The following is a 56584-nucleotide window of genomic DNA, read 5'->3' on the forward strand; positions in this document are numbered from 1 at the left end:
TTCGGCTGGCTGGTTCGCTGGAGGCGTCTTGTGCGGGATTACGAGCGACGCCTTGATGTGTCTGAGTCCATGACTCAAATAGCCATGGCAAGCATACTGTTGAAACGTTTCATTATTGATAAATGAGTTTCCAAACACGCTCTGAGCTCCCATAGACTCATAAGGTGGCGTTTTTCTGCCAATGTGATCTATCTGGTCTGTCTTTTTGAAATTGACAATGGAACAAAAAGATCGACCATCAAAGATAACAGAAAAGGGGTCACAGTCCAGAACCGTAACCCCTAGTTTTCCTTGTGGTGGAGAAGAGGAGACTTGAACTCCCGACCCCCGCCTTGCGAAGGCGATGCTCTCCCAGCTGAGCTACTTCCCCACATGGACGCCACAACGCGGCTTAGCGAGGTATGTATGCCATTCACCTGCTGCGGTCAAGTCTTTTTTGCGAACAGGTCGCCCGTCGCTCAGGAGAGAAGGGCCTGATATCTGTGGCATGAAAGGATCGGCAGCTACAGCTGGGTCGACAATCGGGAGGGCACGCTCGCACCAGTGACCGCCGGGTTGGGGAGGGGGCGCCATGTCCGCCGCTCGCTCCAGTTGTTTCTAAAGCGTTCCTTCCTTTGGTATGCAGGTAAATAGCTCCAGCTTTCCCGGAACGCCTGCGGGAAAGCAAGACCGCTCCGAAGCAGGATGGCTACCAATGTCCTGACCGTCACGATACAGAAGGACATCCCGTGGCCGCGCTCTGCGGCTGGCAACCTGCACGCCACGCTGGACAAAGCCCGTGGCATCCCGGGTCCTCTTCTTCCGTCCATCCCCTGAAAAAAATCGGCCGGGCCGCCCCTGTGGGGCTTGGCTACCGCGAAAAAAAACGCTATAGAAGCCCGCTGGTGTCACTATGAAGGAATATCGAGATCATTATTTTCTCAAGGCCAAGCGCGAGAATTATCCGGCCCGTTCCGTGTACAAGCTCAAGGAACTGGACGCGAAGTTCAAGCTCTTCCGCCAGGGGATGCGCGTTCTGGATCTGGGCGCGGCTCCGGGCTCGTGGTCGCTGGGTGCTGCCGAAAAGGTGGGCCAGCGCGGGCTCGTGCTGGGCTGCGACATCCAGACCACGGAGACCGCCTTTCCGCCGCAGGTCACCTTCATGCAGGAGGACGTGTTCAACCGTTCCGATGCCTTTGAAGCCCGCCTGTGCGAGATGGGGCCGTTCGACGTGGTCATGAGCGACATGGCGCCCCGTACCACCGGGACCAAGTTCACGGACCAGGCCCGTTCGCTCGAGCTGGCCTGCGAGGCCCTGGAAGTGGCGCGCCTGCACCTCAAACCCGGCGGCAGCTTCATCGTCAAGATTTTCATGGGGCCGGACATCCAGGAGATGCTCCAGCCCATGCGTCGCGCCTTCAAGGCCGTCAAATCCTTCAAGCCCAAGAGCTCCCGAGCCGAGAGCAAGGAGACCTTCTTCGTGGGCATGGGGTTCAAGGCCGAGGCGCGTCCTGCCGCACAGGATGCGGGCACGGACGGAGCCGCCGACACCGGACAGGAGCCCGGCGCCCTTTAGGGGCGTCCCATCCTCCGCTGTCCGGGCCGCTGCACCCGCGTGCGCGCCCGGAGGGGCCGGAAGCGTGCTCCCGCCGCCGGGATGTCCCGGTATCCTGGGCAGGGAACGGACGCGCCGCAAGGCCGTCTGTCTTTTTTCACCTTTTACATTCTCCGAGTTTTGGGAGGTTTTATGTCTGGGCACAGCAAATGGGCCAATATCCAGCACCGCAAGGGCCGTCAGGACGCCAAGCGCGGCAAGGTTTTCACCAAGGCCGCCAAGGAAATCATCATCGCTGCCAAGAACGGTGGCGATCCGGCGGGCAACCCTCGTCTGCGTGCCGCCATTGCCGCTGCCAAGGCCGTGAACCTGCCCAAGGACAAGATCGAAGCCGCCATCCGCAAGGGTACCGGTGAAGATGCGGGCGGCGATCTGACCGAATGCTTCTACGAAGGCTACGGCCCCGCCGGTATCGCCATCATGGTGGAAGTGGCCACCGACAACAAGAACCGCACCGTGGCCGAAGTGCGCCACCTGTTCACCAAGCACGGCGGCAGCCTGGGCACCGACGGCAGCGTGAGCTGGATGTTCGACCGCAAGGGCGTCATCACCGTGGACAAAGCCGCCTACACCGAAGACCAGATGATGGAAGTGGCCATGGAAGCCGGCGCCGACGACGTCATCGACGATGAAGATGTCTGGACCCTCCAGACCGCCATGGCCGACTTCGCGGCCGTGCGCGATGCTCTGGAATCCGCCGGTGTGACCATGCAGTCCGCCGAACTGGCCATGGTGCCCCAGAACCTGGTGGCCGTGGACGCCGAAGCCGCCCAGAAGGTCATCCGTCTCATGGAAGCCCTGGACGACAACGACGACGTGCAGAACGTCTACGCCAACGCCGACTTCCCCGAAGACATGGATATGGACTAGTCCGGTACGTTCCCGCCCCTCCGGGCGGCAGATGTCCGTTTTTTGCCCGGCATTCCCTGAGTGCCGGGCTTTTTTTCTATGGAGAACTATGGCAGACACTCCTCGTGTGGTCCTGGGGGTCGACCCCGGCTCCCAGCGTACGGGCTGGGGCATCATCGCGGAACAGTCCGGCGTGCTGCGTCTGGTGGATTGCGGCATCATCCGCACCACCTCCAGCGGTGAAAAGGAATTCTCCCAGCGGCTGGCCGTCATCTACCGGCAGCTGGCGGACGTGGTGGGCCGTTACCGGCCGCAGGAGGCCGCCATCGAGCAGGTCTTCACGGCCAAGAACGCGGCCAGCGCCCTCAAGCTGGGCCAAGCCCGCGGTGTGGCCGTGGCCGCCTGCGCCGCCCACAGGGTGCCGGTGAGCGATTACGAGCCCACGCTGGTCAAAAAATCCGTGGTGGGCACCGGCCGCGCGGAAAAGGAACAGGTGGCCTTCATGGTGCGGTGTTTGCTCAATGTGCGCGGTGAGGGCTGGGCCCTGGACACCACGGACGCCCTGGCCGTGGCCATCTGCCATCTGACCATGCGCCGCCTGAAGCTGCTGGCCCGGCGCTGAGGCGTTGGGAGTTTTATTGTTTGTTGGGGGAAGGAACCCCCTTTCTCTGGCGCGAAAAGGGGGTTCCTTCCCCCAAGCCCCCATCCTCCCCCAAACGCGCTTTATCAGGCACAAAAAAAGACGCCACGTGGCGTCTTTTTTTGTGCGATAGTCATGTCAGGTTCTCTGGTGGGTAGGCCGGAAGAATAGCGGGCGTCCTGTTTCCCGATATCCTCGCCCGCCAGCCAGTGACGGGGACTTTCTATATCGACCTGAACAAAAGGTTTTGGAAGGGAGGGGGAGTAGGGGGAGGGAGGACCTTTTCCCCGAAAGGTTTCCCTCCCCCTGCATCTCTTTTCCCGCTTATACCATTTATTCCACGATGGTGGCGCGCTTGATGATGACGGGCTGCATGGGCACGTCTTCGTAGTAGCCGCGGCTGCCGGTCTTGACGGCCGCGATCTGGTCCACCACGTCCTGGCCGCGGATGACCTTGCCGAACACGGCATAGCCCCAGCCCTGCGGGTCCTTGCTGCGGTGGTCGAGGAAGCTGTTGTCCTTGACGTTGATGAAGAACTGGGCCGTGGCCGAATGCGGGTCGGAGGTACGGGCCATGGCGATGGTGTACTTGCGGTTGCGCAGGCCGTTGTCGGCTTCGTTCTTGATGGGGGCGCGGGTGGTCTTTTCGCGCAGGCTGGCGGTCATGCCGCCGCCCTGGATCATGAAGTCCTTGATGACGCGGTGGAAGATGGTGCCGTCATACTGGCCGGCCTTGACGTATTCCAGAAAGTTGGCCGTGGTCATGGGGGCCTTGCGGGCATCCAGACGCACGAGGATGTCGCCCATGCTGGTCTCCAGCTTGACGACGGGGTCCGGGCCCTGGGCGCGGATGTCCTGGGGGGCGGCCAGCAGGGCGCAGGCCAGCAGCAGGGCGGGCAGCAGACGGGTGAAGAGAGCGGATTTCTTCATCAAAAATTCCTTTGTGGTTTGAAACCTCCCCCTTCAGGGGGAAAAGAGTGGTTGACAAGACGGCGGAGCCGATGAAATCCTTTTCCATAACCTCTCCCTTTAGGGAGGGGCAATCCGCACGCCCCCTATCCGTCGGCTGCGGAGTCAGTCGGCGGACGGGGCGACTGTGGATTGAAACATGAAGGGTTCTCCTTGATGATCTGTCGCACCATGCCGGTGCGACAGGCGCACGGTAGCATGTGCCGGGGGGAGCGGCAAGGGAAGGGGAGGCCGGAAACCCGCAGACGGAGGGACTCAGGATAGGGACGGCCCTTCTGTGATGGGGGGAGGCCGGACGGTGCGGAAACGCCAGTCCTGGACGGAGCTCGTGCGGCAGGAACGGGACGCGCCGTCATCCTGCTCGCCGGCGGCTTTTGCCGACCCCGAAGGGGAGCGTGGCCTTCCTTCCCGGGATCACCGGACCATGACCGGCGGCCTGACCCGGCCGGGGCTTGCTTTTGCGCGCCATATTCCTATATGTTAAGCAAGGAATGAAAGTACGGCCGTGCATGCCGCGCGGCCAAATCCCGGAGGAAAAACATGACTGCTCGTACCATTGCGCAAAGCGCTGTGAGCGCCGTTTCCATCTATATGCGCCAGGTCTACATGTGGATGACCGCCGGTCTGGCCATCACGGCCGTGACGGCCTTTGCCGTGGCGTCCAGCCCCGACCTGCAGATGGCCATCCTGGGCAACATGGTGATCATGATCGCCCTCATCGTGGCCCAGTTCGGCATGGTCATCGCCCTGGGCGCCGCCATCCACAAAATGTCGGCCACCACGGCCACGGCGGTGTTCATCGCCTATTCGGCCCTGACCGGCCTGACCCTGTCCAGCATCTTCGTGGTCTATCCCATCGGTTCCATCGCCAATGCCTTCCTGACGGCCACGGGCACCTTCCTGGCCATGTCGGTGTACGGCACGGTGACCAAGCGTGACCTGACCGGCATGGGCAACTTCCTGATGATGGGCCTGTTCGGCATCATCATCGCGTCCATCGTCAACATCTTCCTGGCCAGCAGCATGATGGACTTCGTCATCAGCTGCATCGGCGTGCTGATCTTCACCGGCCTCACCGCCTATGACACCCAGAAGCTGCGCGTCTTCGGCATGAACGCTCCTGTGGACGACGCCACGGCCATGCGCCGCGGTGCCCTGCTGGGCGCCCTGGAACTGTATCTGGACTTCATCAACCTGTTCCTGATGCTGCTGCGCCTGTTCGGCGGCAACCGCGACTAGCGGGCAGGACTTTTACACGCCCTCCTTCCCCGCCCGCACATGAGGGGAAAGAGGGAAGATCCCGCGTCCTGTATCGGCGGGAAAGCTGCAGTAGCAGAAGGGGCGCAGGATGGATGGCCGCATTTGGAGCGGCTACTCCGATGATATGACAGAGGGGCGGAAGGGTGACCTTCCGCCCCTCTTGCGTCTGCCGGCTTTGACAAGCGGGCCCGGGGCCCGTATGCAGGACGGACGGACATTTTGTGCAAACATCGTCGCCCTGTGCGGCGTACAAGGATCTATGAGCAAGAAAAACAACTACTTCGATCTTCCGGCCGGTCTTGATGACGCCGAGCTGCTGGAGATCTTCCATGAACAGAACCGTCCCCTGCGCCTGGATGCCCTGCTGCGGGTCACGGGCCTGCCGCGTGCGGCCCGCAAGATACTGGAAGACCAGCTCTATGCCCTGGCTGACGAAGGCCGGCTGGTGCGCCTGCAGGGCGGGCTCTGGGCCCGTGCCGATGGTCTGCGCCAGGTGCGCGGCCGCTATATGGCCCTGCGCAGCGGCGCGGGCGGTTTCGTGACGCCCCTGGGCGACAACGGGCAGGTGACCGGGCCGGACATCTTCATCCACCCCCTGCAGGCGGGTGATGCCTGGCATCAGGACATGGTGCGCGTGGCCCTGTCGCCGCGTTCGCACGCCCGCGGCAAGAGCCAGGAAGGCCGCATCGTGGAAGTACTGGAACGCGGCTGCCGTGAGGTGCCCGTGCACGTGATCCATGTGACCGGACGCCGCGCCCTGTGCCGTCCGGCGGACAGCCGCATGCCCTTCGATGTCAGCGTGGAGCTGCCCGGGGACATGGAGCGTCCTTCCGGCGGTTCGTTGCTGCTGGTGGCGCCGGAAAAGCGCCTGGCCGCCGACCTCTGGCAGGCCCGTCTGCTGCAGGCCGTGGGCCGGGAAGATGACATCGCCGTGCAGGAGGATCTGGTCAAACTTAACCACGAGGTACCGCGGGAGTTTCCGCCCCGGGTCCAAGCCGAGGCCGACGCCCTGCCGTCCGCGCCCCAGCATGCCGACATGGCCGGGCGCGAGGACGTGCGCGCATTGCCGCTGGTGACCATCGACGGCGCCGATGCCCGTGACTTCGACGATGCCGTGCAGGTGGAGGCCCGTCCCGGCGGGGGCTGGCTCCTGCGTGTGGCCATCGCCGACGTGAGCCATTATGTGCGCCCGCGTTCGGCGCTGGATACCGAATCCCTGGCGCGCGGCAATTCCTGGTATTTTCCCACGTCGGTGGAGCCCATGCTGCCGCCCGCCCTGTGCAACGGTCTGTGCAGTCTGCGCCCTGACGAAGACCGGCTGGCCATGCTGGCCGAGATCCCCTTTTCCGCCACCGGGCAGCCGGGCAGGCCGCGCTTCGCGGCGGTGGTCATGCGTTCGGCGGCCCGCCTGACCTACGATCAGGTCAAGGCCTGCCTGCTGGACAGGGACGAGCAGGCCCGTGCCGCGCTGGCCGCCGGACCGCGCGGGCAGGAAGTGCTGGACATGCTGGAGACGGCTTTCGAACTGTACCGTTGCCTGCGTGAGGCCCGGCAGCGCCGGGGAAGCCTGGATTTCGACCTGCCGGAACCGGAATACGGCTTTGACGACAAGGGCCGCCTGCTGCGCGTGTCCCGCCGTGTGCGCCACGACGCCCACCGCCTCATCGAAGAATTCATGATCGCGGCCAACGAGGCCGTGGCCCGTCATCTGGGCGGCCTGAAAGCCGACGGCAGCCCGGAGGGGGCCCCGAAGGAGCCTTTCCTCTATCGTGTGCATCCCCAGCCCGATCCCGAGCGGCTGGAGAGCCTGTTCGACTCCCTGGAAGCCATCGACCCCGAACTGGTGCCCGTGAAGCCCGCGGCCTCGGCCCTGCAGGGCATCCTGCGGGACGTGCAGGGTTCGGACAGGGAGTTCCTGGTGGGGCGCCTGTGCCTGCGGGCCATGCCCCAGGCCCGCTACCAGCCGGAGAACGAAGGGCACTTTGGTCTGGCGTCCCGTGCGTACTGCCACTTCACCTCGCCCATCCGCCGTTATGCCGACCTGCTGGTGCACCGGGCGCTCAAGGCCAGTCTGGGCCTGTACGGCGGTGCCCTGCCTGCCGGGCAGAAGCTGCTGCGCGTGGCTGACCAGCTCAACCGGCGCGAGCGGGACGCCCTGGACTGCGAGCGCGAGATGGCCCGGCGTCTGGCCTGCATGGCCCTTGAGGGCCGCGTGGGCGAGCGTTTTAGGGGCGTGGTGGCCGGTGTCAATGATTTCGGCCTGTTCGTGGAACTGAGCGAGATGCCCGTGGAAGGCATGATCCGCGTGGAGGATCTGGGCGACGACTGGTACGACTTCGATGCCCGCCGCCAGTGTCTGGTGGGGCAGCGCTCGGGCCTGTGCTGGAGCATGGGCCAGTCCCTCGAGGTGGTGCTGGCCGAAGTGCACAGCGGCCGTCTGGAGATCCGCCTGCTGCCCACGGAGCTGGGCGTGGCGGCCCGCCGCGGCGGACGTGTGTCGCGCGGGCGGCAGGGACGGCCGGGCAAGGCTCCGGCCCGTCATGCCAAATTGCCGCATCAGCGCAAGGGCCGTGACCGCGACGGGCAGCGTCCCGTGCGCGGCAAAGGACAGGCCCGCCGGGATGGAGGGCACGGGGCACGCCGTCCCGCAGGACGGGGGAGACGCGGATGAGCTTTTTCTCGCAAAAACAGCGCATGGGCGCGGCGGCCCTGATCTTGGCCGCCAGCACCATCCTGTCCCGCCTCATGGGACTGGTGCGCGACAAGGTCATCTCCTGGCAGTTCGGCGCGGGCAGTGAAGCGGACATGTACTTCGCGGCCTTCGTGGTGCCGGACATCATCAACCACCTGCTGGCCGGGGGCATAATGGCCATCACCATCATCCCCCTGCTGTCCCGGCGCTTCCAGGAGGACGAGGACGACGGCTGGCGCTTTTTCTCCTGCATCTTCTGCTGGATGGTGGTGGCCTCGCTGCTGGTGACGGGGGCGGGCATGCTGGGCGCCGAGGAGCTGGCCCGCATCACGGCCCCGGGCTTCGACGCCGCTCAGACGGCACGGCTGGCCTTTTTCATGCGCATCATCCTGCCCGCGCAGGTCTTCTTTCTGTGCGGGGCCTGCGTTACGGCCCTGCTCTACATGCGGCGGCAGTTCCGCGTGCCCGCACTGGCGCCCCTGATCTACAACGGCTGCATCATCGCGGGCGGCCTGCTGCTGCCCTGGCTGACGCAGGGCATGGATCTGCCTGCCGAATGGGAACTGGGCGGCATGACCGGCTATTGCGTGGGCGTGACCGTGGGGGCCTGTCTGGGGGCCTTTTTGCTGCCCTTCCGGGTGGCCGCCGCCGGGGGGCTGCGCCTGTCGCCGGTCTTCCGGCATCCGCTGCTCAAGCGCTTTTTGATCATGGCCCTGCCTCTTATGCTGGGCCAGACCGTCATCTTCCTGGATGAGCAGTTCATGCGCGTGTTCGGCTCGCTGGTGGGCGACGGCGCCGTGAGCCTGCTCAACTATGCCCGGCGCATCATGCAGGTGCCGGTGGGCCTCATGGGACAGGCGGCCGCCGTGGCTTCCTATCCCTTCCTGGTCTCCCTGCTGACCAATGGCGAGAAGGAACGCTTCGATCAGACCCTGAGCGCGGCCCTGCGGGCCAGCGTGGGCCTCATCATCCCCTGCGCCCTCTGGATGGGCGTGGCCGCCCAGCCCATCATGGGCGTCATCTTCCAGGGCGGCCGCTTCGGTCTGGCCGAGACCATGGCCAGCACGCCCCTGTTGCAGATCATGCTGGCCGCCACGCCGCTGTGGATTCTGTACATGGTGCTGGTGCGCGCCTTCTATGCCGACGGCGATACCCTGACCCCGGCCACCACGGGCACGGTCATGACCCTGCTGGCCCTGCCGGTCTATTACTGGTGGGCCGTGCCCCTGGGCGTGTGGGCCATCGCCCTGACCTCGGCGGTGAGCGTCAGCGCCTATGTGCTCTGGCTGGTGGCCATCTGGGCACGACGGCAGGGCACGGGGGCCTTCGCGGGCCTGCTTTCCCTGTCCGGCCGGGCCCTGTTGTGCTCCCTGCCCGCCGGGGCGGCCTCCTGGGCGGCCCAGTACGGGCTGGACGGCCTGCGCGCCTCCGGGACGCTGGCCTTGCCCGCCGTGGCCCATGCCTGTCTGGCCTGCGCTGCCAGCGGTCTGGCCTTTGCCGTGATCTTCCTGCCCTTGAGCTACAGGCTGGCACCCGGCATACTGGAGCCTGTCTGGCGGCGGCTGCGGCGCGGCCGTCCGCAGGGACAGGCCTAGGGAAGACGGCGGGCCAGCTGTCGTCCACGCCTGGCTTGGGACGGCGGTCTGTCGCCGACAAAAGGCCGTGCCCCGGACGAGGCGTTATGCGCCATGCCCGGAGCCCTGTGGCCGGCGCAAGGCTTTTCCATCATCATCGAGGAGACGAAGATGCAAAAAATACTGCTGACAGGCCTGCTGATCCTGTTGCTGGCCGTTCCTGCGCCGGCTGCGGAAAAGGAAGTGGCCGGTGTCTTTTTCCCTCTGCCTGAGGGCTGGAGCGTCGTGGAGGAAAATACGTCCGGGACGACTTCCACCTTGCTGCTCCGGCAGGAAGGCCGCCGGACGGCCATCGCCGTGATGGTGGCCGCCGATGCGGGCCTTGCCCCCGCCCGGATAGCGGCGGAACTGGCCTCCGTGACCGGAGCCACGGCCGATCCTGTGGAGCGGGAGGGACAGTACAGCTTCCCCATCAAGAAAGACGGTCAGGATGGCGTCTGTTTTCTGGCGCAGTCCAACGGACGATTCATCCTGGTCAGCGTGCTGGGCGAGCTGTCCCCGGCCGTGCCCCTGCTGGAAGGCATGCGCTGCCCGGCCGATCCCGGCCTTGTGCTGCGCTGATCTTTCCCTGTCCTGAAAATAAAAAAGCGTCCCTGTGCTGCCACAGGGACGTTTTTTTATGGTTCGTTGCCGGAGCGGGGCGCTTCAAAACGGAACAGGCCGTCTGCCCTTTCTCCCGGTCATCCTTGCTAGAACAGTTCCCGCACCAGCGCACCGGCCAGTACGCGGCCTTGCTCGTCGTAGATGGCGGCCACCTGTCCGGGGGCGCTGGGGAATTGCGGTTCCGCCAGCGTGATGCGCAGGCCGCCGTCCGTGATCTCCACCCGGGCGGGGGTGGGGCGCTGGCGATGGCGCAGGCGGGCCAGCAAGGTGTCCGGCCACTGTTCGGGCGGGCAGAGCAGGTTGGCGGGGCCGGTGAGGCAGCCATGCATGCCCAGGCGGGCCCTGCCGCCCACCACGAGGGTATTGTCCTCTCCCTGCTTGCGCAGCACGTAAAGGGGCTCGCTGTGGGCGATGCCCAGGCCCCGGCGCTGGCCTTCGGTATAGCGCCACAGGCCTTCATGCCGGGCCAGCGGGCGCAGCACGGGGCGGCCGTTGCTGTCCGCCTCTTCCAGCAGGACGGGGCCGCTGCCGGGCAGGGACAGGCCTTCCGCCTGCCAGCGCCGCTCCAGGAAGGCCCGGTAGGCGTCCTCTCCGGCGGGGATGAAGCATATCTCCTGGCTTTCCTGCGGTACGGGCACTGCCAGCCCCGCGTCCTTCACCTGGGCGATGCTGGCGGCCTTGTCCTGCCGGGCAAGGGGGAACACGGCCCGGCGCAGGCGCTCCAGCGGCACGAGGGAAAGGAAATAGCTCTGGTCCTTGGCCAGGTCGTCCGCTGCGGCCAGCACGGGCCCGGCAGGGCCGTCCAGCAGGCGGGCGTAATGGCCGGTGGCGATGCGGTCCGCGCCCAGGCTCAGGGCGGCGTCCAGCAGGGCCCCGAACTTGATGGCCCGGTTGCAGAGCGCACAGGGGTTGGGCGTCCGGCCCCGGGCATAGGCCCGCACGAAGGGCGTGACGACCTCCCTGTCGAAGACCGCGCGCATGTCGGCCACATGCAGGGGGATGCCCAGCTGTCCGCAGGCTGTTTGCAGGCCTTCCACCGCCTGACGGCTGGCGGGGGGCAGAGGCGCGGCCAGGACCTCCGCTGCCGTGAGCAGACGGGGGCCTTCAGGGGCCGGGCGCAGGCCGGAAGATGCGGCATCGGGCAGGAAGAGCCCGTGCAGGGCCAGGACGTCGTGTCCCTGTTCGCGCAGGCGCAGGAGGGCGCAGAGGCTGTCCACGCCGCCGCTGACGGCAACGGCCAGTTGTGTCATCAAAAAGTCTCCTTGGCGTCCGGCCGGGCCGGAGGGAAGATGCGAAAACAGCCCGCCAGAAAAGCTGACGGGCTGCGGAAAACCTTGGGCCGGGAAACGGCTTACAGGATCTGCGTCAGGAACTGGCGCAGGCGCGGATGGCGCGGCGAGTTGAACAGGGTATCGGGCTTGCCCATTTCCAGGATCTGGCCGTGGTCCATGAAGATCAGGCGGTCGGCCACGGTACGGGCAAAGCCCATTTCGTGGGTCACGCAGATCATGGTCATGCCTTCTTCGGCCAGGCTCACCATAACGTCCAGCACTTCGCCCACCATTTCGGGGTCAAGGGCGGAGGTGGGCTCGTCGAAGAGCATGATGTCCGGCTGCATGGCCAGGGCGCGGGCGATGGCCACGCGCTGCTGCTGGCCGCCGGAGAGCATGGCGGGGTAGACGTTGGCCTTGTCGCTGATGCCCACTTTCTTGAGCAGCTTCAGGGCCATGGTCTCGGCTTCGGCCTTGGGGATGTTCAACAGCTTGCGCGGGGCCAGGGTCAGGTTCTGCAGCACCGTCTTGTGCGGGAAGAGGTTGAACTGCTGGAAGACCATGCCGAGGTTGCGGCGCATCTCGTTGATGTTGTTGGCCTTGTCGTTGATGTCCTGCCCGTTGACGATGATGCTGCCGCCGTCGATCTCTTCAAGACGGTTGATGGAGCGCAGCAGGGTGGACTTGCCGGAACCGGAAGGCCCGATGATGACCACGCGCTCGCCGGGAGCGATATCGAGGCTCACATCCTGCAGGGCCGGGAGCTGTCCGAAGTACTTCCAGACGTGGCGGATGCTGATGATGGGCTCGGTGCTATTTTTTTCTGTCATAGTGATTGAGCCTCGCTTCGATGATGCTGACGATCTTGGAGAGGATGAGGGTGATGATGAGGTACACCAGGGCGACCACGGTGTAGGACTCGAAATAGCAGTAGCTCTTGGAGGCAAAACTGCGGGCGCGCTGCATCAGGTCGGGCATGCCGATGACGGAGACCAGGGCCGTATCCTTGAGCATGGCGATGCATTCGTTGCCGACGGGCGGGATGATGGTGCGCCAGGCCTGGGGCAGCACCACATAGAACATGGTCTGCACGCGGTTGAAGCCCAGGGAGCGGGCCGCTTCGGTCTGCCCGTGGGGGATGGCCAGGATGCCCGCGCGGAACACTTCGCCCATGTAGGCGCCGTAGCAGAAGCTCAGGGCGATGACGGCGGAGGTCACGCCTTCCATCTTCACCAGCATGGAGATGGCGAAGTAGATGTAGAAGATCTGCACCAGCAGGGGGATGCCGCGGATGACTTCCACATAGGTGGAGGCCAGCAGGTTGAAAAAGCGGTTGCGCGAGATGCGCCCCAGGCCGGTCAGCAGGCCCAGAGGCACGGCGCCGCAGATGGAGTAGGCCGTCACCTTGAAGGTGAGCAGCAGGCCGTCAGGCAGGAAGATGATGGCATCACGGTAGACCTGCGGCCCGGTGGTGCAGAGCAGCACCAGGGTGATGATGGCACCACACAGGGCGATGGACCATGCGTTGATGAGCCGCCATTCGCGAGGGTTCGGGATGGACGGGCCGTCCGTCACCATGATGATGTTGCCTTTGCTTTGCCCTTCGTCTTTCATTGTACAGGTTGCCCCTTGTATGCGGGAACGCCGGAAGGGCCCGGAGGCCCTTCCGAACAGTTGTCACAAAATGGGGACCGGCGGTGCCGGTCGCAGCGGCTGCCCTAGTCGGCAGTGCCCATCCACTCGACCTTCAGCTTGTTTTCGGTGCCGTCGGCCTTGATCTCGGCAATGGCCTTGTTGAGGCGGTTCAGCATCTCGGTACGGCCCTTGCGCACGCAGAAGCCGAAGTATTCGGGATTGTTGTGCTGGTAGGCGATGCCGAACTTGCCGGCGAAATCGGTACGCTTGTTGGCGTAGTACTTGGCGACGGGGTCGTCACAGATGACGGCGTCCACACGACCGGCGGCCAGGTCTTCGAAGGCCAGACCGATGTCGTCGTATTCGCGGATCTTGGCGCCCACGTTGGCTTCCTGCAGCACGAGCACGCCGGTGATGCCGATCTGGCTGCCCACGGTCAGGCCCTTGAGGTCGGCCAGGCTGTTGATCTTCTTGCCCTTGGGCATGACCACGGCCTGCACCACGCCGTAGTAAGGTTCGGTGAAGTCGAAGGCCTTCTGGCGTTCGGGAGTGATGGTGGTGGAAGCGGCCAGCAGGTCGTAGTTGCCGGCGGCCAGACCGGCGAAGATGCCGTCCCAGGCCACGTCGCGCAGTTCCATCTCATAACCGGCACGCTTGAGCACTTCCGTGGCGTAGGCGATGGAATAGCCGTTGGGCACCTTTTTGTCGTTCAGGAATTCCATGGGCGGATAGGTGCAGTTGGTGGCGACCACCAGGGTCTCGGCGGCCACGGACGTGCACATCATCATGAGAGCACACAGGGTAAGCGTGAGTTTGCGGAACATAATGCTGCCTCCAAAGGTTGATGAAGATGTCTGGCCTGAGGCTCGCGCCCGCATGCCAAAACCGGCCAAACTGGGTTTTATTAGCCGCGCAGGCCCCTGTCGTCAATACCCGGCGGGCGCCGGAGCCGCAGTTTTCCTGCCTGCGGGGCCCGGCCGCCTGTCAGCGGGCCAAAAATAAGGGAAGGGCCCGTGGGCCCTTCCCTGGGATGACGGAAGGATGGCCGGGACGTCCGGCCGGAGTGTCCGGGCTAGTCGGCAGCGCCCATCCACTTGATCTTCAGCTTGGCTTCGGTGCCGTCGGCCTGCATGCTGGCGATGGCCTTGTTGAGGCGTTCCAGCAGCTCGGTATCGCCCTTGCGCAGGCAGAAGCCGTAGTATTCGGGATCCTTGTGCAGGTAGGCAACGTTGAACTTGCCGGCGAAGTCTTCGCGCTTGTTGGCATAGAACTTGGCCACGGGGTCGTCACAGATGACGGCATCGGTACGGCCAGCGGCCAGGTCTTCGAAGGCCAGGCCGATGTCGTCGTATTCCTTGATCTTGGCGCCCACGTCGGCCTTGCGCAGCACGAACACGCCGGTGATGCCGATCTGGCTGCCCACGGTCAGGCCCTTGAGGTCGGCCAGGCTGTTGATCTTCTTGCCCTTGGGCATGACCACGGCCTGCACGGCGCCATAGTAGGGGATGGTGAAGTCGAAGGCCTGCTGGCGCTCGGGGGTGATGGTGGTGGAGGAAGCCAGGATGTCGTAGTTACCGGCGGCCAGACCGGCGAAGATGCCGTCCCACGCCACGTCGCGGAAGGTGATCTTCAGATTCGCGCGTTTGGCGATCTCATGGATGTAGTCGATGGAATAGCCGGTGGGGACCTTCTTGTCCGTCAGGAATTCCATGGGCGGGAAGGCACAGTTGCCGGCGACCACGAGGGTCTTGGCGGCCACGGGAGTGCACATCAGGACGAGTGCGCACAGGGTAAGAGTGAGTTTGCGGAACATAATGCTGCCTCCGAAAAATGGGAAAAAAGGCCTGGACCGGACCGGGCATCCGTGCCGGGCCCGGCCAGGATTGGGTCTTATTAGTCGCGCGGGCCCCGAGCGTCAATAGGTTTTCCGGGATTTTCCGGCCGCCGCACAGGGCCGGAAACGCAGGAAGGGCCCGCAGGCCCTTCCGAAATGTCATATGATGGTGACCGGTGCTGCCGGCCGGGGTGTCCGGACTAGTCGGCAGAGCCCATCCACTTGATCTTCAGCTTGTCTTCGGTGCCGTCGGCCTTCATGGCGGCGATGGCCTTGTTGATGCGCTTCACGAGTTCGGTCTCGCCCTTGCGCACGCAGAAGCCGAAGTATTCGGGATCCTTGTGCAGGTAGGCCACGGAGAACTTGCCGGCGAAGTCTTCACGCTTGTTGGCGTAGAATTTGGCGACGGGGTCGTCGGCGATGACGGCGTCGATGCGGCCGGCGGCCAGGTCTTCGAAGGCCAGACCGATGTCGTCGTATTCCTTGATCTTGGCGCCCACGTTGGCCTTTTGCAGCACGAACACGCCGGTGATGCCGATCTGGCTGCCCACGGTCAGGCCCTTGAGGCCGGCCAGGCTGTCGATCTTCTTGCCCTTGGCCATGACCACGGCCTGCACGACGCCGTAATACGGGTCGGAGAAGTCGAAGGTCTTCTGGCGTTCGGGGGTGATGGTGGTGGAGGAGGCCAGGATGTCGTAGTTGCCCGAGGCCAGACCGGCAAAGATGCCGTCCCAGGCCACATCACGGAATTTCATGTCAAAGCCGGCGCGTTTGGCCACCTCCTTGATGTAATCAATGGAATAACCGGTGGGGACTTTCTTGTCGTTCAGGTATTCCATGGGCGGGTAGCCGCAGTGTCCGGCCACCACCAGGGTCTTGGCGGCCACGGCCGAGGACATGAGGACAAGGAAGCACAGGGCAAGGGTCAGTTTACGGATCATATCGCTGCCTCCGGAAGATTGATGGGATAGGTCCCGGCATGTGACACACGCATGCCGGGACAGCCAACCATATCTTGTCTTATGCGGGAGGGCCAGCGCCGTCAACTGCCTTACCAGCTGTTGCCCGGGGCGGGGCCGTCGTCCTCGTCGTCTTCGTCGCTGGCGCCGGGGGCCATGCGCGAAAGGGTATCGCGCAGGGGACGGGCCTGGGGCAGGGAAGCATTGCCGGGCGCGGCGTCGGCGTCATCTTCGGGGCGTTCGTCCTTGAGGGCCTGCTGCAGGAACCAGTCCTCGCGGATGCGCCAGGAGGCGGCCGCCGTGTAGGCGGGCGAGGAATAGCCCACGGAGAGGATCAGGGTGCGGCGGGCGTGTTCCTGCAGGCGGATGAGCAGGGGGGTGAAGTCCGCGTCGCCGGACAGGATGATGAATTCGTCAAAATGGGTGGGGTGGGACAGGTCATCCATGCAGTCCATGACCAGATGGATGTCCGTGCTGGTCTTGCCGCGGGTGGTCAGGGGCGGACAGTCCACCACCTGGAAGGCGCTGCGGATGAAATGGTAACGGAATTCCTGATAGCGCTGGGGGTTGAGGTAACACATGCGCTTCAGGATGCGGCGGCGCACGCCGTCACCGTAGAGGATGCGCAGGGCGTGGTTCTCGATCCAGCGCACCCAGCGGTAGGGGGCCATGCCGAAGGCCCGGGCCGCTTCGGGGTCTGCTTCAAGAAAACGGGTGTAAATGTTGTCAAAGTCCACATACAGGGCGCTGTACACTTCATCAAAACCGGTAAAACGTGCCATAATCTCCTCAATAGCTTATGAAATAAATGTTGAGTCTACTTAGCGCAGCGGGGGACTGGTGGCAAGAGGCGGCTTGAATTCGGCAAAGCCTGCCGCTATGGTGCCGCTATCCCACTACAGGAGGCCCGAAGATGTCGCAACTGAAGAGCTGTGTCGCGGACGTGATGGACCGTATCCGGCGACGCCATGACGCCGATCCCGGGGAATTCTGGCATGCCTGTCTTTTCTGGACGTTCTGGGTCTCCCTGGCCCTGTTCCCCATCGGCTACGGCTGGCGCGAAGTGACGCCGCCGCTGTGCTTCATCTTTCTGCTGCTCTATTACCGGCACGCCTGGCACCGTTCCGTCCTGCGCCGTCTCACGGTCTGGCCGCTCTTCCTCTGCGCCGGTGCCATGACCCTCATCGGCGTGGTCTTCTCCACGGACGTCTGGCAGTCCTTCCTGCATGGTGGCATGGGCGTCAACAAGGCCTATATCCTGCCTTTCATCGCCATGGAGTGCGTGCGCTCCACACGGGATCTGCGTCGCCTTGTCCATGCCTGTGTGCTGGCCTGTGTCTGGCAGGGACTGGACGGCATGTGGCAGGCCTGGACCGGCTTCGACTTCATCATGGGCTATGCGCCCAACGCCGGACGCCTGACCGGCAGCCTGGGGGATTACAGCGTGGGCAATTACATGGCGCTGGCCATGATCCCTGCCTTTGCCTGCTGGTTCCTGCTGCGTCGCCGTCTGGGCGTCCTGCCCGCGGCGATCGTCTGGGTGGTGCTCTTCATCCCGGCCTTTTTCCTGCTGGAAGGCGCCTCCAGCCGCAGCGGCATCCTGGCCGTGGCCTCCGCCTTCGTGTTCTGGGCCCTGCTGGCGGGCGGCAGGACGGGACGCATCGCCCTCTGGGGCTGCGTCCTGGTGCTGGGGGGCTTCACCCTGCTGTCCTTCCACCGCATGGATCCGTCCACCATCGCGGGGGACGGGCGCTGGAGCCTCTGGTCCTTGGGCTGGCAGGTCTTCCTCGAGCATCCCTGGCTGGGGGCGGGGCTTGACCGCTACAACGCCTGCTTCCGGGCCCTGGGGCTTGTCCCGGCCCATGACGCCATCACCATCAGCCACCCGCACAACATGTATCTGGATATCCTGTATGCCCACGGCATCATCGGCTTCATCCTGGGCATGATCTTCCTGCTGGGCTTCGCCTGGTGGGCGGGCAGGCATATCCGTCGTGCCCTGCACGACGGCGGTGTGGCGCAGCGTGCGGCGGAGGCCGCGGGCAGTCTTCTGCACTGGCGTCTGACGGCCTGGTTCTATCTGGGGTATCTGGGCTGGCTGGTCAACGGCATCTTTGGCCATGACTTTTATCGCATCTGGTGGCTGGGGCTGGCCATGTGCAGCCTGGGCATCTGCATAGGCGGTGTGGTCAGCGGGCTGGCCGCAGACGGGGGAAGCATCCCCGGCAGAGGAGAGGAGCGATGAGCTTTTGCCTGCAGGTGGCCGGGGACGGCGACGTCTTCCCCATGCTGGCCATCTATGCGCCCTATGTGCGGGACACGGCCATCACCTTCGAATACAAGGTGCCCACGGCTGCGGAGTTCGGCGCGCGTCTGCATCATGTGCTGCCGGAATATCCCTGGCTGGTCTGCCGGGCGCCGGGGCAGGTGCTGGGCTATGCCTATGCCCACCGGCACATGGAACGGGCGGCCTACGGCTGGAACGTGGAGTGCTCCGTCTATGTGCTGGGTTCCGCCCGTGGGCGCGGCGTGGGGCGTGCCCTGTACGGGGCCCTGCTGGAACTGTTGCGCCTGCAGGGCGTGGTCAACGCCTATGGCTGCATCGCGGTGCCCAACGAGCCTAGCGAAGCCCTGCACAGGGCGACGGGCTTTTCCCTGCTGGGGCATTTCCCGGCCTCGGGCTGGAAGCAGGGCCGCTGGCACGACATCGTCTGGTACGGTCGCTGCCTGCAGGAGCCGGGTGCGGGAGAGCCTGCGCCGCTGCGTCCTTTCGGCAGTCTCGGACAAGATTTGATGGACGAGGTGCTGCGCCGCCACGCCCGGGGATGACTTTCAGGCTCGTACGGTGATCGGGCAGAGCGGGGCAGACCTTGCCGGCAAAGGCTCCTCCGGCTGGAGGTGAGGCGCGGAGGGCGGACGGCCGTACCTGAGGCGAGCCGCACCGTGCCGCCGGGACGTCCTGCGACATCAATGATACGATACTATGCAAGAGGCCGGATGTGCTGCACATCCGGCCTCTTTTTATGTGTGCCCGCGGGAAGGCGCGGGCGATGCTCCTGCCATCAGAATTCCCAGACCAGGCGGGCCTGGCCGCCGATGCTCTGCCGGACACCCGCGGAACCTTCGAGCCCCAGGTCCACATGGAGGGAGCTGTGAGCGGGATCCCACTGCAAGCCTGCCATGAAGACGGCGCTGTCGCCGCGCATGGAGACCGAGGGTGCATCCACGCCGTGATTGCTCAGTTCCGTGCGGGCCGTGCCGTCGAATTCATGTTCCCAGGCCACGTCCGCGTAGGGACTGAAGCCCTGGAAAAGCTCATAGCTCAGGCGGGTGCCCACGCGGAGCAGGCAGGAATCCATGGGATCGAAGCGGAAATCCTCGCCCATGATGCTGATGTCCTGTCCATCCTGATGGTTCCAGAAAAAGCTGGCCCGGCTGTCCAGGCGCATGCGTTCCGTGGCCTGCCACTGGTAGCCGAGGCCGGCGAACAGGCCGTAGTAGGCCGTGGACGTATCGAAGTCGGCCGTCTGCTGGAGCACGCTGGCGATGTCCTGGCTCTGCCAGTCGCCATTGATCTGCCCCAGCCGCAGACCGGCCTGCGCGTACAGGCCGGACAAAAGGCCGGACGTCAGGTCGAAGCGGGCCATCAGGCCGCCGCCCGCGTAGCGGGCGTTGCCGGTGCCGCAGACGTCGCCTACGGAAAAGTCCTCGCGGGTGCCGATGCTGGCCTGGCCGTATTCGAAAAACGCGCCCAGCAGCAGGTCGCCCGCCTCGCCCGTGAAGCTCCGGGCCAGACCGGCAGCCAGTTCCAGACCGGTGCCGTCCGCCCGGCCATCGTTGCCGTAGCGTTCCGTACCGCCATGGATGGCCGCGAAGGGCATCCAGGCATCCTGTCCGGCAGCCGCCTTGCGGGCCTGCTCCAGGGCCGTGCCTTCCACCAGGCGCGCGCCCCGGTCGAGGGCCGCCATCTGGGCCACCCGGTACTGGTTGAAGGCCTTTATCTGCGGGTTGGCCCGCAAGCCGGTGATGGTCAGGTCGATGGAGTCACCGTTGCGCTGCATGCTGCCGTCGAAGAGCAGGGCGAAGCCCTTGGGCGCATCATGGACGGTACCGCCGTTACTCAGGGCCAGTTCATCGGCATGGATGCTGTTTATCAGCGTGTACCGGTCACCGATGCGCATGCCCTGGCCCCCCAGGGCCCCCAGAACGCGTACCGTACCACCCTGCAGGTCGCCCTCTTTTTGCTCGTTGCCCAGTGTCAGCAGGGTCTCTCCGGGCCGCATGCCGTTGGGTAGGGCAAGGTTGAGGTACTGGAAGGCCGCCACACGCCGGAGCGTGCCCTGCCAGCCCAGCAGGTTGAGGCTGTTGCCGCTGCCGGCAGCGGGCAGGGGGGAGACGTTCTGCCCCAGGCTGTCCGTGAGGGCGCTGCCAAAGACATAGCCGCCGATATGGCCGCCCGTGAGGGTGACGGCATTGTAGCGTGCGCCGTACTGTCCGCCGCTGCTGGCATAGACGATGCCGCCGACGATGTGATCCCTGATGCTGCCGCCGCTGACGAGAACAGCGTTGAAACTGGCGTCGGCTGTCCCGTTGGTCGTGGTGGCACTGCCGCCGGCGACGCTGGTAATGGAGCCGCCGGAGATGCTGACCAGGTTGTAACGGGCCGAGCCGTCAAGCAGACCTGACGCATGGCCGCCGACCACGGTACCGGTCGTGCCCCCCTTGATGATAACGAGATTGCTGTCGGCCAGGGCCTTGTCGCGGCCGCTGTCGGCATTGCCGCCCACGATATGGGAGACATCGCCGCCAATCTGGAGGACCGTATTGCTGTTGCTTCGGGCAAACATGGTGGCAAGGGCGGATCCGCCGTAGGCATTGTCACTGATGCGGCCGCCATTGACGACGATGCTGTTGTAGGCGGTGTCGGCGACGCCGCCGTAACACCAGCCGCCGAAGGTCTGCACGGCCTGACCGCCGTCATTGACGACCGTGCCGTAGCGGGCCCGGGCACTGTCGCCATAGGCCATGACGCCGTAGATATTGCTGTAGGCATCGCCCGCCCTGATCTGGGCGTGGTGGTTATGGGCCGTTCCGTCGAGGTCGGAGCCCGGTGCCGGACACGCGGGCAACAGGAGCAGGCACACAAGGCAGACCAGGGAGAGCGGGGAGAGGAATGACGGTCGTGGAGGAAGGAGAGCGCGGACATGGTGCCTCCTGGAGACACAGGGATTGATCCCGGAGCGGGAACGCATCCAGTATAGCACAGGAAAGGGGCGCTGCCTATGGATTGGTGGTGACGGAAGCGGGGCGGGACACTGCGGAAGAAAGAGAAAAAGGGATGGAGGATGTCCTGAAAAGTGGCGACGCTTGTTTTTGATGTTTATTGACTGATGAAATGATGCGGGGAACGGAAGGGGACATTCTGAAAAAAACTGCGCTCGAGGCAAAAGGAAATCGTCCGTATCTTTTGCAGGGCCATAAAAGAGGGAGAGCCTCTTGAAAGGCCTCCATGCATCCTTTTTCCTCCTCGCACTGGCCCATCCGGGGCCCGCAGCATCCGGCAGGACTGGAAGACGAAAAAGGCTGCCCGCAGGGGGCAGCCTTCGACATCAACGGGAGTCGTCTAACCGCGCCGTTTGAGGCGGTCGCGGCGTTCCTGCATCAGGAAGCGGCCGGTGACGGAATCGGGGTCGGCCACGATGGCCTCGGGCGTGCCCTGCGAGACCACGAGCCCGCCGTTCTCGCCGCCGCCGGGGCCCATGTCCAGCACGTGGTCGGCGGCCAGGATCATGTCCGTGTTGTGCTCGATGACCACCACGCTGGCGCCCTTGTCCACCAGAGCGTGCAGCACCTTGATGAGCTTGCCCACCTCGTGCATGTGCAGGCCGGTGGTGGGCTCGTCCAGGATGTAGAGCGTGCCCGGCAGGGAGCGCTTGCCCAGCTCGCGCGAGATCTTGATGCGCTGGGCCTCGCCGCCGGAAAGGGTGGTGGCGGGCTGGCCGAGACGCAGGTACTCCAGGCCCACCTCCTCAAGCACGGCCAGACGGCGCTCCAGCACGGGATAGTTCTCGAAGAAGGTACGGGCCTGCTGCACGGGCAGATCCAGCACTTCCGCGATGTTCAGGCCCTTGTAGCGCACTTCCAGGGTCTCGTGGTTGTAGCGGCGGCCCTTGCAGACATCGCAGGTCACGTAGACGTCGGGCAAGAAATGCATCTCCACCCGGATCTGGCCGTCGCCGCCGCAGGCCTCGCAGCGGCCGCCGCGCACGTTGAAGCTGAAGCGTCCGGGCTTGTAACCGCGCTTGCGGGCGTCGGGGGTCATGGCGAAGATGTTGCGGATCTCGTCGAAGACCTTGGTGTAGGTGGCCGGGTTGGAACGCGGCGTGCGGCCGATGGGCGTCTGGTCGATGGCCACGATGCGCTCGATGGGGCGGGCCCCCTCGCTGTAGCTCAGGCCGGCGATGGTGCCGGGCTGGTCCACGCGCTGGCCCAGGCTGATGGCCAGATGCTTGTACAACGTGTCCACCACCAGCGAGCTCTTGCCCGAACCGGACACGCCCGTGACACAGGTCAGCACGCCCAGCGGGAAGCGGCAGTCGATGCCGCGCAGGTTGTTGGTGGTCACGTTGTGCAGGGTCAGCCAGCCCTGGGGCTCGCGCCGTTCGTCGGGCAGGCTGATGCTGGCGTCGCCGCGCAGATAGCGGGCCGTGAGGGTATCGGCGCGCAGCAGTTGGGGCACGCTGCCCTGGAACATGATCTCGCCGCCCTGGGAGCCGGAACCGGGCCCCAGTTCGATGACCGTGTCGGCCGCGCAGATGGTGGCCTCGTCGTGCTCCACCACCAGCACGGTATTGCCGCGCTGCTGCAGGGAACGCAGGGTGCCCAGCAGGCGTTCGTTGTCACGCGGGTGCAGGCCGATGGAAGGCTCGTCCAGCACATAGGTCACGCCCACCAGACCGGAGCCCAGCTGGGAGGCCAGACGGATGCGCTGGGCCTCGCCGCCGGAAAGGGTGGCCATGGCCCGGCCCAGGGAAAGATATTCCAGACCCACGTTGCGCATGAAGGACAGACGGTGGGTCAGCTCCTTGAGCAGGGGCTCGGCCACCAGGGCGTGGCGGCCGTCGAAGTGCCGTCCTTCCAGCCATTGCAGGGCCCGTTCTACGGAAAGGGAACAGAACTGGGCGATGTTCAGGTCGTCCACGCGCACGGCCAGGGCCTCGGGCTTGAGACGGGCGCCGTGGCAGTCCGGGCAGTCCGTGGACTGGCGGAAGCGGGCCAGGATCTCGCGCCAGGCCTCGCCGTACTGCATGCCTTTTTCCAGCAGCGGGATGACGCCGGGCCAGCGCTCCTCGCTGACCTTCACGTCGGCGGCGCGTCCGGCAAAAAGTTCGCTCTGGTAGTCGCCCGTGGCATCCATGGCCACGTTGCCGCCCATCCAGTTGCGGCGCAGGCCGCTGCTGTGCGCGGCGGGGCGGCCCTTTTCGTCCTCGCCGTAGAACAGGCAGGCCAGGGCCGCGTCGGAAAAGTCCTCCAGCGGCGTGGAGAGCGTGAAGCCGTGGCGCTCGCCCAGGGCGCGCAGGGCGGGCTCGTAACGCTGGAAGTGTTTGCTCTCGGCCCAGGGCAGCAGGGCCCCGGTATTGAGGGAAAGGCCCCGGTTGGGCGCGATGAGGCGGGGCTCGAAATAGTCCACGGTGCCCAGGCCCACGCAGCGGGGACAGGCCCCCTGCGGGCTGTTGAAGGAAAAGAGCTGCGGGCTGGGCGCGGGCAGGGAGATATGGCAGTGCGGACAGACCGAGGTGGTGGAATGGATGATGTCCCGTTCCCCTTCGGGCCTGTCGGGCAGGTGGACGGTCAGGCGGCCTTCGCCGTAGCGCAGGGCCAGCTCCACGGAATCGGCCAGGCGGCCGCGGATGCCGTCCTTGTTGACCAGGCGGTCCACCACCAGGTCGATGCTGTGCTTCTTGTTCTTGTCCAGGGCGGGCACGTCGTCCAGGGTGTGGAAGGTGCCGTCCACACGCACGCGGGCGAAGCCTTCGGCGCGCAGCTTTTTGAACTTGTCCTGATGGGTGCCTTTTTGCAGTTCCACCAGCGGCGCCATGACCATGAACTTGCTGCCCTGGGGCAGGGCCATGATGTCGGTGATGATCTCGTCGGCGGAGCGGGCCTCGATGGGGCGGCCGCAGGAGGGACAGTACATGCGGCCCAGACGGGCGAAGAAGACGCGCAAAAAGTCGTGGATCTCCGTCACCGTGCCCACGGTGGAACGGGGATTGCGCGAGGTGCTCTGCTGTTCCAGCGAGATGGCCGGGGAAAGGCCCTCGATCTTCTCCACGTCCGGCTTGTCCATCTGGGGCAGGAACTGCCGGGCATAGGCCGAAAGGGATTCCACATAGCGGCGCTGGCCCTCGGCATAGACGATATCGAAGGCCAGGGTGGACTTGCCGGAACCGGAGGGCCCGCAGACCACCACCAGCTCGTCGCGGGGGATGTCCAGGCTGATGTCCTTGAGGTTGTGCTGCCGGGCTTTTTCGATATGGATGCAGGGATTGTTCATGGGCTGTTATGTAAGCGTGGCGACGCTGTTTGGCAAGAGGGATTCCTGATAAGCGCCGGGAAAAACGGCCCGGAGCGATGGACAAAGGACGGGGAAGGCCGTATAAAATTTTTGACGAGCCGGGACAGTGTCGCGGCAAGGGGGAGTTATGCGTGTTTTTTTCTGTCTGCTGATGCTCATGCTGCTGAGCCCGTCCGCGGGCCTGGCGCAGGAGAGCGCGCTCACCGCCCGCGAGGCGTTCGGCGCCCTGCCCACGAGCATTTTTGAAAATACGGCCGAAGGCCTTGAGGACGAGGACAAACAGCAGCTGCTGGAAAAAGGCCAGAGCGAGTTCTGGGAATTGGCCGGCGAGAGCCGGGACGTGATCGTGTTCCGGGCGCTGCCCTTCCGCGACAGCGGTGTGGCCCTGCGTCTGTTCCGGGACGCTGACGACGGTTCGGCCGTGGCGGCCATCGGCACGCTGGGCACCGAGCTGTGCACGGTGGAGCTGTGGCGCGTGGACGCCTCGGGGCGCACGGTGCCCGTGGACGTGCCGCAGGAGCCGGACATCCAGGAATTTTTTGCCAAGGGCCAGCCCGTGCCCGACGATGTGAACCCCTCGGTGCTCATCTGCCTGGGCATGGGGGGCCTGCGCGCGCACCCCGTGTTCTGGAACAAGACCGGCATGCTCTACCTGCCGCTGGCCAACGAGATCGGCTACCGCTGGGACGGGCACCGCTTCCAGAAGGTGGTCAGGCCGCATGCGGAGGGCAGCGGCGAGCCCGCCGACGGGCTGGATATCGAATAATGGACGAAGGGGGCACCCGACAGGGCGCCCCCTTTTCGCATCTTGCGGGACAGTCTATTTTTCCAGCCACAGGGCCAGGCGGCGTTCCAGCTCGTCGGGCTCCAGGCGGGGGCTGTCGTAGAAGCCGGCGGCCTCGCGCTGGCGGCAGGCTTCGGACAGGATGATGGCCGAGGCCACCGAGACGTTGAAGCTCTGGATCATGCCGTACATGGGGATGTAGAGCTCACCGTCGGCCATGCTGATGAGTTCCTCGTTGACGCCGCTGTGTTCGTTGCCCATGATGATGGCCGTGGGACGGGTGAAGTCCCAGGTGCGCAGCGGCTTGGCCGTGGGCGTGAAGGTGGTGGCCAGGATCTGCATGTTCTGGGCACGCAGGCTGGTCTCCAGCTCTTGACGGTCGCGGTGGCGCACGCTCTCCACCCATTTGCGGGCCGAGGCCGAGGTCTTGCGGCCCAGCACGGGGAAGGGCGTGTCGGTATAGTACAGGTGCACCTTGTCCACGCCGAAGGCGTCACAGGAACGGTAGATGGCCGAGACATTGTGCGGGTCATGGATATTGGCAAGCACAAGGGTCAGGTCGGGCTGACGGTGGGCAAGCACCGAGCCCAGACGCGCCCTGCGCCGGGGAGTGGGGTCCTTGGGCATAGCATCCTCGTTGTTGGTGGAATTCGCCGGAAATCTGGCAGAAAAACGCCGTTCCCGCAAGCCTTGGTCTTGCGGCGCGCGGCAGGGAGTCTCAGCATGGAAACTGGCAGGGAAGCATCGGCCGCCATCCGCATCCGGCCGCTGGAACGGGAAGACCTCAAATTCGTGCACGGCCTGGACAACAACGCCAACGTCATGCGCTACTGGTTCGAAGAGCCCTACGAGGCCTTCGTGGAACTGCAGGACCTGTACAACAAGCACATCCATGACCAGAGCGAGCGCCGCTTCATCGTGGACCATCAGGGCCAGAACGTGGGCCTGGTGGAGCTGGTGGAGATCGACTACATCCACCGCCGGGCCGAGTTCCAGATCATCATCGACCCGGCCTGGCAGAACCACGGCTTTGCCACGGCGGCGGCCAAGCTGGCCATGGCCTACGCCTTCGACGCGCTCAACCTCTACAAGCTCTACCTCGTGGTGGACAACGAGAACGTGCGCGCCATCCACGTCTATTCCAAGCTGGGCTTCCAGGCCGAGGGCGTGCTCATCCACGAGTTCTTCGCCAACGGCGCCTACCACGACGCCACGCGCATGTGCATCTTCCAGCACGAATACCGCAGCCTTTACGGCAGCGACAGCGGCCCGGCCGCGGCCCTGCCCGGGGACGGCCCGGACCCCGTCAGGTAAGCCGGATTTTGCGAAATGTTCATCCTGCGCCAAGAGGGAGCATTTTCATTGCAAAAAACGTGGAAATGGCGTAAAATTGAGAAGTTTTCATAATGTATCACAATGTTTTCTCTTGTGATATTTTATACTGACTTGAGGAGAATTCCATGTTGAAACGCTGGTCCCTGCCTCTTGCCCTGCTGACCGTGCTGGCGCTTCCCGTGCTGGCCATGGCCTCCGAAGGGCATCCGAGCATCCCCGGTGCGGAACTGTCCGCGGTCTGGGTCATTCCTTTCGTATGCATGCTGCTGTCCATCGCCATCATGCCGCTAGCCCTGCCGCATATCTGGCATCATCACTTCGGCAAGATCTCCGTCTTCTGGGGCCTTGCCTTCCTGATTCCCTGTCTGGTGGTCTACGGCTTCAACGTGGCCTTCTATGAATTCCTCCATGCCATCCTGCTGGAGTACATCCCCTTCATCGTGCTGCTGTTCGCCCTGTTCACCGTGGCCGGCGGCGTGCGCCTGAAGGGCTCGCTGGTGGGCACCCCCGTGGTCAACACCGGCATCCTGGCCGTGGGCACCATCCTGGCCAGCTGGATGGGCACCACCGGCGCCGCCATGCTGCTGATCCGCCCCCTGCTGCGCGCCAATGCCCACCGCAAGTACCGTGTGCATTCCGTGGTCTTCTTCATCTTCCTGGTGGCCAACATCGGCGGCTCCCTGACTCCCCTGGGCGACCCGCCGCTGTTCCTGGGCTACCTGAAGGGCGTGAGCTTCTTCTGGACCACCACCAACCTGTTCGTGAAGACCTGCTTCATGTCCCTGGCCCTGCTGGGCATCTACTTCGTGCTCGATACCGTCCTGTACGGCCGTGAAGGTCGCCCCCAGCCCCCGCATGATCCCAACAAGGTGGAAGAAAAGCTGGGCCTCGACGGCTCCATCAACCTGCTCTTCCTGCTGGGCATCGTGCTCTGCGTGCTGGTTTCCGGCATGATCGACCTCGGCGAAGCCATCAACATCCACGGCGTGGGCATCGATGGCCAGAACCTGCTGCGCGACATCCTGCTGCTCTGCCTGGCCGGCCTGTCCTGGAAGTTCACCACCCGCCAGTGCCGTGAACTCAACGGCTTCTCCTGGGCCCCCATCGAAGAAGTGGCCAAGCTCTTCCTGGGCATCTTCCTGAGCATGATCCCCGCCCTGGCCATCCTGCGTGCCGGTACCGACGGCGCCCTGGCCGGTGTCATCAACATGGTCTTCCATGACGGCGAGCCCGTGAACTACATGTTCTTCTGGCTGACCGGCGCCCTGTCCAGCTTCCTGGACAACGCGCCCACCTACCTGGTGTTCTTCAACACCGCCGGCGGCGACCCCGTGCACCTGATGACCGACATGGCGCCCACCCTGGCCGCCATCTCCGCCGGTGCCGTGTTCATGGGCGCCAACAGCTACATCGGCAACGCCCCCAACTTCATGGTGCGTTCCATCGCCGAAGAACAGGGCGTGGCCATGCCCAGCTTCTTCGGTTACATGGCCTGGTCCGTGGGTATCCTGATCCCGCTGTTCCTGATCCTGACCTGGCTGTTCTTCATCTAGGCCCTGCGCCTTTGCGATCCCAGGGGCTGCCCGGCAACGGGCGGCCCCTTTTTTTTGCGCCAGCCTGCGGGGCCGGGAGCGGGGGGCGGTACTTTTTTCGGCATGCATCTGCGGGCCGCCCCTGTCCATGGCGTACCTGCCGGGTTGCCGTGGTCCCCGGCCGCCGTCATGCCGGTACGGCGGCCTTCCTCCTCCGGGGCTGGCCGCGGCCCCGGCCGTCATTGCTTTTTGACCTGAAAAAGGTAACTATGGCCGCTCCGCAGGCGGCCCGGCAAGGCTGCGTGCCTGCCCCGCCGGTTCCGGCAGGAGCCCCTGCGTCCGTATGATCTTTTCGGGAGGCAATCCATGCGAGCTCTTTTCCGTTTGACCGTTTTCCTTTGCGTGCTGGCCCTCTGCTGCCCGCTGGGAGCCACCGCTGCCGCCAAGGCCGACAAAGACAAGGTCGAGGAAGATTTCGAAGCCCTGCGCCGCTTCAGCCAGGTGCTGGATCTGGTGAACCGTTATTATGTGAAGGACGTGAACCAGGGTGAACTGCTGGACGGTGCCCTCAAGGGCATGCTGCAGGGCCTGGATCCGCACTCCACCTTCATGACGCCTGAAGAACACAAGGAGATGCAGGAGACCACCTCAGGCGAGTTCACCGGCATCGGCATCGAGATCACGGTGGAGAACGGCCAGGTGACCGTGGTGACCCCCATCGAGGACACGCCCGCCTATCGTGCCGGCCTGCAGTCCGGGGACGTCATCCTGACCATCAACGGCCAGCCCACGCAGGAACTGAGCCTGCAGGACGTGGTCTCGCGCATCCGCGGCCCCAAGGGCACGGAAGTGGAGCTGGGCATCCTGCACAGCACCTCCAAGTCGCCCAAGACCATCCGGGTCAAGCGTGAGGCCATCCCGCTGGTCAGCGTGAAGTCCAAGCCGCTGGAAGACGGCTACTACTGGATCCGCCTCACCCGTTTCTCCGGCCGCACCGACGAGGACCTGCGCGACGCCCTCAAGAAGGCCACCCGCGAATGCGCCAAGACCGGCGGCCTCAAGGGCATCGTGCTCGACCTGCGCAACAATCCCGGCGGTCTGCTGGACCAGGCCGTGAGCGTTTCCGACATGTTCCTGAGCAAGGGCACCATCGTGTCCATCCAGGGCCGCGGCCCCGTGCCGGAGCGCATCTATGAGGCCAAGGACCAGGCCGGGGACATCGACGTGCCCGTGGTGGTGATCATCAACGCCGGTTCGGCCTCGGCCTCCGAGATCGTGGCCGGTGCCCTGCGCGACCAGAAGCGCGCCCTGATCATCGGCGAACGCTCCTTCGGCAAGGGCTCGGTGCAGAACATCATCCCCCTGTCCGACGGCTCGGCCCTCAAGCTGACCGTGGCCCTGTACTATACGCCCAGCGGCAGCTCCATCCAGGCCGAGGGCATCGTGCCCGACCTGGAGATCCCCTTCGAGCGCCCGCGTGAAGAAGATGCCGACGAGCCCCGCATCCTGCTGCGCGAGCAGAACCTGAGCGGCCATCTGGAGAACGCCGATGGCGGCAAGAAGGCCACGAGCAGCAAGAAGCGTGACGATGCCGCGGAACAGCTGGCCCGCGACAACCAGCTGCGCATGGCCCTGCAGCTGGTCAAGGGCCTGCCCCGCATCCAGGAGATCCGGCGCTAGGTCTGCGTCCGGCGCGGAGGGAACCTGTGCGCTTGCCTTTCTTACATCCCGGCCCCCCGAGCGGCGACGATCACGACGGCCTCTCCGGGGGGCCGTGTGCGTCGACCCGCCTGCTGGTGGGCGGTTTACTGTGGTTCTGCCTGTGTCTGGGCCTGTCCCTGTGGCTGGCCTCCCGGGAGGGAGGCGCCGTGCTGGTGGCCGAGGACGGGCAGCCCGTGCTGGCCACCGGTGACTGGTTGCGGCACCGGGACCGTCTGGACGATCTGATGCGCCAGACCCTGTCCCGGGTCATGCCCGGCTGCCGTCTGCTGACCATGCCCGGCTTTTCGGAACAGGAGGCCCGGCATTACCGTGTGGAAGGGGACGGCGCTCCCCTGCGTCTGGCCCTGGCCCTGCAGGAGTGTCTGTGCCAGGAGGCCCTGCGTACCGGCCCTGACGGCGAGCGCCTGCTGGCCGATGACGTCCCCATGCCGCAACTGCGCTGGACGGACGACGGGGTGCTGGAAGCCGATGTGAACGGCCGCACCTGCCTCGTCCTGCATTTCCCCGGCTGGGAGACCATGCTGGCCACGCTTTCCCGGCCCATGCCCGAACCTGCTCTGGTGCTGGTGATCGACGACATGGGCCAGAAGCTGGAGCCCGCGGAGCAGCTGGCCAGCCTGCCGTTCCCCGTGGCCCTGGCCCTGTGGCCCCATGCCGCTGCCCGCCGTCCGGTGCAGCAGGTGGCCCGGGACATGGGGCTGGACGTCCTGCTGCACATGCCCATGGAGGCCATGCCCCGCAAGAACGGTACCGCGCCCAATCCGGGCCCCGGAGCGCTGGAGACGGACATGGACGCCTATGCCATGGAACACGCTCTGGACAAGGCGCTGGCGCAGGTGCCCACGGCCCTGGGTTTCAACAACCATATGGGTTCCGGGTTCACCGGACGGCGCGATGCCTGCCGCATGCTGGCCGGTCTGGCCTACGGGCGCGGCCTGTTCGTGCTGGACAGCGTCACCCGCGGCAACAGCCAGCTGGAGACCAGCATGGTTCGCCAGGGCATCGTCACGGCCAGCCGCCATGTTTTTCTGGACGATCCCCAGGGCACGGACAAGGTGCTGGCCGCGCTGGACAAGGCCGCCCGCCTGGCCCGCAAGCAGGGCATCGCCATCGCCATCGGGCATCCGCACGCCTCGACCCTGCGGGCTCTGGAGCGCTGGGAGAACCGCGAGGGCGTGGCCGTGGTGCCCCTGCGGCGCTACGTCTGGCATCTGGCCCAGCTGCGGGCCGGACAGTTCGGCAAGCCGGAGTGATCTTTCCGGGAGCGTCTGGAGCGCTTCCCGGCTGACAGCCGCCTGTGGCGGTGATGGAGAACGAACATGAGCATGAGCATCGGTTGTGTGGGTTGCGGCAACATGGGCGGGGCCATTCTGGCCGGTCTTGCCGCTTCTTCCTTGGACTGCACCCTGTATGGCCATACGCGCACGGCGGCACGCATGGCGCCTCTGGAAGCGGCGGGCGTCACCCGTCTGGATTCGGCCCGCGAGCTGGCCCGCAAGGCCCGCTATGTGGTCATGGCCGTCAAACCCTACCAGATCGAGGCCCTGCTGGCCGAGATGGCGCCCGAGTTCGGGCCCGACACGGTGGTGATCTCCGTGGCGGCGGGCATCAGCATCGCACGTTTGCAGGCGGCCGTGGCCGGACGCTGCCCCGTGGTGCGCTGCATGCCCAATACGCCCGCGCTGGTGGGCAAGGGCGTGTTCGCCCTGTGCTTCGACGACAAGGTCCCGGCGGAGAGCAAGGAAGACATCCTGCGCTTCTTCAGCCAGCTGGGCGTTTGTCTGGAGCTGCCGGAGTCCCGCTTCACGGCCTTCTCGGCCCTCATCGGCGCCGGGCCTGCCTATGTGTTCGGCATGATGCAGGGACTGGTGCAGGCCGGTGTCACCCTGGGCCTGGGCCGCAAGGAATGCCGCGATATGGTGGCGGCCCTGTTCGAAGGTTCGGCCGTCATGGCGGCCCGCAGCGACACGCCGCTCATGGAATTGCGCGACCAGGTATGCTCGCCCGGCGGCCTGACCATCGCCGGGGTCAATGTCCTCGACAGGGCGGGACTTTCCGGCCTGCTGGTGGATGCGGTGCTGGCCGCTGACGAACGCGGCAGGGAAATGGAAAAGGAATAAAAGAAGGGGAGGCGAAAGCCTCCCTTTTTCAGTTATGAAAAACGGCAGGATCTCCGGAAGGTCCTGCCGTTTTTTGCCGTTTTTTATCGCTATGCTGCGAGAAGTTACTTGGTCTTGTCCAGACGGATGTCCAGGCGCTTCTTGCCCTTGGTCAGGATGTAGCGCGTCTTGGCCTTGGCGTGCAGGTCGATGACGATGCGGGTGTCGCTGCCCTTCTTGCCCAGGCGCACGTCCTTGACCATCTCGCCCTTGGGCACACCGGGTTCGCTGAGCTTCCAGGTGCCGTGCAGATCCACCACCACGCGGGAGGGGCTGGTCAGCTCCAGATGCTTGAAGCGGATGGGGGACGAGGCGTCCAGGCGGATGGTGGCGCCGCCGTCACGCACGAAGACCACGAAGTTGGTGATGGTCTGGTTCTTGGGCGCGGGGGCCGCCTTGCGGGGCGCGGGCTGGGGCTTGGGAGCGGGCTTTTCCGCCTTCTTCACTTCCGCCGGGGCGGCGGGAGCCGCAGGAGCGGCCGCCGGGGCTTTTTCGTCATGGGCGGCAGCGGTGAGCGGGGTCGTGCCCGGACTTGCGGGGGCAGGGCTTTCCGCCGTGGCGGGCGTTTCCTCTCCTGTCTCGAAGGCAAAGCCGCGCTCCACGGCAGCGGGAGAAGGCTTGACCCCGGCAGCGGCCAGCTTTTCACCATCGGCAGGCGTGCCGGGCGTCACGGGCAGGGAGGGCTGGGCAACGGGCGGCGCGGGCTTCACAGGGGCGGAGACGCTGTTGTCGGCCGGGACCGGGGCGTCGCCGGACTGCCCCATGCGCGTGTTGAGCAGGATGAGCAGCAGGCCAAGGATGATGACCGCGAGGACTATCCAGAGAAAGATCTTGTTCATGCCAGTAGGCTCCTGTGCCTTTGGGCCGGATGTCCGCCGGAAAGTGCCCGGCGGAAGATCGCGCGTGGCGGTTCATGATGCGCGTGTCACGGCGGCGGGGCAAAAGGCCTTCCGGGCCGGGGCATGCCATGAGGCCCCATATGCAGGCACGGCTAAACTCTACATGATTTGTGCCGAATGGCAAGATTTGCCAAATCCCTTTACGCGCCGGGGGCTTTGCGCTAGCATCGGCGCACTATGCACGAAATGTCCATCGCACAAAGCATCCTGGACATAGCTCTGGAAGAGATCGCCAAACAGGGCTGTGACCGGCTCGACCTCATCCGTGTGGAATGCGGCGCCCTGGCCGGCGTGGTGCCGGACTCGCTGCAATTCTGCTTCGAGGCCCTGGTGCAGGGCGGGCCGCATGCGGCCGCCCGGCTCGAACTGGTGACCATCCCCCTGTTGTTGCGCTGCTCCACCTGCGGGCAGACCTTCGGCGGCGAGGGGCAGGAAGCCCTCTGGCAGCCGTGTCCGGCGTGCGGCGCCCTGGCAGGCCACACGGTGGTACAGGGCAAGGAGCTGCAGATCTGTCATCTGGAAGCCTCCGTCAGCGGGGGCCAGGATTCATAAACCGACGGCCTGCGGCCATGCTGCCGCCAGGCGGGCCCTGAGGAAAAGGGCCGGAGTTCCGGGAGGAAACGATGCAAATTCCTGTGGTGCGCAACGTTCTGGAAGCCAATGAGAAGATCGCGGCCAGCGTGCGCGAGAAGCTGCGTGAGCGCAAGATCCTGGCCCTGAACCTGATCTCGTCGCCGGGCGCCGGCAAGACGACCCTGCTGGAACGCACCCTGCATGACCTGGCCGGCGAGTTCCGCATGGCCGTCATCGAAGGCGACCTGCAGACCGACAACGATGCCCGCCGCGTGGCGGCCACGGGCGCCCAGGCCGTGCAGATCAACACCGACGGCGGCTGCCACCTGGACAGCAACATGATCATGACGGCCATGGAGAGCCTGGATCTGGACGGCGTGGACATCCTGTTCATCGAGAACGTGGGCAACCTGGTCTGCCCCGTGGAATTCGACTGCGGCGAAGACGCCAAGGTGGCCCTGCTGAGCGTGACCGAAGGCGACGACAAGCCCGAAAAGTATCCCCTGCTGTTCAACCTGGCCAAGGCCATGGTGCTGAACAAGGTGGACCTGCTGCCCTATGTGGACTTCGACCGCGAACGGGCGCGGGATTTCGCCACCCGCCTCAACAAGGAACTGGCCGTGTTCGAGGTCTCCTGCCGTGACGGTTCCGGCCTGGAAGGCTGGTACCAGTGGCTGCGCGACATGCGCGCCGGCAAGCTGTAAGCCTGGCCCGCATCTTTGGAATGCAAACGCCCCCTGCAAAGGGGGCGTTTTGTTTTTCCGGCGGGCCGCGGGGAAGGAGGGGCGTACGGGCCGTTCGTCCGGTCGCTGTTCACCGTGGCAGCACGATGGAAGGCTGCCCTCGCGGCATGTCGTCTGGTTGGGGGACCTGTCCGCCCTGCACGATGGCGCAAAAAAGGCCTCCTTCCCGGATGGGAGCGGAGGCCCTTTGGGCAGGTTCGTCCGTATCTGCTAGAACGAGGCGCTGTACGCGGTCATGTCCACGATGAGGGTGGCGGTGGGACGGCGCACGGTGATGGTGAACAGCTGTACGTCCTTGCGGGGGGTATCGCTGATGAGGTCGGGCAGCATGTCGCCGGGGGCCATCATGATGCAGGCGTCACCGCGCGGGGCGTTCATGAGCATGCCCAGAGCCATGTGCAGGATCTCCATCTGGCGCTTCTGGTCAGCCACGGGCATCTCGGTGAAATTCATGTCCAGGCCCGGCAGCTCGGCCTGCCAGGGGCGGTAGCCCATGTTGTAAAGGCTGGCCAGCAGGGCGTCCAGGCGCTGGTCGCTGAGCTTCTGGCGCAGTTCCACATGCTCCAGCACCTCGCCGCCGGCCTTGACCGGGAAGGCTTCCACATTGTCATCGCCGGGGGTGTAGGGCGTCAGGCGGGCGGCCCAGACCATGTCGGCAAAGCCCAGGCTGGTCAGCACGGCGCCGCCGTCATCGCGCAGGGGGTCCTTTTCCAGCAGGGCGCAGGCGTCCTTCATCAGCATGCCGGGCCGGAATTTGCTCAGGGCGCAGACGGGCCGGGCATCTTCTGCGGGCAGCAGGGATTTTTCCGTGCCGTTGACGTGGCTGATCTTGCCGTCAAGGCCGCGGACCAGCAGGCAGGGATGGTGTTCGCCGCACAGGGTCAGGCTCTGGACGCTGGCCAGGCGGACCTTGTTGAAGTCCCACAGATACAGGCCCATATCCATGCGCAGGTCGGCGGTGCCGCCGGGATTGAGCAGCTGGTCTTCACCGCCGGGCAGGAGGTCGAGACGGGCATAGTTGGCCTGGTTGCCCACAGTGAAGCGGATGCTCAGCAGCTCTTCGGCGCTTTCGTTGCGGATGGTCAGGCTTTTTTCGTCTTCCGGGGTGTCCCTGGTCGCGAAGGCCGGGGAGGACGCGAGCAGGGAGACGAACACAAGGGTCAGAAAAACAAGCAGACGGCAGGGATGGAACATGTCGGACCTCGTCAGGTTGCAGTCCCGAAGGGCTGGGACGGCACGTCGGCCGTAGTTGGCAGGATCGGACCGCACAGCAGCGTGCGGCATGCTGTAGGTGTAGCAAAGGCCCGCCGGGGCCGCAAGGCATTACAGGCGGAAGGGCGGAGGAGCGGGAGAGGAGGGGCCTTTACGCTGCCCGTCCCGGCTGGTATAGGAATCAGTCGGGCGGGACTGTCCGCCTTTTTCCCAACACGCCGTTTTCCAAGGAGCCGCCATGTCTTCGTCCCGCCGTGCGCAGGATACTTCCCAGCAGACGCCCGCCGCAGGGCTGAAAGTGACCCTGCCGGTCCTGGTGACGGCCAGCGTGCTTTTTTTGGCGGCCCTCGTGCTGGCGTATCTTGGCGGTGTGATGACAGGCCGTGCCCAGTGGGCCAGCAGCCTTGAGGAATCCCGTGCGGCCCTGGCCGCGGCGGCCGCCACGGATGGGGAAAAGGAAGAGAGCGCCGCCGTGGGCGAAGCCCAGACGGCCGCTGATGCCGGGAACACAGAGGATGCCCTGGTCGAAGCCTCGGTGCTGGCGGCCTCGGAGCTGCGTTTTTCCCGTGCCCTGCGTGCCGAGCCCGGCGCGCGTCTGGAGCCTGTTTCGCCGCCGTTGCCGGCTGCCCAGGCCCCCAAACCTGCAGCGGCAGGGGCCCCCGCCTATCCGCCCATGCCTCCGGGCATGCAGCCTGCCGTGCCCGCGGGGGAAAAGGCGCCGCCGCCAACGCCCACCGACATATATGATTTCGTCTTCCAGCTGGGGGCCTTCCGCGATCCCGGCATCGTGGACGATTTGCGCCAGCGTCTGGAAGGGCGCGGCCTGCGCACCCGCATGGAGCGCAGCGGCAAGCTCTATCTGGTGATGGTGGTCATGCGCGGTACGGACGACCGTGCCCGCGAGGTGGAAGCCATCGCCCAGGACATGCACCTGGGCAAACCGCTCATGCGCAGCCGCAAGCCCGTCCCCGGTCGCCGCTAGCGGCGGATGCGGGCATTTTTCCCGGCTCGAGGGGCGTTGGGCTCCTTCTTGTAATATGTGAAAATATTCGCTATTATTGCAAATCTTGTTTGTTTAATTAAACAGTCATCCCGGGACGGCACCCTGCCGTGCATCCTTCTTCCCGTGCGCGGCGGCCAGCCTCCCGGCCCCGTGCGTCCGGGGAGCCGCTCCTGTCCTGTCGCGCCTGTTCGAGGCGCCTGTCCCTGGTGCCGGATGTCCCGGCCATCGCCATTTGCCTGTCTTCGGACGAACATCCTATCGGACGTTCCACCGCAAGGAGAGACCATGCCCGCTACCAAGACTGACAACATGTTGAGTTCGCTGCGCCTCGGCGTCATCGAACGTCTGGCCCTTTCGTTCTGGGCCGGGACCCTGCCGGAAGACGTGGACCGCATCCCCCTGCTGATGCGCCCGCGCGGCAGCGAGATCATGAGCCGCTGCTGCATCTACAAGGACCGCGCCATCCTGCGCGAACGCCTGCGTGCCGCCATGGGCTTCCGCCTCGAAGACGAGACGGACGACTCCATCCCCCTGCGCACCTATGCCGAAGAGGCCCTGGAGCGCAAGGAGCCCAACTGGCCCATCCTGACGGTCTGTGACATCGCCTGCCAGGGCTGCATGCGTGCCCGTTACTATGTGACCGACGCCTGCCAGGGCTGCGTGGCGCGTTCCTGTATCGGCAGCTGCCGCTTTGGGGCCATCTCTTTCTCGCGCGGCCGCTCCACCATCGACCCCGAAAAGTGCCGCAACTGCGGCATGTGCATGGACGCCTGCCCCTACCATGCCATCGTGCGCCTCAATGTCCCCTGTGAGGCGGCCTGTCCGGTGCGCGCCATCCACAAGGGCAACAAGGGCCGCGCCGAGATCGACTTTGAAAAGTGCACCAGCTGCGGCCGCTGCATGCGCGCCTGCCCCTTCGGTGCGGTCATGGAGCGCAGCGAAGTGCTGCCCGTGCTCCGTGCCCTGGCCAGCGGCCGCCATGTGACGGCCCTCATGGCCCCGGCCATCGTGGGCCAGTTCCCCGGCGGCCCGGCCCGCATCGTCACGGCCCTGCGCCGTCTGGGCTTTAGCGACGTCATGGAAGTGGCCCTGGGCGCCGACGTCACCTCGCAGCGTGAGGCCGCGGAATTCGTGGAACGCATGGAACGCGGCGACACCTTCATGACCACCTCCTGCTGCCCGGCCTATGTGGAAGCCGTGCGCCGCCACGCGCCCGAGCTCCTGCCCCATGTGTCCGAGACCGCCACGCCCATGCATTATACGGCCGAGATTGCCCGCGAGCGCCATTCCGACACCGTGACGGTCTTCATCGGCCCCTGCGTGGCCAAGCGCCAGGAAGGCCTGCACGACGAGATGGTGGACTACGTGCTCACCTTCGAAGAAGTGGGCGCCCTGTTCAATGCCCGCGGCATCGTGGTGGAAGAGTGCGAAGAGCACGGGCTGGAGCGCCCCAGCAACGAGGCGCGCGGCTATGCCATCGCGGGCGGCGTGTCCGCCGCTGTGGAAAAGCGGGTGGGCGACCGCTTCGAGGTGCGTCCCGTGGCCATCAACGGCCTTTCTCCCCAGGGCCTCAAGAAGCTGCAGTCCTTCGTCAAGGGCGGCTGCCCCGGCAACCTGGTGGAAGTCATGACCTGCGTGGGCGGCTGCGTGGGCGGCGCCGGTGTGGTGATGCCCGCCGCCAAGGGCGCCAAGGCCGTGGAGAACTTTGCCACCAAGGGCAAGGTGTAACCGGGGGCCAGGTCCCCGTTGCCCGTGACCTGCCGTCGCTGACGGGACGCCCGTCCGGACCGGCGGCAGGCAGATGACGACGCTCTGTGCCGGGAGGATGATCCATGATCATCTTCCCGGCTTTTTTTCTGCCTCCCTTGACACAGGGCAAGGGGGAGGCTACAAGGTTTGTAACACGTTTTTATAAAAAATAACACGATTGCATGCGCCTCCTGTCTTCCTCTTCTTGGCAGTCGGGGAGACCGTTCAGGGGATGCCGACTTGCCACCGGTATCCCCTGATTGCTTTCAGGGCCCCGGCATCCGGCACAGTCAGGGGAGCATGCACAGCCATATATCGCGCGGCGGGCCCGCAGGGGCGGGCCGCAAGCCGGCCATGACCGGCGCACCGGGCGCCGGGCCGTACCGCCGCGCGTCACCGTCCTGGGGACACGGATACGACATGGTCAGTCAGGAAAAACGGATAGGTGTGGTGGCCCTCGCCATCCACGACAGGCAGGCCCGGGCGACTTCCGTCAACAACGTCATCAGCCAGTATGCCGATCTGGTGGTGGGGCGCATGGGCGTGCCGTACCGTGAGCGGGGCCTGAGCATCATCGCCCTGCTGGTGGACGGCAGTACGGATGCCCTCGGGGCGATGACCGGAAAACTGGGGAACATTCCCGGTGTGAAAGTACGCAGCGTCCTGCTTACTGCCGCCGGGCAGGAGCTTTCCCCCAAGGAGGATTCATGAAGCGCATCGAGATGGAGCATATCGGCTATGTGCCGCATGTGCCGCAGCCGGGGCCGCATCCCGGTACCCTGCCGTTCGTGCAGATCGATGCCGAACGTTGCGTCGGCTGTGATACCTGCCAGGAGTACTGCCCCACAGGGGCCATCTTTGGCGAGGTGGGGCGGGAGCACGCCATCCCGCATCCCGAAGCCTGCATCAACTGCGGCCAGTGCCTGACCCATTGTCCGGAGCTGGCCATCTATGAGGAACAGAGTTGGGTCCCCGAGCTGGAAGCCAGACTTGCCAGCAGGGACGTCCGCTGCATCGCCATGCCCGCGCCTGCCGTGCGTTACGCCCTGGGCGACTGCTTCGGCCTGCCGGTGGGCTCGGTCAGCACGGGCAGGATGCTCTCCGCACTCAAGGCTCTGGGCTTCGCCCATTGCTGGGATACGGAATTCGCCGCGGACGTGACCATATGGGAGGAAGCCTCGGAATTCGTGGAGCGTCTGGCCGCGCGCCGCGACCTGCCCCAGTTCACGTCCTGCTGCCCGGGCTGGCAGAAATATGCCGAGACCTTTTATCCCGACCTGCTGCCGCACTTTTCGTCCTGCAAGTCGCCCATCGGTATGAACGGGGCCCTGGCCAAGACCTACGGCGCGGAGCGTATGGGCTATGACCCCGACACGGTCTACACCGTCTCCATCATGCCCTGCATCGCAAAAAAATACGAAGGCTTGCGGCCTGAGCTGGCGGCCAGCGGCCGGCGCGACATCGACGCCACCATCACGACCCGTGAGCTGGCCTGGCTCATCAAGAAAGCCGGTATCGACTTTGCCTCGCTGCCCGATGGCGGCCGCGACAGCCTGATGGGCGAATCGTCGGGCGGGGCCACCATCTTCGGCGTCAGCGGCGGTGTCATGGAGGCCGCCCTGCGCTACGCCTATGAAGCCATCACGGGCAGCAAGCCCCAAAGCTGGGATTTCAAGACCGTGCGCGGTCTGGACGGCCTCAAGGAAGCCACGCTGACCATCAAAGGCACGGAGCTGCGTGTGGCTGTGGTCCACGGGGCCAAGCGTTTCAAAAAAGTGTGTGACGAGGTGCGCGCGGGCAGGTCTCCGTATCACTTCATCGAATTCATGGCCTGTCCTGGAGGTTGCGTCTGCGGCGGCGGGCAGCCTATCATGCCCACGTTGCTGGAGCAGGCCCGGCGTCGGGCCACCAGCCTGTATGCCTCGCTGCGGCAACGCCTTGACCGCGCGGAAGTTTAGGAGGATACACCATGAAGATGATGCATCTGACCCGTCGCGGTTTCTTGCGTGCGGCCTGCGTGGTCGCGGGCGGTGCCATGATCAGCCTGCGCATGGCCGGTGTGGCTGTGGCCAGGTTCCGGGACATCAGGGACTACATGCTGGACCGCATCCACGGTGTCTACGGCGCGGATGCCGCCTTTCCCGTGCGGGCCTCGCAGGACAACGCCCAGGTTAGGGAACTGTATGCCGCCTATCTGAAGCGGCCGCTGGGCCCGCTTTCCGAAAAACTGCTGCATACCCGCTGGGCAGACCAGTCCGCCGGGTATCGCCGTCTGGTGGAGGCGGGGACGTTCCCCAATCCCCGTGATGTAGAGATGTTCGCCGCTTCTCCCTATCCTTACGAACAGAAATTCTAGCCATCCTGCCGTCTGCGGAAAGGGGGCCACCTGACCCTGGGACGGTTTCCGTTCCTCTCTGTCGAGCCCTGTGTCCTGTCCGAAAACGGCGCACGCCAGAGAGGTTTGCCATGTATGATCCCCATTCCCTGCATGCCGAAGAATTCATAGATCACGAAGAGGTGCAGGAGACCCTTGCCTGGGCGGCGGAACACGCCCGCGATGCCGGGCTCATCGACAGCATCCTTGCCAAAGCCGCGCTCTGCAAAGGCCTGAGCCACCGGGAAGCCTCCGTCCTGCTGGCCTGTGAGCTGCCGGACAGGGTAGAGGCCCTGTACCGGCTGGCCAACCGCATCAAGCACGAGTTCTACGGCAACCGCATCGTCATGTTCGCGCCGCTGTACCTGTCCAATTACTGCGTCAACAGCTGCGTCTACTGCCCCTACCACGCCCGCAACAAGCACATCATCCGCAAAAAGCTGACCCAGGAGGAAGTGGCCCGCGAGGTCATCGCCCTGCAGGACATGGGCCATAAGCGTCTGGCCCTGGAAGCGGGCGAGCACCCCACCATGAACCCCATCGGCTACATCCTCGACTGCATCCGCACCATCTACGGCATCCGCCACAAGAACGGGGCCATCCGCCGCGTCAACGTGAACATCGCGGCCACCACCGTGGAAGAATACCGGATGCTCAAGGATGCGGGCATCGGCACCTACATCCTGTTCCAGGAGACCTACCACAAGCAGAGCTACGAAAAGCTCCACCCCGCGGGCCCCAAGCATGATTATGCCTGGCATACCGAAGCCATGGACCGCGCCATGCAGGGCGGCATCGACGACGTGGGTCTGGGCGTGCTCTTCGGTCTGGAAGGCTATCGTTACGAATTTGCGGCCCTGCTCATGCATGCCGAGCATCTGGAGGCCGTGCACGGCGTGGGCCCGCACACCATCAGCGTGCCGCGCATCAAGAAGGCCGACGACATCGATCCCGACGTTTTCGACAACGGCATCGACGACGAGACCTTTGCCCGCATCTGTGCCTGTATCCGCGTGGCCGTGCCCTATACCGGCATGATCATCTCCACCCGCGAGAGCCAGGCCGTGCGCGAAAAGGTGCTGCCCCTGGGCGTCTCGCAGATCAGCGGTGCCTCCCGCACCAGCGTGGGCGGCTATTGCGAGCCCGAGCCCGAGGACGAGAACTCCGCCCAGTTCGATGTCAGCGACCGCCGCACCCTGGACGAGGTGGTCCGCTGGCTCATGGATCAGGGCCACATCCCCAGCTTCTGCACGGCCTGTTACCGCGAGGGCCGCACCGGCGACCGCTTCATGAGCCTGTGCAAGAGCCGCCAGATCCTCAACTGCTGTCATCCCAATGCCCTGCTGACCCTCAAGGAATATCTGCAGGACTACGCCTCGCCCGCCACCCGGGCCGTGGGCCTGGACATGATCCGGAAGGAACTGGACAAGATCCCCAGCGACAAGGTGCGCGCCCGCACCATCCGGTGCCTGGACGCCATCGAGGCCGGGCAGCGGGACTTCCGCTTCTAGGCCAACAGCCTTTTCCGGGGCTGCTCCTGTCTGCCGGGAGCGGCCCCGGGCTTTCCCCGTGGCGCTTGCCGCCTTTTTCCTTCCTCCATCCCGCCGGGCAGGGCCCTTCCTGCCCCGCCAGTCTTTCCAGGAGATCCCGCCATGCCGGAATCCGCACCGTCTTCCCCCGCGACGGCCAGCCGCGAGGCCGTCTGTTCTTCCGCGGCCCCCGCGTCCGTCCCCTCCCTTTCCCGGGCCGAAGTGCGCGAGCTGCTTTTCGACCTGCCCTGGCCGGAGTTGCAGGCCCTGGCGCACCAGTGTCGCCTGCGGCACAAGGGGCGGCATGTGCATGTGCGCGGCCTGCTGGAATTTTCCAATGTCTGCCGCCGCAACTGCCGCTATTGCGGCCTGCGCCACGAGAACAGGCGTCTGTCCCGCTACAGCCTGTCGGCGGCGGAGCTGCTGCGGGCCGCGTCGCAGGCCGTGGCCGCCGGGGTGGACACGCTGGTGCTGCAATCGGGCGAGATGGCCCGCAACCCTCTCTGGCTGGCGCAGGTGGTGCGCGGCCTCAAGGAGCGCTTCGGCCTGCCCGTGACCCTGAGCGTGGGCGAGCAGCCGCGCGAATGGTACGCCCTGTGGCGGGAGGCCGGGGCCGACCGCTTCCTGCTCAAGCACGAGACCGCCGATGCCCGTCTCTATGCCGCCCTGCATCCCGGCTATCGTCTGACCGACCGGCTGCGGGCCCTCTCCTGGCTGGCGGAGCTGGGCTATGAGGTGGGCTCCGGCTTCATGGTCGGTGTGCCCGGCCAGCGCCCCGAAAGTCTGGTGGACGACATCCTGCTGGTGCGGGACATGCGCGTGGCCATGTGCGGGGCCGGGCCCTTCGTGCCCCAGGCCGACACGCCCCTGGGGCGGCAGCCGCGCGGCTCCACGGAGCTGTGCCTGCGGGTCATGGCCGTGCTGCGTCTGGCCCTGCCCTGGGCCAACCTGCCCGCCACCACGGCGCTGGCCAGCCTGCGTCCCGAAGACGGTCAGCGGCAGGGCCTTGCTGCGGGCGGCAACGTGCTCATGCCTTCCTTCACCCCGGCGGCGCGCCGGGCTGCCTACCGCATCTACGACCACAAGGCTGTGGTGGACATGGACGCCGTGCGGCGCGCCATTGCGGGCGCCGGGCTGGAGCATGCGCTGCCGGAAGCTTAGGCAGGGGAGAGCGGAATGTTTTGACGGGGGAGGAAGGGGCGTTTTTTGGTAAAAACTGCCCCTTCCTCCCCCGTACCCCCTCCAACCCCGAAAAAACTTTGTTCCGGCCGGTATGATGGGTCCCCGTCTTTGTCTGCGGGGCAGGGACATCGCGGGATGGCCATGGGGGGCTGGGAGATGTCAGAGGGACTTTGGCGAGTCGCTTTATTCTCTATGTCCTCATGCCGGGATGTCCGTGACAGGGCAGGTGTGGAACGGACTTCCTTGTCTTTGGTGAGGAAAGGCTTCTGTGACGGCGACGGCCAGGGAGCGGGGAGGGCTGCTGCAAGCGGGCCTGGAATGTGCAGCGGGGCAGTGTTTTATGCTCTTTCGATGATGACGGCATGGACAGGTGCCCGTGGCGTTCCTATATCTGGAAGGAAAGGCCGGGAGCGCGGCTGAAGGCATGAGCCTGTCCTGTCGCCTCCCGTAGCTTCCGCATCAGGATTTTCAGCATACAAGTTATGGCGTGTCGTCCGGCATGACCGGCGGCCAGCATGAAGGAGTTCGGCATGAACGAAAGTCCCAAGGCCCTGCGCCTGCATATCGGTCTGTTCGGGCGGCGCAATGCGGGCAAGTCTTCCTTGCTCAACGCGCTCGTGGGTCAGGACGTGGCCATCGTTTCCCCCACGCCGGGCAGTACGGCGGACCCGGTGGAAAAGACGCTGGAGATGGCGCCCCTGGGGCCGGTGGTCTTTCTGGATACGGCCGGGCTGGACGATCGGGACGCCTCGCTGGGCGCCCAGCGGGTGGAGCGCAGCCTGCGGGCCATGCGCCGGGTGGACGTGGCCCTGCTGGTGCTGGATGCCCCCTGCTGGGAGGCCGTGGACGCCGACACCGCCGCCCGTCTGGCCGCTGCGGGCATCCCCTTTGCCGTGGTGGTCAACAGCCGCGGGACGGCGGATACCTGTGATGCCGCATGGCGTCCTGACGGCCTTGCCGCGACGGTCCCCGTGCTCTGGGCCTCGGCCCGGGAAGGCTGGGGACTGAAAGGCATCCGGGCGGCGCTGGCCCGTCTGGCTCCGGCCGGGGCCCTGAAACAGCCGCCGCTGGTGCACGACCTGCTGCCGGAGCACGGCACGCTGCTGCTGGTGGTGCCGCTGGATTCCGGGGCGCCGCAGGGCCGCCTCATCCTGCCGCAGGTGCAGACCATCCGGGACAGCCTGGATGGCCGCTGCCTGTGCCTTGTGGTGACGGAAGAGCAGCTGCCGCAGGCCTTTGCCGTCTTGCGGGAGCCGCCGGATCTGGTGGTCTGCGATTCGCAGGTAGTGCATGTGGCCGCGCGCCTGACGCCGTCGTCCGTGCCCCTGACCACGTTCTCCATCCTCATGGCCCGCACCAAGGGCGATCTGGTGGATCTGGCCCGGGGGGCGGCGGCCCTGACCCGTCTGCGGCCCGGCCAGACCGTGCTGGTGCAGGAAGCCTGCTCGCACCATGCGCAAAAAGATGACATCGGCCGCGTGAAGATCCCGCGCCTGCTGGCCCGGCTGGCCGGCGGCCCCGTGGAGACCCCCATGCTGGCCGGCAAGGAATTTACCGAATATGCGGGAGACGCGGCCGCCGTGGTGCATTGCGGCGCCTGCGCCATCACGCGCGGCCAGATGCTGGCCCGGCTGGACGAAGCCCGGGCCCACGGGCTGCCCATGACCAATTACGGCATGTGCATCTCGCTGGCGCAGGGCGTGCTGGAACGCGTGCTCTCTCCCTTCCCGGAAGCGCTGGCCGCCTGGCGTGCCGAAGCGCAGCTGCCGGGATAACCCGTAACCACAGGGCATACATCATGCCCGGGAGGTCATATGCCTGGACCGTTGTTCGCCGTCATCGGCATCATCGTCATGTTCCTCGTCATGCGCTGGGTCTTCAAGAATGGCGGTTGCGGCTGAATGCCCCGTCGTCCTGCCCCGGGTCCCGGGGAAAAGCGTCTGGAAGAATTTTCCGCCCGGCGCAAGGAGGAAGACCGCTGACCCTTCCGGGAAAAGGCCCCGCGGCAGCCATGCCTGGGTGAGCCTGTCCCTTTCTCCGCTGTCCTGACCTGACGGCAGCGGCTCTCCTGTCCATGTTCCCCGGCCCGTCGTGTCCTGCGACGGGCTTTTTTGTCTGCGCTTCTCCAGCGCCGTCGTCATGGGGCCTGTCTTTTCCTGCCCGTTCTTCCCTGGCCTCATCTTTCGCTTGTCCGGCATGGCCTGCCGTACAGCCGCCGGATCGTGTTTCCCGGTCTGCGGTGGGCTCCTGTCTTTTGTTCCACCTTCCGTGCCGGATGCTGAGAGCTCATATTTCCCTTATATCCTGCACAGCTATCAGTCTTTCTTGTTTCATGGACCGGGGCGGGAATCTCCTGCCGTCGCTCAAAGACGGGGACCTGCCATAACGACCGGAGCAAAGTTTTTTCGGGGTTGGAGGGGGTACGGGGGAGGAAGGGGCAGTTTTTACAAAACGCCCCTTCCTCCCCCGCCATCGCCGCCATCCCCATCCCCGCCCCGGATGGACAGGGCGGGACAATCTTCGTATGCTGCCTAGCCTGAGGGCCCTGACGTTCGCATCCGGCCGGTATCATGCCGGATTCCCGAGCCGGGGCCAGAATGGAGACGTGTCCGGGGCTGCGGGGCGCAGGGGGACTTCCTTCCTGACCGGGCTCCATGCGGGAGAGATATATGCGGCAAAAGATTCTGGCAGCGGTGCTGCTTGTGGGCGTGGCCGTGGCGCTGGGCTGGTACTTCCTGTGGGACAGGACGCAGGGGAGCCTGGTGCTGTACGGTAATGTGGAGATCCGTCAGGTGGATGTGAGCTTCCGCGTGGATGGCCGTATCGCCCAGGTACTGGTGGACGAAGGCGACAGCGTGCGCGCCGGACAGGAGTTGGCCCGTCTGGACGACGACCTGTTGCGCCAGCAGCGGGACCAGACGGCGGCCCAGCTGGCCGGGCAGAAGGCCCAGCTGCTGCGCCTGGAGCGCGGTTACCGCACGGAAGAAGTGGAACAGGCCCGCGCCGCCGTGGCCCGTGCCCGTGCCGTGGCCGACAATGCGGCCATCAATCTGAACCGCGTCAGCGCCATGCGCGCACGCAACGCCATCTCCCAGAAGGAACTGGACAACGCGCGCAGTTCGGACAGCTCGGCCCGGGCGGAGCTGCGCTCGGCGCAGGAACAGCTCGATATGCTGCTGTCCGGCTACCGCGAGGAAGAGGTGCTGGCCCAGCGGGCGGCGGTGGATGCCGCGGCGGCGGCACTGGAGCTGGCGGAGATCCGGCTGCGTGATGCGCTGCTGACCGCGCCGCAGGACGGCATCGTCCTGACCCGTGCCCGCGAGGCCGGGGCCATCGTGCAGGCCGGGCAGACCGTGTACACCCTGAGCCTGGTGGACCCGGTGTGGCTGCGCGTCTATGTGGACGAGCCGCAACTGGGGCGCATCAAGCCGGGCATGGCCGTGCGGGTGCGCGTGGATGCGGTGCCGGACAAGGAATTTTCGGGCCGGGTGGGCTTCATCTCTCCGGCGGCGGAGTTCACGCCCAAGAGCGTGGAGACCATGGAAGTGCGCACCTCGCTGGTCTACCGCCTGCGGGTGCAGGTGGACGATCCCGATAACGTCATGCGGCAGGGCATGCCCGTGACCGTGACCCTGGTGGAGCCCTAATGTCCTTCTGGTCCGCCTGGTGGCGGCGTCGGGCAGCCGGGGTGCCGGACACGGCCCGGTCTGCGCACGGTCGTGCCGATGGCGATGACCGGAGCGAGTCAACCGGCCGACAGGCCGCCCCGGAGGCTGTGCAGGACGCCGCGACGCCGCAGGACGGCATCGCCGTGGAGCTGCGCGGTCTGGCCATGCGCTTCGGGGCCGTGGAGGCCCTGCGCGGTCTGGATGCCCGCATCCCGGCCGGACGCATCACCGGTCTCGTGGGGCCGGACGGCGCGGGCAAGACGACCCTGCTGCGCCTGCTGGCCGGGCTCATGGAACCGGCGGCGGGGCAGGCCCTGCTGTTCGGTCGTCCCGCCCGTAAGGTGGCGGCGGACGCACCCAACAGCATCGGCTACATGCCGCAGCGTTTCGGCCTGTATGAAGACCTTTCCGTCATGGCCAATCTGCGCCTGCACGCCCGTCTGCGCGGTCTGGAGGGCGAGGCCCGCGATGCCCTGTTCGACAGGTTGCTGGCCTTCACCTCGCTGGGGCCGTTCACCCGCCGTCTGGCCGGACGCCTTTCCGGCGGCATGAAGCAGAAACTGGGCATCGCCTGCGCCCTACTGGGGGCGCCGCGCGTGCTGCTGCTGGATGAACCCGGCGTGGGCGTGGACCCCCTGTCGCGGCAGGAGCTGTGGCAGATGGTCAGCGAACTGAGCGACGACGGCATGACCGTCATCTGGTCTACGGCCTATCTGGACGAGGCCGCGCGCTGTCCGGGCATCATCATGCTGGACGGCGGCCGCATCCTTTACGACGGCCCGCCCGAGGGGCTCACCGCCCGGGTGGAAGGGCGCGTGTTCCATGTGTCGCCGGGCAGCGAGGGCAGCAAGGCGGCCCTGGCCCGCTGGACGCGGACGCCGGGCGTGGAAGATGCCCTGATGCAGGGCAGCCGCATCCGCGTGCTGCTGGGGCGGGATGCCCCGGAAAGCACCCGGGCCGCCGTGCGCGAGGCCGGGGGCGAGAACGTCCCCGCCCGTCTGGAAGACGCTTACATGCACACGGTGGGCGGCCTCAATCAGGAACCTTCGCCCTACGGCAGGACAGGCGGCGAGAGCGGCGGGCATGTGTCGCAACTGTCCGTGGAAGCGCCGGAACGCATCGTGGCCAAGGAGCTGACCAAGCGCTTCGGGGATTTCACGGCGGCGGACCACATCAGCTTCACGGTGCGCGCCGGGGAGATATTTGGTCTTCTTGGGCCCAACGGTGCGGGCAAGTCCACCACCTTCCGCATGCTTTGCGGCCTGTCGCGGCCCACGTCGGGCCAGTGCAGCGTGGACGGCGTGGACCTGCTGCGTGCGGGCAGTGCGGCGCGTTCGCGTCTGGGCTACATGGCGCAAAAATTTTCCCTGTATCTGGACATCCCGGTGCGCGAGAACATCCTGACCTGTGCGGAGCTGTACGGTCTGGCCCCGGAACGCCGCAAGGCCCTGCTGCCCGTGCTGGCGCAGGCCCTGGAACTGACGGACTATCTGGACAGCCGCACCCACAGCCTGCCGCTGGGGCAGAAGCAGCGCCTGGCCCTGCTGTGCGCCACCCTGCACGAGCCGCCGGTGCTGTTTCTGGACGAACCCACATCGGGCGTGGACGCACGCACCCGCCGGGACTTCTGGAAGCATATCACGGCCATGACCGAGGCCGGTGCCTCGGTGCTGGTGACCACGCATTTCATGGAAGAAGCCGAATACTGTGACCGCATGGCCCTCATCTACCGGGGCGCCATGATCAGCATGGGCACGCCGGACGAGCTCAAGGCCTCCTGCCGGGGCCTGCCGGGCGTGCCTGACGACCCCACGCTGGAAGATGCCTTCATCGCCAGCATCCGGCGTTATGATGCCGAGCACCCGCAATAGGGGATGGCTCATGCGGCTGCGGGGGAAAGGTAGCTCCAGCTTCCCCGCCTTGCTTTGACGGCCGCGCTGCCTTGCCGTTTGATGGGCGCCCTGCGCCGGCCCTGACCGGCAGGGCAGGGGGCCGGAATCTTGCGCCGGGGCGGCAGGGATGCGGGACGGGAAAGCGGATAGGAAAGGTGGCGTCTGCAACGGCAGGCCGGGAGAGGGAATACTGATGCAAGAACGTCTGTCACGCCGCCTCTGGGTGCGGCAATTGCTGGCCCTGGTGGGCAAGGAGTTCCAGCAGATCGTGCGGGACCCCTCGTCCTATCTGGTGGCCGGTGTGCTGCCCCTTCTGTTCCTGCTGCTCTTCGGCTACGGCATCACTTTGGACGCGGGCGTATTGCAGCTGGCCGTGTTCAACCAAAGCGGCGGCCAGCATTCGCGGGCCCTGCTGACGGACTTTGCCCATTCGCCGCACTTCGTCATCCGTTCCATCAGCCATATGCGCGAGGGCGAGCGCCTGATGCGCGAATCCTCCGTGCAGGGCATCCTGGTGCTGGGCCAGCAGTTCGACGCCCAGCTGGACCGGGGCACGACGGCGGACGTGCAGCTCATCGTGGACGGTACCGAGCCCAACGTGGCCCGCTTCATTCAGAGCTATGCGCAGGCCGTGCTGCTGCGCTGGCAGGAGGCCCGGCAGGCGGGCGGGGTGCCGCAGGCCGGCCCGGTGAGCATAGAGGAGCGCTACTGGTACAATCCCACGGCCAAGAGCGAGCGCTTTCTGGTACCCGGAGCCATCACGGTCATCATGACGCTCATCGGTACCCTGCTGACCTCGCTGGTCTTTGCCCGCGAGTGGGAGCGCGGCACCATGGAGGCCATGCTGGCCACGCCCGTGAGCCGCTGGCAGATGCTGCTCGGCAAGCTCATCCCCTATTACTGCATGGGCATGTTCAGCATGGGCCTGTGCGCGCTGGCCGCCGTGACCCTGTTCGGCGTGCCTTACCGGGGCTCGGTGGGGGCGCTGCTGTTCATCTCCTCGGTATTCATGCTCTGCGCCCTGGGGCAGGGCCTGCTCATCTCCGTGAGCCTGCACAGCCAGTTGCAGGCCGCCGAGGCCGGGCTTTTTTCCGGCTTTTTGCCCGCCCTGCTGCTGTCGGGCTTCGTGTTCGACATCAACAGCATGCCGCCCGTCCTGCAGGCCATCACCCATCTGGTGCCGGCCCGTTACTTCAATACCTGTTTGCGGACGCTCTTCCTGACCGGGGACGTCTGGGAGCTGTTCTGGCCCTGTCTGGGGGCCATGAGCCTGCTGGCCCTGCTCATGCTGGGGCTGGTCTATAAAAAGCTGGTCAAAAGGCTGGATGTCTGATGCTGCGCGATGCCTTCCTGCTCCATATCCGGCGCATGCTGGCCATCGTGCGCAAGGAACTGCTGGTCCTGTTCTGCAATCCCATCTCCCGCATGCTGCTCATCGTGCCGCCGCTCATGCAGATCATCGTGTTCGGCTGGGCCGCCACCATGGAAGTGCGCAATGTGGACGTGGCCGTGCTCGACCATGACGAAGGCCCCCTGAGCCGGGAGATCGTACGCCGTCTGGAGGGCTCGCCCACCTTCCGGCATGTGTTCTTCCTGCGCGGTCAGCAGGAGGTGCGCCCGGCCATCGAGCAGGAAAAAGCCCTGTTCGTCATGGTCTTCGATGCGGAGCTCTCCCGCAGGGCCGCCCGTGGCGAGCCCGTGACCGTGCAGCTGCTGCTGGACGGCAGGCGTTCCAACGCGGCCCAGATAGCGGCCTACTATGTACAGGTCATGCTGGCCGAGGTGGCCGCGCAGACACCGCTGGGGAGGCAGGCCGCGCTGGCGGGCGGCGGCAGCTTGGACATCCGGCAGCGCAGCTGGTTCAACCCCAATTTCGAGTTCCAGTGGTTCTTCCTGCCCAACCTCATCGGCATGCTGAGCTTCATGCTGGGGCTGGTGGTGACGGGCCTGTCCATCGCCCGCGAGAGCGAGGCGGGCACCTTCGACCAGCTGCTGGTCTCGCCGGCCACACCCACCGAGATCGCCCTTGCCAAGCTCATCCCCGGCTGCGTGGTGGGGCTGGCCCACGGCACCATCTTTTTGCTGGTCTCGGTCTTCGGTTTCGGCGTGCCCTTCACGGGCTCCGTCGTGCTGCTTTACGTGGCCATCTTCATCTTCTCGCTGGCGGCGGGCGGCATCGGCCTGATGATCTCTTCCCTGTCCTCCACCCAGCAGCAGGCCTTTCTGGGCGCCTTCACCGTGGGCGTGCCCTGCATCCTGCTTTCCGGGGCCGTGACTCCGGTCATCAACATGCCCATGTTTTTGCAGCACGGCAGCCAGCTCAACCCCATCCGCCATTTCACCACCTTGGTGCAGGGTGTGTTCCTGCGTGACATCACCTTCGAGGCCGCTTCGGTGAGCCTGCTCAAGATCTGCGCCATCACCGTGGTCTGCGTCTGCGTGGCGGTGTGGATGTTCCGCCGCCGCGTGTAGGGCCTTGTGACGGGGCACGGCGGCAGGGGAAGGTGTGTGCTGTATCCGTCGTGCGCTGCGGGGTGGGGACGACGCCCTTCCTTTTCATACGGAACATGGATGGCGGAAGTATCCCTGTGGTACCGCTACGGATTTTCTTTGGGGGCGGGCTCCTTGTCCGCCTTCTGGCCGGGGCGGCTGGCAAAGGTGCGGCCCACGATGGAGGCGATGACCACCAGCGAGTAGATGTTGGCGGACAGGGACACCAGCACGGTGGCATTGCGCGCGGCCCAGGAGACGGGCGTTATGTCGCCGTAGCCGATGGTCATGAGGCTGATGTAACTGAAGTAGAAAAGATCCTGCAGGCTCACACCGCCGGGATCGGGGCCCCGGAAGGAACCGGGCTGGAAGTTCTCCAGCAGCAGGAAGAGGAAAAAGCCGCTGTAGCCGATGAGCAGCAGGCCGGAAAGGCCCGCGCAAAGGGTCTGCCGGGCATCCAGGTGCAGGCGGTGCGTCTGGGCGCGGTAAAGCTGGATGAAGACTTCCAGCAGGATGATGAAGAAGAACAGACCGTGCAGCAAAAGCAGGCTGAACTGGAGCGCCCGGGGCATGGAGGACAGCGCCTGGAAGGGATGCAGGGCCAGGATGCCCGCGGCCGTCAGGGCCGCCGCCCAAAAGCCCGGCCGGAGGCGGCCGTACAGATTGATCCCGGCCAGCAGTTGCAGGGGCAGGTAGCAGGCCTGGGCCGTACCGCCATAGATTTTTCCGGGAAAAATGATATTCAGCAGGAACATGCAGACGAGGGAAAGCAGCAAACCCTCAAAACGGCGAAAATGCCACCAGCGGCGTCCGTGCAGCAAGGGGAACATGGGACCTCCCGGTCAGACGACTTCAGTACGGGAACATGTGGATCATGGCCTGCCGGGGCGGCAGACAGCGGAGCGGCGGCGTGGGCCACGTCTCTGTTGGGGCGTGGCATCGCAGGCAGGGACCGGATGTTGCCGGGCATCGCTCCACAGCTGCCCCTAAAGCAGAAGCGCGGGATTGCAAAGCCCGGTCGTCTGACATTTTTAAGCCGCCGCTGCCTTGCCGTGGGGGACGTGCGCCCGGGACGCGGCGGACGTCAGCGCGTTGCCGTAAAGGTCTGCCTGCTGCGGATGGGCGCGGCGGCGTCGGATACGGCCCACCGGCCTGCGATCATGATGGAGGATGACGATGGATGTGACGGCGCTGCGCAATTGCGGCCTTCTTTTTCTGGCGGGCGGGGCGGGGGCCCTGGCACGCTACGGTGTTTCGGAACTGGCCAACACGCTGGTGGGGCGGCAGTATCCGCTGGGGACCTTTGTGGTCAACGTGCTGGGCTGCTTCCTGTTCGGGCTGATCTGGGAGCTGGCCGCGGTGCGCCTGCTCATCTCGGACACGGTGCGCCTGATCATCCTGGTGGGCTTCATGGGTTCGTTCACCACCTTCTCGTCCCTGATCTTCGATTCCTTCGCCCTGGGGCAGACCCGTCTGGCTCTGCTGCTGTTCAATATCGGCGCCCAGACCATCCTGGGCTTCGCGGCCCTTTTCCTGGGCATGACCGTGGGCAAGCACTGGTAGGCCCGGCGCGGTTCAGCGCCCCCCTTCCTCCGTCGGCAGCTCGCGCAGGCGTTCCACCAGCCAGCGACCGGCCGTGCCCAGGGGCTCGACCCAGGCCAGCTCCACCGCGGTGGTGCTGATGCCGTCGTCAAAGTCCAGTTCCAGCAGCTTGAGGCGACCCTGTTCCACAAAAGGGCGGGCCAGCTGGGCCGGGAAGACCGCAAAGCCCATGCCCGCCAGCAGCATCTCCTGCAACTGGTAGAACTGGCTGTAATGCACCAGATGGCTGCTGAAGCGGAAACTGTCGTAAAAGGCATCGGAACTGATGACGCCCGGCAGGGGCAGGAGCTGGCGGTGCCGCAACAGGTCGTCCAGGGAAAGACTGCCCCGGATGCGGCTCAGGGGATGGTCGGCAGCGGCCACCACGCGCCAGATGATACGCCCGGCCATGACCGACTGGCCGCCGTGATCGTAGCGCAGGCGCGCCGGGGCCAGCAGGATGTCCACCGTATGGCGGGCGCTGCTGTCCAGCTGGCGCAGCTTGTCGCAATGCAGGACGGAATCCTCGCCGTCATACAGGAATATCTCCAGCAGCGGGAAGGCCTGTTGCAGTTCCACCAGCGCGGCCCGCACCTCCGGGAACATGACGAAGCCGTGCAGGCCAATGCGCAGCTGCCCTTCCTGCCCCTGGCCCCGTGTGGCGGCCAGGTTCTCCAGCCCCTCCAGGCGCGGGATGATGTCCAGGGCGTGGAAGTAGAATTGCCGCCCCAGGTCGGTCAGCACCGGACTGCGGCCCGGGCTGCGCCGGAACAGGGGCGCGTCCAGATCTTGCTCGAAATGCCGGATGACCTGCTGCACGGCCGCGCCGCTCACGCCCAGACGGCGTCCGGCGGCCGCGAAGGAGCCGGTCTCGGCCACGGCCCAAAGATAGTGCAGGCGTTCCGTGGTGATGATCATGTGTGCCTCCCGCAGACAGGGCATTCCGGCCTTGGGGCAGAGGCCCGGAGCCATGCCGCCGCCCCGTACCCTCCGGCGTTCCCGCCGTTGTCCCTGCCGCATCCTTTACCGGGCTGGGCCTCTTCCCGATGCCGGACAGCCGGTCCCTTCAGGCGTCCGCCTCTTTCCCGTCCATTCCATGTGCCGACACTCAGGCCAGTTTGAGCAGGGCCACGCCCGCGATGATGAGCGCGATGCCCGCAAGCCGCAGCGGCTGTATGGGGTCGCCAAAAAGCAGGGCCCCGGCCAGAAAGGTACCGGCCGCGCCTATGCCTGTCCAGACGGCGTAGGCCATCCCGATGGGGATGTGCTTCTGGGCCATGAAGAGCAGGGCGCCGCTGACGAGCATGCAGACGCCCGCCATGATGAATTCGGGCAGACGCCACAGGCCCGATTGCGCCCATTTGAGGCCCAGCGGCCAGCCTATCTCGCACAGTCCTGCCAGTATCAGGAGCAGCCATGCGTTCATCCTGCTTCCTCCTTCCACGAAAATGTGGTGCTGATGGTCCGCGTCCCGGAAGGGACGATCCCGCCGTTGTAGCACGGGACGGCAGAAGGAGTCTTGCACGAGCGTAAAGCGCGGCTTTCAGGCTGCCATAAAAAAGAGGCCCGCAAAGGGCCTCTTTTTTGTTGCCTGATGGGCAGAGCGCACAGGGGCATGGCAGTGCCGCCGGATGCCTCGTGCGGGTGTCGCCCGGCCAGTCTAGCGGATGAAGTTGGTGGGCTGCCAGGGCTCCACGGCAGGCGGGGTGATGCCCGCCTTGCGGCCGGCCTCGATGCAGTGCAGCAGCCAGGCCATGTTGTCGCCCAGGGTACGCATGATCTGCAGGCCCTCGGCATCCTGCACGGCTTCTTCCGCATTGTTGCCGTGGATGGAGTTCCAGTACTGGGAGGAGACCACGGGCATGCGGGCGATGGTGAAATACTTGTTGAGGCGGTCGAAGGAAGCGCTGGCCCCGCCGCGACGACAGCTCACCACAGCGGCCGCGGGCTTGAAGGCGTAGGGGGCGGACTTCATGTAGAACATGCGGTCCAGCAGGGCGCACAGGCTGGCATTGGGCCCGGCATAATAGACGGGCGAGCCCACCACCAGACCGTCGGCCTCACGCATGCGTTCGACGCATTCGTTGACCGGATCGTCCTTGAAGACGCACAGACCGGTCCGGGCACATTTGCCGCAGGCGATACAGCCGCGGATGGCCTTGTGGCCCACGTGAAGCGTGGTGGTCTCGATACCGGCCTTTTCCAGTTGCTGGGCCACAGTGGCCAGGGCCGTGGCCGTGCTGCCCTTGGGATGGGGACTGCCGTTGATGAGCAGGACCTGCATGGGGATACTCCTTGGTTGAAAACACCCGGTCGCCGACGCGCCGGGACCCTACAGATAAGGACTGCCCGCCGGGAGTAAAGGGGGCGGGCAGGATGCGGCAAAAAAGGGAGAGTATCCGGCAGCAGAGCTTACTTATCCTTTAGAGGGAAGATCCATTTACCGTTTTCTTGAAAAGGACGCTGGCAGATGTATTTTTCCCCCGCGAACACACCATCCCTGAAAAAGAAGATGCGGGCTTCAGGATGCTCGAAGCAATCGTACAGGGTCTTGTTCCCGTAGATGAGCAACTGCGTCTCCGTGCCGGTGTTCTGGCCCTGATAATAGAGGATGCCATCCTCTTCCCGGTTGGTGTAGCGGCTTCTGGACCACGAACACAGCACGACATTGCCGTTTTTTGTCGGCCGGATGCCGCCCGGATGGTCATTTTCGAAGGCAAAGAATTTTTTCATCTCTTCCGGGCTGTAATACTTGCCGCGCTCCAATGAGACCTGCTTTCGGCCGGAGCGGGCAGGGCGCGTTTTCGCGGCGGGCGGGGGCGGTGTGAAGTCCCGGCACAAGCGCTGGGCCTCGGCATGGATGGTTGCATAAGTACCGGGAAAGTCCTCTTTTTCCATGTATATCCCCAGCTCGTCATTATTGACCTGGCTGTAGTCATACAAGTTCATGCTGCCGATAAGGGCCGCCTTTTCCGTCAGGAAGCAGGCCGCATGCAAATTGCTGCGCTGGAAATGACGTGTCGCGATGTCCGTGGCCGTGAAGGGGCCTTTGTGGATAATGGTGATGTCGACACCGGCTTTTTTCTTTTCACCGAGAATATCACGAAGGCGAAGATTCAGTTTGATATAGGGAGAAATAATGATGATGTAGGACGCGGCTTCGGAAAACATGCGTTCCAGACGGGCGGCGATGCCTTGTGCGGTGAGGCATTCCGGTTCCGCATGCTTTTTGCTTAGAAGGGAGTGGAACAGGCCGGACATGGTATCTCCTTAATCTCAGGAATGGGAAGGGGCTTTCCCCGGCAGTTCGTTGGCCAGCGTAGCGCCCAGGATGAGGACGGTGCCGCAGGCTTCGGCCAGGCCGAAGGGCTGGTGCAGGAAGAGGGTGGCCAGCAGGATGGCGGTGACGGGATCCACATAGCTGAGCACGGCCGTGGTCTGGGCCGGGAGACGGCCCACAGCCGAGAAGAACAGGATATAGACCAGGCCGGTGTGGACAATGCCCACCACCAGCAGCAGGAAGAGCGTGGACGGCGCGGGAGCAAGACCGTGCAGATGGCCGCCCAGCAGCACATAGGGCAGCATGACCAGGGCGGCGGTGCAGAGCTGGCAGAAGGTGGTCTCCAGCGTATCCAGTCCACG

At 65.4% G+C, this 56584-nt stretch carries 49 protein-coding genes, 1 tRNA gene and 1 pseudogene (1 of these 51 cut by a window edge); 31 read left to right on the plus strand and 20 right to left on the minus strand.

Annotated elements, in window-relative coordinates:
- Nucleotides 1-126, plus strand: a pseudogene (locus HF854_RS12685) (IS5/IS1182 family transposase); the annotation flags it as partial.
- Nucleotides 127-294: 168 nt separating this feature from the next.
- On the opposite strand, the gene HF854_RS05265 reads toward HF854_RS12685, so the two are convergent.
- Nucleotides 295-370 (minus strand) — tRNA-Ala (locus tag HF854_RS05265).
- 522 nt (nt 371-892) lie between these two features.
- On the opposite strand from HF854_RS05265, the gene HF854_RS05270 reads away from it, so the two are divergent.
- The 3 genes from HF854_RS05270 (at nt 893) to ruvC (ending at nt 3065) form a co-directional block, all read left to right on the plus strand.
- Entirely contained in the window at nt 893-1555 is a 663-nt protein-coding gene (locus tag HF854_RS05270; RefSeq protein ID WP_168935354.1) for an RlmE family RNA methyltransferase, read from the plus strand.
- A gap of 171 nt (nt 1556-1726) precedes the next feature.
- Nucleotides 1727-2464: a YebC/PmpR family DNA-binding transcriptional regulator gene (locus tag HF854_RS05275; protein ID WP_168935355.1), complete on the plus strand. Its 738-nt coding sequence runs from the start codon at nt 1727-1729 to the stop codon at nt 2462-2464.
- Between the two features lie 88 nt (nt 2465-2552).
- Nucleotides 2553-3065: a crossover junction endodeoxyribonuclease RuvC gene (ruvC, locus tag HF854_RS05280; protein WP_168935356.1), complete on the plus strand. Its 513-nt coding sequence runs from the start codon at nt 2553-2555 to the stop codon at nt 3063-3065.
- Nucleotides 3066-3416: 351 nt separating this feature from the next.
- On the opposite strand, the gene HF854_RS05285 is transcribed toward ruvC, so the two are convergent.
- The gene (locus HF854_RS05285; protein ID WP_168935357.1) at nt 3417-4013 is read right to left on the minus strand and encodes a peptidylprolyl isomerase; all 597 of its coding nucleotides are present in this window, start codon (nt 4011-4013) and stop codon (nt 3417-3419) included.
- 579 nt (nt 4014-4592) lie between these two features.
- Here HF854_RS05285 and HF854_RS05290 point away from each other — a divergent pair.
- The 4 genes from HF854_RS05290 to HF854_RS05305 all read left to right on the plus strand — a co-directional run bounded on the left by HF854_RS05290 (nt 4593) and on the right by HF854_RS05305 (nt 10199).
- Complete coding sequence (locus HF854_RS05290; protein ID WP_168935358.1) at nt 4593-5291, plus strand: Bax inhibitor-1/YccA family protein; 699 nt, start codon at nt 4593-4595, stop codon at nt 5289-5291.
- Between the two features lie 280 nt (nt 5292-5571).
- Nucleotides 5572-7983: a ribonuclease R gene (gene rnr / locus HF854_RS05295; protein WP_168935359.1), complete on the plus strand. Its 2412-nt coding sequence runs from the start codon at nt 5572-5574 to the stop codon at nt 7981-7983.
- Nucleotides 7980-9599: a murein biosynthesis integral membrane protein MurJ gene (murJ, locus tag HF854_RS05300; RefSeq protein WP_168935360.1), complete on the plus strand. Its 1620-nt coding sequence runs from the start codon at nt 7980-7982 to the stop codon at nt 9597-9599. Before rnr ends, murJ begins: the two co-directional genes overlap by 4 nt.
- Nucleotides 9600-9749: 150 nt before the next feature.
- The gene (locus tag HF854_RS05305; RefSeq protein WP_168935361.1) at nt 9750-10199 is read left to right on the plus strand and encodes a hypothetical protein; all 450 of its coding nucleotides are present in this window, start codon (nt 9750-9752) and stop codon (nt 10197-10199) included.
- A gap of 128 nt (nt 10200-10327) precedes the next feature.
- Here the strand turns inward: HF854_RS05305 and HF854_RS05310 are convergent, their stop codons facing one another.
- From HF854_RS05310 to HF854_RS05340, 7 genes are all read right to left on the minus strand, one after another.
- Nucleotides 10328-11491, minus strand: coding sequence for a tRNA-specific 2-thiouridylase (locus tag HF854_RS05310; protein ID WP_168935362.1), 1164 nt, complete (start codon nt 11489-11491; stop codon nt 10328-10330).
- A 101-nt stretch (nt 11492-11592) separates the two neighbouring features.
- The gene (locus HF854_RS05315) at nt 11593-12342 is read right to left on the minus strand and encodes an amino acid ABC transporter ATP-binding protein (protein WP_006009214.1); all 750 of its coding nucleotides are present in this window, start codon (nt 12340-12342) and stop codon (nt 11593-11595) included.
- Nucleotides 12326-13126, minus strand: a complete 801-nt coding sequence (locus tag HF854_RS05320) for an amino acid ABC transporter permease (protein ID WP_006009216.1) — start codon at nt 13124-13126, stop codon at nt 12326-12328. The genes HF854_RS05315 and HF854_RS05320 overlap by 17 nt, the downstream gene beginning before the upstream one ends.
- Before the next feature lie 104 nt (nt 13127-13230).
- Nucleotides 13231-13971 carry a basic amino acid ABC transporter substrate-binding protein gene (locus HF854_RS05325; RefSeq protein ID WP_168935363.1) on the minus strand — a complete coding sequence of 247 codons (741 nt, stop codon included), beginning with the start codon at nt 13969-13971 and terminating at the stop codon, nt 13231-13233.
- A 248-nt stretch (nt 13972-14219) separates the two neighbouring features.
- On the minus strand, nt 14220-14960 hold the full coding sequence (locus HF854_RS05330; RefSeq protein WP_168935364.1) for a basic amino acid ABC transporter substrate-binding protein: 741 nt from the start codon (nt 14958-14960) through the stop codon (nt 14220-14222).
- A 221-nt stretch (nt 14961-15181) separates the two neighbouring features.
- The gene (locus HF854_RS05335) at nt 15182-15922 is read right to left on the minus strand and encodes a basic amino acid ABC transporter substrate-binding protein (protein WP_006009232.1); all 741 of its coding nucleotides are present in this window, start codon (nt 15920-15922) and stop codon (nt 15182-15184) included.
- Nucleotides 15923-16032: 110 nt separating this feature from the next.
- Complete coding sequence (locus HF854_RS05340) at nt 16033-16722, minus strand: NYN domain-containing protein (protein WP_168935365.1); 690 nt, start codon at nt 16720-16722, stop codon at nt 16033-16035.
- 131 nt (nt 16723-16853) lie between these two features.
- On the opposite strand from HF854_RS05340, the gene HF854_RS05345 reads away from it, so the two are divergent.
- Nucleotides 16854-18185, plus strand: coding sequence for an O-antigen ligase family protein (locus HF854_RS05345; RefSeq protein ID WP_240937667.1), 1332 nt, complete (start codon nt 16854-16856; stop codon nt 18183-18185).
- Nucleotides 18182-18769: a GNAT family N-acetyltransferase gene (locus tag HF854_RS05350; protein WP_168935366.1), complete on the plus strand. Its 588-nt coding sequence runs from the start codon at nt 18182-18184 to the stop codon at nt 18767-18769. The genes HF854_RS05345 and HF854_RS05350 overlap by 4 nt, the downstream gene beginning before the upstream one ends.
- Nucleotides 18770-19002: 233 nt before the next feature.
- Here HF854_RS05350 and HF854_RS05355 read toward each other — a convergent pair whose 3' ends face one another.
- Entirely contained in the window at nt 19003-21084 is a 2082-nt protein-coding gene (locus tag HF854_RS05355; RefSeq protein WP_168935367.1) for an autotransporter domain-containing protein, read from the minus strand.
- Nucleotides 21085-21563: 479 nt separating this feature from the next.
- The gene (gene uvrA, locus HF854_RS05360; RefSeq protein ID WP_168935368.1) at nt 21564-24494 is read right to left on the minus strand and encodes an excinuclease ABC subunit UvrA; all 2931 of its coding nucleotides are present in this window, start codon (nt 24492-24494) and stop codon (nt 21564-21566) included.
- Between the two features lie 148 nt (nt 24495-24642).
- Between uvrA and HF854_RS05365 the strand changes: the two genes are divergently transcribed.
- The gene (locus HF854_RS05365) at nt 24643-25281 is read left to right on the plus strand and encodes a hypothetical protein (protein ID WP_168935369.1); all 639 of its coding nucleotides are present in this window, start codon (nt 24643-24645) and stop codon (nt 25279-25281) included.
- A gap of 54 nt (nt 25282-25335) precedes the next feature.
- On the opposite strand, the gene HF854_RS05370 is transcribed toward HF854_RS05365, so the two are convergent.
- A complete protein-coding gene (locus tag HF854_RS05370; RefSeq protein WP_168935370.1) occupies nt 25336-25926 on the minus strand; it encodes a TrmH family RNA methyltransferase in 591 nt (196 codons plus the stop codon).
- Nucleotides 25927-26022: 96 nt separating this feature from the next.
- On the opposite strand from HF854_RS05370, the gene speG reads away from it, so the two are divergent.
- From speG to proC, 5 genes are all read left to right on the plus strand, one after another.
- Complete coding sequence (gene speG, locus HF854_RS05375; RefSeq protein ID WP_168935371.1) at nt 26023-26613, plus strand: spermidine N1-acetyltransferase; 591 nt, start codon at nt 26023-26025, stop codon at nt 26611-26613.
- 146 nt (nt 26614-26759) lie between these two features.
- Nucleotides 26760-28187 (plus strand): sodium:proton antiporter, encoded by a 1428-nt coding sequence (locus tag HF854_RS05380; RefSeq protein ID WP_168935372.1) that lies wholly within the window; start codon nt 26760-26762, stop codon nt 28185-28187.
- 345 nt (nt 28188-28532) lie between these two features.
- Nucleotides 28533-29846: a S41 family peptidase gene (locus HF854_RS05385; protein WP_168935373.1), complete on the plus strand. Its 1314-nt coding sequence runs from the start codon at nt 28533-28535 to the stop codon at nt 29844-29846.
- A gap of 26 nt (nt 29847-29872) precedes the next feature.
- A complete protein-coding gene (locus HF854_RS05390) occupies nt 29873-31141 on the plus strand; it encodes a divergent polysaccharide deacetylase family protein (protein WP_346765646.1) in 1269 nt (422 codons plus the stop codon).
- Nucleotides 31142-31207: 66 nt separating this feature from the next.
- Nucleotides 31208-32008 carry a pyrroline-5-carboxylate reductase gene (gene proC / locus HF854_RS05395; RefSeq protein ID WP_168935374.1) on the plus strand — a complete coding sequence of 267 codons (801 nt, stop codon included), beginning with the start codon at nt 31208-31210 and terminating at the stop codon, nt 32006-32008.
- A gap of 104 nt (nt 32009-32112) precedes the next feature.
- Here proC and HF854_RS05400 read toward each other — a convergent pair whose 3' ends face one another.
- Complete coding sequence (locus HF854_RS05400; protein ID WP_168935375.1) at nt 32113-32886, minus strand: AMIN domain-containing protein; 774 nt, start codon at nt 32884-32886, stop codon at nt 32113-32115.
- Nucleotides 32887-33132: 246 nt separating this feature from the next.
- Between HF854_RS05400 and HF854_RS05405 the strand changes: the two genes are divergently transcribed.
- Entirely contained in the window at nt 33133-33498 is a 366-nt protein-coding gene (locus HF854_RS05405; RefSeq protein ID WP_346765647.1) for a hydrogenase maturation nickel metallochaperone HypA, read from the plus strand.
- Between the two features lie 71 nt (nt 33499-33569).
- Nucleotides 33570-34223 carry a hydrogenase nickel incorporation protein HypB gene (gene hypB, locus HF854_RS05410; RefSeq protein ID WP_168935377.1) on the plus strand — a complete coding sequence of 218 codons (654 nt, stop codon included), beginning with the start codon at nt 33570-33572 and terminating at the stop codon, nt 34221-34223.
- Nucleotides 34224-34472: 249 nt separating this feature from the next.
- Here hypB and HF854_RS05415 read toward each other — a convergent pair whose 3' ends face one another.
- Entirely contained in the window at nt 34473-35456 is a 984-nt protein-coding gene (locus tag HF854_RS05415; protein WP_168935378.1) for a peptidoglycan glycosyltransferase, read from the minus strand.
- A 256-nt stretch (nt 35457-35712) separates the two neighbouring features.
- Here HF854_RS05415 and HF854_RS05420 point away from each other — a divergent pair, with 256 nt between their 5' ends.
- The 12 genes from HF854_RS05420 to HF854_RS05475 all read left to right on the plus strand — a co-directional run bounded on the left by HF854_RS05420 (nt 35713) and on the right by HF854_RS05475 (nt 51343).
- Complete coding sequence (locus HF854_RS05420) at nt 35713-36456, plus strand: SPOR domain-containing protein (protein WP_240937668.1); 744 nt, start codon at nt 35713-35715, stop codon at nt 36454-36456.
- 306 nt (nt 36457-36762) lie between these two features.
- Nucleotides 36763-38205, plus strand: a complete 1443-nt coding sequence (locus HF854_RS05425) for a 4Fe-4S dicluster domain-containing protein (RefSeq protein ID WP_168935379.1) — start codon at nt 36763-36765, stop codon at nt 38203-38205.
- Nucleotides 38206-38526: 321 nt separating this feature from the next.
- A complete protein-coding gene (locus HF854_RS05430) occupies nt 38527-38937 on the plus strand; it encodes a TM1266 family iron-only hydrogenase system putative regulator (protein ID WP_240937669.1) in 411 nt (136 codons plus the stop codon).
- Nucleotides 38934-40184: a [FeFe] hydrogenase, group A gene (locus HF854_RS05435; RefSeq protein ID WP_168935380.1), complete on the plus strand. Its 1251-nt coding sequence runs from the start codon at nt 38934-38936 to the stop codon at nt 40182-40184. Before HF854_RS05430 ends, HF854_RS05435 begins: the two co-directional genes overlap by 4 nt.
- Before the next feature lie 11 nt (nt 40185-40195).
- A complete protein-coding gene (locus tag HF854_RS05440; RefSeq protein WP_168935381.1) occupies nt 40196-40582 on the plus strand; it encodes an iron hydrogenase small subunit in 387 nt (128 codons plus the stop codon).
- 110 nt (nt 40583-40692) lie between these two features.
- Nucleotides 40693-42111 carry a [FeFe] hydrogenase H-cluster radical SAM maturase HydG gene (gene hydG / locus HF854_RS05445; protein ID WP_168935382.1) on the plus strand — a complete coding sequence of 473 codons (1419 nt, stop codon included), beginning with the start codon at nt 40693-40695 and terminating at the stop codon, nt 42109-42111.
- A 141-nt stretch (nt 42112-42252) separates the two neighbouring features.
- Nucleotides 42253-43290, plus strand: a complete 1038-nt coding sequence (hydE, locus tag HF854_RS05450) for a [FeFe] hydrogenase H-cluster radical SAM maturase HydE (protein WP_168935383.1) — start codon at nt 42253-42255, stop codon at nt 43288-43290.
- 551 nt (nt 43291-43841) lie between these two features.
- Nucleotides 43842-45086 (plus strand): [FeFe] hydrogenase H-cluster maturation GTPase HydF, encoded by a 1245-nt coding sequence (hydF, locus tag HF854_RS05455; RefSeq protein WP_168935384.1) that lies wholly within the window; start codon nt 43842-43844, stop codon nt 45084-45086.
- 894 nt (nt 45087-45980) lie between these two features.
- Entirely contained in the window at nt 45981-46958 is a 978-nt protein-coding gene (locus HF854_RS05460; protein ID WP_168935385.1) for an HlyD family secretion protein, read from the plus strand.
- On the plus strand, nt 46958-48850 hold the full coding sequence (locus HF854_RS05465; protein WP_168935386.1) for an ATP-binding cassette domain-containing protein: 1893 nt from the start codon (nt 46958-46960) through the stop codon (nt 48848-48850). Before HF854_RS05460 ends, HF854_RS05465 begins: the two co-directional genes overlap by 1 nt.
- A 214-nt stretch (nt 48851-49064) precedes the next feature.
- Nucleotides 49065-50204: an ABC transporter permease gene (locus tag HF854_RS05470; protein ID WP_168935387.1), complete on the plus strand. Its 1140-nt coding sequence runs from the start codon at nt 49065-49067 to the stop codon at nt 50202-50204.
- A complete protein-coding gene (locus HF854_RS05475; protein ID WP_168935388.1) occupies nt 50204-51343 on the plus strand; it encodes an ABC transporter permease in 1140 nt (379 codons plus the stop codon). The genes HF854_RS05470 and HF854_RS05475 overlap by 1 nt, the downstream gene beginning before the upstream one ends.
- Before the next feature lie 125 nt (nt 51344-51468).
- On the opposite strand, the gene HF854_RS05480 is transcribed toward HF854_RS05475, so the two are convergent.
- Entirely contained in the window at nt 51469-52191 is a 723-nt protein-coding gene (locus HF854_RS05480; protein WP_168935389.1) for a potassium channel family protein, read from the minus strand.
- A gap of 340 nt (nt 52192-52531) precedes the next feature.
- Between HF854_RS05480 and HF854_RS05485 the strand changes: the two genes are divergently transcribed.
- Nucleotides 52532-52924, plus strand: a complete 393-nt coding sequence (locus tag HF854_RS05485) for a fluoride efflux transporter FluC (protein ID WP_006009305.1) — start codon at nt 52532-52534, stop codon at nt 52922-52924.
- 12 nt (nt 52925-52936) lie between these two features.
- Here the strand turns inward: HF854_RS05485 and HF854_RS05490 are convergent, their stop codons facing one another.
- The 5 genes from HF854_RS05490 to HF854_RS05510 all read right to left on the minus strand — a co-directional run.
- A complete protein-coding gene (locus tag HF854_RS05490; RefSeq protein ID WP_168935390.1) occupies nt 52937-53860 on the minus strand; it encodes a LysR family transcriptional regulator in 924 nt (307 codons plus the stop codon).
- A gap of 190 nt (nt 53861-54050) precedes the next feature.
- A complete protein-coding gene (locus HF854_RS05495; protein WP_168935391.1) occupies nt 54051-54368 on the minus strand; it encodes a DMT family transporter in 318 nt (105 codons plus the stop codon).
- Between the two features lie 234 nt (nt 54369-54602).
- Complete coding sequence (locus tag HF854_RS05500; protein WP_168935392.1) at nt 54603-55226, minus strand: flavodoxin family protein; 624 nt, start codon at nt 55224-55226, stop codon at nt 54603-54605.
- 128 nt (nt 55227-55354) lie between these two features.
- Nucleotides 55355-56203 (minus strand): hypothetical protein, encoded by an 849-nt coding sequence (locus tag HF854_RS05505; protein WP_168935393.1) that lies wholly within the window; start codon nt 56201-56203, stop codon nt 55355-55357.
- A 15-nt stretch (nt 56204-56218) separates the two neighbouring features.
- On the minus strand, nt 56219-56584 hold the 3' end of the coding sequence (locus tag HF854_RS05510; protein ID WP_168935394.1) for a DMT family transporter. 498 nt of this gene lie beyond the right edge of the window; 366 of the gene's 864 nt are visible here — the last part of the coding sequence; the start codon falls outside the window, past its right edge; it ends in the stop codon at nt 56219-56221.

This window comes from Desulfovibrio piger (assembly GCF_012843875.1).
Lineage (GTDB): Bacteria > Desulfobacterota > Desulfovibrionia > Desulfovibrionales > Desulfovibrionaceae > Desulfovibrio.

What these genes read in the sequence shown, in the direction of transcription:
- HF854_RS05270 (WP_168935354.1), top strand. Translation starts at nt 893, where the DNA reads ATGAAGGAATATCGAGATCATTATTTTCTCAAGGCCAAGCGCGAGAAT.
- HF854_RS05275 (WP_168935355.1), top strand. Translation starts at nt 1,727, where the DNA reads ATGTCTGGGCACAGCAAATGGGCCAATATCCAGCACCGCAAGGGCCGT.
- ruvC (WP_168935356.1), top strand. Translation starts at nt 2,553, where the DNA reads ATGGCAGACACTCCTCGTGTGGTCCTGGGGGTCGACCCCGGCTCCCAG.
- HF854_RS05285 (WP_168935357.1), bottom strand. Translation starts at nt 4,013, where the DNA reads ATGAAGAAATCCGCTCTCTTCACCCGTCTGCTGCCCGCCCTGCTGCTG.
- HF854_RS05290 (WP_168935358.1), top strand. Translation starts at nt 4,593, where the DNA reads ATGACTGCTCGTACCATTGCGCAAAGCGCTGTGAGCGCCGTTTCCATC.
- rnr (WP_168935359.1), top strand. Translation starts at nt 5,572, where the DNA reads ATGAGCAAGAAAAACAACTACTTCGATCTTCCGGCCGGTCTTGATGAC.
- murJ (WP_168935360.1), top strand. Translation starts at nt 7,980, where the DNA reads ATGAGCTTTTTCTCGCAAAAACAGCGCATGGGCGCGGCGGCCCTGATC.
- HF854_RS05305 (WP_168935361.1), top strand. Translation starts at nt 9,750, where the DNA reads ATGCAAAAAATACTGCTGACAGGCCTGCTGATCCTGTTGCTGGCCGTT.
- HF854_RS05310 (WP_168935362.1), bottom strand. Translation starts at nt 11,491, where the DNA reads ATGACACAACTGGCCGTTGCCGTCAGCGGCGGCGTGGACAGCCTCTGC.
- HF854_RS05315 (WP_006009214.1), bottom strand. Translation starts at nt 12,342, where the DNA reads ATGACAGAAAAAAATAGCACCGAGCCCATCATCAGCATCCGCCACGTC.
- HF854_RS05320 (WP_006009216.1), bottom strand. Translation starts at nt 13,126, where the DNA reads ATGAAAGACGAAGGGCAAAGCAAAGGCAACATCATCATGGTGACGGAC.
- HF854_RS05325 (WP_168935363.1), bottom strand. Translation starts at nt 13,971, where the DNA reads ATGTTCCGCAAACTCACGCTTACCCTGTGTGCTCTCATGATGATGTGC.
- HF854_RS05330 (WP_168935364.1), bottom strand. Translation starts at nt 14,960, where the DNA reads ATGTTCCGCAAACTCACTCTTACCCTGTGCGCACTCGTCCTGATGTGC.
- HF854_RS05335 (WP_006009232.1), bottom strand. Translation starts at nt 15,922, where the DNA reads ATGATCCGTAAACTGACCCTTGCCCTGTGCTTCCTTGTCCTCATGTCC.
- HF854_RS05340 (WP_168935365.1), bottom strand. Translation starts at nt 16,722, where the DNA reads ATGGCACGTTTTACCGGTTTTGATGAAGTGTACAGCGCCCTGTATGTG.
- HF854_RS05345 (WP_240937667.1), top strand. Translation starts at nt 16,854, where the DNA reads ATGTCGCAACTGAAGAGCTGTGTCGCGGACGTGATGGACCGTATCCGG.
- HF854_RS05350 (WP_168935366.1), top strand. Translation starts at nt 18,182, where the DNA reads ATGAGCTTTTGCCTGCAGGTGGCCGGGGACGGCGACGTCTTCCCCATG.
- uvrA (WP_168935368.1), bottom strand. Translation starts at nt 24,494, where the DNA reads ATGAACAATCCCTGCATCCATATCGAAAAAGCCCGGCAGCACAACCTC.
- HF854_RS05365 (WP_168935369.1), top strand. Translation starts at nt 24,643, where the DNA reads ATGCGTGTTTTTTTCTGTCTGCTGATGCTCATGCTGCTGAGCCCGTCC.
- HF854_RS05370 (WP_168935370.1), bottom strand. Translation starts at nt 25,926, where the DNA reads ATGCCCAAGGACCCCACTCCCCGGCGCAGGGCGCGTCTGGGCTCGGTG.
- speG (WP_168935371.1), top strand. Translation starts at nt 26,023, where the DNA reads ATGGAAACTGGCAGGGAAGCATCGGCCGCCATCCGCATCCGGCCGCTG.
- HF854_RS05380 (WP_168935372.1), top strand. Translation starts at nt 26,760, where the DNA reads ATGTTGAAACGCTGGTCCCTGCCTCTTGCCCTGCTGACCGTGCTGGCG.
- HF854_RS05385 (WP_168935373.1), top strand. Translation starts at nt 28,533, where the DNA reads ATGCGAGCTCTTTTCCGTTTGACCGTTTTCCTTTGCGTGCTGGCCCTC.
- proC (WP_168935374.1), top strand. Translation starts at nt 31,208, where the DNA reads ATGAGCATGAGCATCGGTTGTGTGGGTTGCGGCAACATGGGCGGGGCC.
- HF854_RS05400 (WP_168935375.1), bottom strand. Translation starts at nt 32,886, where the DNA reads ATGAACAAGATCTTTCTCTGGATAGTCCTCGCGGTCATCATCCTTGGC.
- HF854_RS05405 (WP_346765647.1), top strand. Translation starts at nt 33,133, where the DNA reads ATGTCCATCGCACAAAGCATCCTGGACATAGCTCTGGAAGAGATCGCC.
- hypB (WP_168935377.1), top strand. Translation starts at nt 33,570, where the DNA reads ATGCAAATTCCTGTGGTGCGCAACGTTCTGGAAGCCAATGAGAAGATC.
- HF854_RS05415 (WP_168935378.1), bottom strand. Translation starts at nt 35,456, where the DNA reads ATGTTCCATCCCTGCCGTCTGCTTGTTTTTCTGACCCTTGTGTTCGTC.
- HF854_RS05420 (WP_240937668.1), top strand. Translation starts at nt 35,713, where the DNA reads ATGTCTTCGTCCCGCCGTGCGCAGGATACTTCCCAGCAGACGCCCGCC.
- HF854_RS05425 (WP_168935379.1), top strand. Translation starts at nt 36,763, where the DNA reads ATGCCCGCTACCAAGACTGACAACATGTTGAGTTCGCTGCGCCTCGGC.
- HF854_RS05430 (WP_240937669.1), top strand. Translation starts at nt 38,527, where the DNA reads ATGCACAGCCATATATCGCGCGGCGGGCCCGCAGGGGCGGGCCGCAAG.
- HF854_RS05435 (WP_168935380.1), top strand. Translation starts at nt 38,934, where the DNA reads ATGAAGCGCATCGAGATGGAGCATATCGGCTATGTGCCGCATGTGCCG.
- HF854_RS05440 (WP_168935381.1), top strand. Translation starts at nt 40,196, where the DNA reads ATGAAGATGATGCATCTGACCCGTCGCGGTTTCTTGCGTGCGGCCTGC.
- hydG (WP_168935382.1), top strand. Translation starts at nt 40,693, where the DNA reads ATGTATGATCCCCATTCCCTGCATGCCGAAGAATTCATAGATCACGAA.
- hydE (WP_168935383.1), top strand. Translation starts at nt 42,253, where the DNA reads ATGCCGGAATCCGCACCGTCTTCCCCCGCGACGGCCAGCCGCGAGGCC.
- hydF (WP_168935384.1), top strand. Translation starts at nt 43,842, where the DNA reads ATGAACGAAAGTCCCAAGGCCCTGCGCCTGCATATCGGTCTGTTCGGG.
- HF854_RS05460 (WP_168935385.1), top strand. Translation starts at nt 45,981, where the DNA reads ATGCGGCAAAAGATTCTGGCAGCGGTGCTGCTTGTGGGCGTGGCCGTG.
- HF854_RS05465 (WP_168935386.1), top strand. Translation starts at nt 46,958, where the DNA reads ATGTCCTTCTGGTCCGCCTGGTGGCGGCGTCGGGCAGCCGGGGTGCCG.
- HF854_RS05470 (WP_168935387.1), top strand. Translation starts at nt 49,065, where the DNA reads ATGCAAGAACGTCTGTCACGCCGCCTCTGGGTGCGGCAATTGCTGGCC.
- HF854_RS05475 (WP_168935388.1), top strand. Translation starts at nt 50,204, where the DNA reads ATGCTGCGCGATGCCTTCCTGCTCCATATCCGGCGCATGCTGGCCATC.
- HF854_RS05480 (WP_168935389.1), bottom strand. Translation starts at nt 52,191, where the DNA reads ATGTTCCCCTTGCTGCACGGACGCCGCTGGTGGCATTTTCGCCGTTTT.
- HF854_RS05485 (WP_006009305.1), top strand. Translation starts at nt 52,532, where the DNA reads ATGACGATGGATGTGACGGCGCTGCGCAATTGCGGCCTTCTTTTTCTG.
- HF854_RS05490 (WP_168935390.1), bottom strand. Translation starts at nt 53,860, where the DNA reads ATGATCATCACCACGGAACGCCTGCACTATCTTTGGGCCGTGGCCGAG.
- HF854_RS05495 (WP_168935391.1), bottom strand. Translation starts at nt 54,368, where the DNA reads ATGAACGCATGGCTGCTCCTGATACTGGCAGGACTGTGCGAGATAGGC.
- HF854_RS05500 (WP_168935392.1), bottom strand. Translation starts at nt 55,226, where the DNA reads ATGCAGGTCCTGCTCATCAACGGCAGTCCCCATCCCAAGGGCAGCACG.
- HF854_RS05505 (WP_168935393.1), bottom strand. Translation starts at nt 56,203, where the DNA reads ATGTCCGGCCTGTTCCACTCCCTTCTAAGCAAAAAGCATGCGGAACCG.